Raw genomic sequence first — 55,537 nt, forward strand, 5'->3', positions numbered from 1 at the left:
GATCAGACATGTTCACCGCTCGTTTTTGAACCGTGAATCACGCCGCAAAACGGAAATCAATGGGTCCTGACCCTAGACAATATGCAATGGAAACAAGAGGCGGATCAGGGGCTAATTCGGGGGTCAGTTGCACCGCTTACGCTCAAAGAATACATCAACGGATTCTACAACCCGGGCCACCGACATTCAGCACTGAGCGGGAGCATCCGGTCGCATATTGAGGGTTCGGGCATCCGTATTGAGAAAAAACCGACGCAAGCAGCGCCGGTTTTCATAGTCTCATCCTAAGAGACTGCTAACGGTGTCAGCCGAATACACGCCCCAGTGCGCCATCGACAGCATCGGTGATTTGGTCGATGTCATCCGCGGTGGCAATCAGCGCTGGTGAGAAGCACAGAGTGTTGTTCCGACCGGGGACCGAGCGGTTGGTGACGCCGATGATCACGCCTTGCGCCATGCAGTCGGCCACAACGGCCTGGGCAAGCTTCTCATCAACTGGCTCACGGGACGCGCGGTCTGCGACCAGCTCAGCCCCCAGGAACAAGCCTTTGCCGCGTACATCGCCGATGACCTTGTGCTTTTCCATCAGCGCCTGAAGGTTGCCCGTCATCCGGTCGCCCATGGCCGAGCAGTTGCCCAACAGGTTTTCATCCTCGATAATCCGCATGTTCTCGATCGCGGCCGCTGGACCGGCGGTGCAGCCACCAAATGTCGAGATATCGCGGAAATAGCCCATCGGGTCCGAGGCGTCTTCTTTGAACATGTCAAAGACTTCCTCAGTAGTTACCATGCAGGCGATGGCGGCATAGCCCGAGGCGACACCCTTGGCCATGGTCACAAAATCTGGCTTTACGCCATATTGTTGGTAACCGAACCAGGTGCCGGTGCGGCCCACGCCGCAGACGACCTCGTCGATATGCAGCAGGATATCGTATTTCTTGCAGATTTCCTGTACGCGCTGCCAATACCCTTCGGGCGCTTCGATCACGCCGCCACCGGCGGTCACGGGCTCAAGGCACAGGGCGCCAACCGTATCGGGGCCTTCGCGCAGGATCACCTCTTCGATCTGATCCGCGGCCCATTCGCCGAAATTCTCTTCGGGCGCGCCGTCCAGCTCGTGCTTGCGGTATTCCATGCAATGCGGCACGCGGATGAAACCGGGGGCGAAAGGCCCGTACTGCGCGTTGCGCTCGTCCTGACCACCTGCCGACATCGCTGCCAGGGTCGAGCCGTGATAGTCGCGGTCACGGTACAAAATCTTGGTCTTCTTGCCGCCGTATTTCTTGTGGGCGATTTGGCGAACCATCTTGAACGCCTTCTCATTCGCCTCGCTGCCCGAGTTGGTGTAATACACGCGGCTCATGCCAGGCATTTTCTCGATCAGCTTTTCGGCGAACAAAGCACCTGGGATCGAGCCTGCCGAGTTGGCGAAATAGCACAGCTTCATCAGCTGGTCGTAAACCGCCTTACAGATCGATTCGCGGCCATAGCCGACATTCACAGTCCATACGCCGCCCGATACAGCGTCCAGATGCTCTTTGCCTTTTTGATCCCAGACACGCATGCCCTTACCTTCGACAATGATGCGCGGGTCGTTGGTTTCAAAGGGTTTATGCTGGATCAAGTGGTGCCAAATATGGGCGCGGTCGGCTTCGACGACGCGGGAAAGATCGTTTTCGTTGAACGTGCCGTCCATGACATGTCCTTTCAAAATTAGCGTGTGCACATCTTGCAGAGGCGGTGTTGCCTCGGCTTGTATATTCGATGGCTCAGATCAGCGTGAATGGCCAGTACAAGATAGGGCCAGATCGGGTAGGTTGGTATCGCCAGTCGGGCACAGCACAGTTATTTGGCCGCCTCAGCCCGTATTTCTACGGGTTTGTCATGGGACTATGTTTGTGTTCAATTCGCGCAACTTGCGATTTGGGAGGATCCGCAGATGACAGGGGCCAACATATATGAACGCCACTTGGATCAATGCCAAGCGAATTATACGCCGCTGTCACCGCTAAGCTTTATCGAACGGACGGCGCAGGTCTACCCTGATTACCCGTCAGTTGTTTATGGCGTCCGCCGGTATTCCTGGGCCGAAACCTATACCCGTTGTCGTCGACTGGCGAGCGCTCTGGATAGGCGTGGAATAGGGCGAGGAGATACAGTTTCGATCATCGCAGCAAACATCCCCGAACTGTACGAGGCCCATTTTGGCATTCCCATGGCCGGCGCCGTGCTGAACGCGATTAACACCCGGCTGGACGCGCCGATCATTGCCTTCATCCTGAACCATGCGGAATCCAAGGTGCTGCTGGTCGATCCGGAATTTTCTGCGGTTGTGCAAGACGCACTTGAACAGGTTGATCACGATATTCTCGTCATCGATATCGAGGATCCCAGCTTTGATGGTGGCGAGAAACAGGGCAGTCTGACTTACGATGCGCTCTTGGCCGAGGGCGATCCCGAGTTCGCATGGTCCCTGCCAGCGGATGAATGGAATGCGATCACGCTGAATTATACCTCGGGCACCACAGGCAATCCAAAAGGGGTTGTGTATCATCACCGCGGTGCGGCCCTGAATGCCCAATCTGATCTGCTGGACTGGGGCATGCCCCGGCATTCTGTCTATCTGTGGACCTTGCCGATGTTCCACTGCAACGGCTGGTGTTTCCCTTGGGCTATGGCGGCAAATGCAGGGGTCTCGGTTTGCCTGCGGGCGGTTCGGGATGAGCCGATCTATGCCGCCTTCCGGGATGAGAAGGTCACGCATTTCTGCGGTGCGCCGATTGTTCTGAACATGTTGGCCAACGCGCCTGATAACCTTAAGGATTTCGATCACGAGATCAAAGTGATGACCGCAGGCGCACCACCTCCGGCGGCTGTGGTTAAGAAGATGGAGGATATGGGGATCGAAGTTACCCATGTCTATGGCCTGACCGAGACTTATGGTCCGTCCGTGGTCTGCGCCTGGAAGGATGAATGGAACAGCAAAGAAGGCGAAGAACGCGCCGCTTTGAAGGTTCGTCAGGGTGTGCGGTATTCGGCCCTGTCCGGCCTTATGGTGGCCGACCCGGATACGTTGGAACCCGTGCCTGCGGATGGCGAGACGCTGGGTGAGATTTTCATGCAGGGCAATGTTGTCATGAAAGGGTATCTCAAAAACTCCGATGCCACGGACAAGGCGTTCCGGGGCGGCTGGTTCGCCTCGGGCGATCTTGGGGTGATGCATGCGGATGGATATGTCGCACTCAAGGACCGGTCCAAAGATATCATCATTTCGGGAGGTGAGAATATCTCATCGGTTGAGGTTGAGGATATCTTGTACAAGCACCCCGCCGTGATGGAGGCCGCCGTGGTCGCCCGCCCCGATGACAAATGGGGCGAAACACCATGCGCCTTTGTTGAACTCAAACCAGATGGGCAATCGACAGAGGCAGAGATCATCGGGTTCTGCCGGGACAACATGGCCCATTTCAAGGTGCCTAAGACGGTGGTCTTCGGTCCTTTGCCAAAGACCTCGACCGGCAAGATTCAGAAGTTCAAGCTGAGAGATCAGGCGAAGGCGTTGGGTTAAAGCTGGTCGAAGATCGACAGATCCAGATCCAGCATCTCACCCATCCAAATGGCGCGGTCGCGGTGGTCTGCCAGATGCTCGCCGGTTTCGGGATGGGTGAATATCGTCAACCCTTGCCGATTCAGCGTTAGCCAGGGAATGACCTGATCAAATGCGTCGGCTGCAAAGCCCAACTGGCAGCTCCACCTTGGATGTGGGCCTACATTGCGGGCGTGCATCCGCCCCATTGCAACTGGGAACAGGCGCACTGCTTCTTCACAGAGCTGCCGGGCGGTATCCTGCGTTTCTGCATCGAAATAGACATGGGCGTGATAGCCGATGATTTCGGGCATTGGGGCCTCCTGCATTTTGTTTTGAAGAACGTAAGGCAGGGGTCAGGCAATTCCCATTCGCATCGGCACACAGACCCTGTGCAGAGGATCAGGTGGGGGCGTGTTGATCGGGATACGCTGCGGCAAAGGCTGGGTGTTTGGCGCAGGCGGCCTCTACGCCCAGGATACGGGGCAGGTCGGTCAGATCGACCTGATAGCGGCGGGCATTGTACATCTGTGGGACCAGGCACAGATCAGCCAGCCCTGGCTGCGGCCCAGTGCAATAGGGGGTCTGTTGGAAACCGCCCAACTGGGCTTCGAACGCAAGCAGACCCGGTCGTATGAAATGGTTCATCCATTTGCCAGGCATACCTTCCGCATTCCCACTGAGCGCGGTTGCATGGCGTGCGACTGACAAATTGCAGACTGGGTGAAGATCAATTGCGATGGTTTGTGCCAGCGCCAGTGCTTGTGCGCGAATACCGGGTTCCGCAGGAAGCAACCCCAGACCCCGCGTCATGTCCAGATAGTCGATGATTGCCAAAGATTGCGTCAGCCGCAGCCCGTCAATCTCAAGCACAGGAACCAGCCCCTGAGGGTTGCGCCTCAGATGCGCATCAGATTTGTGATCTCCGGCGACAAGATCGACAGACACCGCACGATAGGTGATGCCAGCCAAGTTTAACGCGATCCGCACCCGGTAGCTGGCCGACGAGCGCCAATAATCATACAGAACTACGCCACTCATCGCTGGCCTCCTGTTTACGTCAATTCTCGTTCAGCTTGGCGGCTTTCAGGGCTTCAGACAACACCTCGGCATTTCCGATATGGTTGGCTAGCACCAGTACCAGCCGCGCATTCAGCGCGTCGCTGTCGGATTTATCCAGCCCGTCATGGGCAGCGATCAGTTCAAAATAGAAATCATCTGCATTGTCCAGATTAGGTGTGAGGATCAGTTGGGTCATCTCGCTTACTCCTTACCGGTGGCCCTGCGGATCGCCTGCCGGAATGCGTTTTCTTCGTACGTATCACGGCGGGCGGCCACGTGTTGATCGGGACGGATCAGATAAACCGCGCTGGTGGCATCCCCCAGATAGCGGCGCTTGAGCGCCAGGGTCGGATCGTCCTTAACCGACAACGCCAAGCGGGTTGCCTGAACCCCGTCTTCCTCAAGAGTGTCTGGTGCGTCGGCGTCAATCGTCAAAAGGGTAAACTTGCCCGCGAGTTTCGGCAGCAGGAACGCGGCGCCGAGGGGGGCATCCGGGCACGCTGCGCCGGGACGGGTGATATCTGGCCCGTTCAGCGCATCTGCGGAATTCAACGACGAGCCCGCATAGGTACAAGGTGTGCTCAGACGGCCGGAATTCACCAGAGGGCGCGCGAATTCGTAGTGCTCGCCCAGGTCCAGAACGGCGTCGCGCAACAAGCGGGACATCTGGGATTTCGGCGTGATGAAGTCGGTCGAGCGACTGGAATAGGCAATATTCTCATCAGCGGCCTGCACCCGTTCATGGCTGTAGCTATCCAGCAAATAATCGGGCGCTTTTCCGTCGATAACCAGCTTCAGCTTCCAACTCAGGTTGTCCGAATCCTGTACACCCGAATTGGCCCCACGCGCACCAAACGGGCTAACCTGATGGGCGCTGTCGCCGGCAAACAAGACCCGGCCATACCGGAATCGCTCCATCCGGCGACACTGGAAGGTATAGATCGAGACCCATTCCAAATCGAATTCGACATCTTCGCCCAGCATCTCCTTGAGGCGCGGGATCACATTCTCGGGCCGTTTTTCCCGTTCCTTGTCGATATCCCACCCCAGTTGCAGGTCAATGCGCCAGACATTGTCGGGCTGTTTGTGCAGCAGGGCGGATTGCCCCCTGTTGAACGGTGGATCAAACCAGAACCAGCGTTCGGAAGGAAAGTCAGCCTCCATCACGACATCAGCTATCAGGAAGTTATCTTCGAACACGCGCCCGTCGAAATCCAACCCGAGCATCCTGCGGGCCGGAGAGTGCGCGCCGTCACAGGCGATCAACCAGTCGGCTTCGATGTTGTAGGGGCCTTCGGGGGTCTCTACCTCAAGCGTGACATGGTCCTCATGGGTGCCGATCGCCTCGACCCTATTGCGGCCGCGAATATCGATTGGCGCGCCTTCAGCTTGGAGTGCGCGCAAGCGGTCCACAAGGATCTGTTCTAGGTGATATTGCTGCAGATTGATAAATGCCGGATTGGCATAGCCTTGTTCTGGCTGCAAATTGAATTCATAGATCTGTCTTGTGTCGAAAAAGACCTTGCCGGTATCCCAAAGAACACCTTTCCGGACCAAGGGCTCTGCGCATCCAAGCCTGTCGGCTATGTCCAGCGTGCGCTGTGAAAAACAGATGGCCCGGCTGCCAAAGCTGACCTTGTCATTTTCGTCCAGAACGACAACCTCAACGCCCTGTTGTGCCAGATCAATAGCTGTGGCCAAGCCGATTGGACCGGCGCCGATGACGATCACCTTGTGGCGTATTGGGGCTACGGCGTCCTGATCGGGATTTCGCGCGTAGGCGTAAAGCGGTATTTCGAAGATCTTGTTCATGGGGCTCTCCCATTGCGCTGCGCTGAGGGTCCTTTCCACCAGCCGTTCAGGCTCAGTGGTCCCGATCCCAGGGTCTCACCAATCCGTCCTGCGAAAAACGATCTGGATCAAATGCGACCGTATGTCCTTAACTCTGCAAGGCTTCCCACATCTCGAGATCTCGTTGGGCGGTCCAGATGCGCGGGGTGTCGATCCCGCGCGCCTCGTCATAGGCACGGGCGACGTTGAAGGGCAGGCAGTGTTCATAGATCGCGTAATCGGCGAATTTCGGGTCGCATTCGGCGCGCACCGCGTCCCATGCTTCCTTCAGACTTCCTCCGCGCGCCGCAACCTTGGCTGCCGGACGATAGGTGCTGTCGACAAAATCGCGGGTGTTTTCGATGGCTGCATTGACCATGTCCTTGCCGACCAGGGCATCGCCACGGCCTGGCGCAATGGCGTCGACATCAAACCACTTGATCTCATCCAGTGTATCGCCCCAGTCGCCGAAATGCCCATCGCCGCAGTAGCAGGCCGAGTGATACTCGACGATGTCACCGGTAAACATCACATTCTGATCGGGTACATGGATCACGATATCGCCTGCTGTATGTGCGCGGCCCAGATGCATCAGGTCAATCCGACGTTTGCCCAGATACACCGTCATGGTGTCGCTGAACGTGGTCGTTGGCCAGGTCAGACCGGGAATGCTTTCGTGCCCTTCGAACAGGCGCGGGAAACGCTGGAACTCACTGTCCCAATCTTCCTGTCCCCGTTCCACCACCATCGCGCGGGCCATGTCTGACATCAGGATCTGCTGCGCCCCAAAGGCGCTGGCACCGAGAACACGGACGGCGTGATAATGGGTCAGCGCCACATGCGTGATCGGCTTGTCGGTGACCGAGCGCACGCATTCGATTACCTTGTTGGCCAAACAGGGCGTCGCCTGTGCCTCGACAATCATGACACTGTCATCACCGATGATGACGCCCGAATTCGGATCCCCTTCGGCGGTAAAGGCATAAAGCCCGTCTCCTACCTCGGTGAACGAGATTTTCTTTTCCGACATGTCCCCCTGGGACGCAAATGCCTTGGCCATTTGTGGTTCCTTATCGCGAGTATGGGTTTTCGAGAGCGGGCAGCACGGTTCCGGCACATTCGCCAAATCCGATCGTGTACCCTTTCCCCTTGGCCGCTCCTGTCAGGGTCAGCGTGTCGCCATCCTCGATAAAGCTGCGGCTTTCGCCGGTTTCCAGTGTCAGCGGCTCTTTCCCGCCCCAGCTGAGCTCCAGCAACGAACCGCGCTCGGGCTTTGTCGGACCAGAGATCGTGCCGGACCCCAGCAGATCACCTGTGTTCATCGGGCAGCCCGACGTCGTGTGATGGGCCAACTGCTGTGCGGCGGAATAGTACATCTGACTATAGTTTGTTCGCGCGATTGTGGTTGCGGCCTTGCCGTCCGGAGCCATCGTGATCGACAGATCAATGTCATACAGCATCGGGCCGGTCTCTTTGAGGTGACCCAGCAACTCAAAATCCCGCTCGGGCGTGTCACAGCGGAAAGGTTCCAGCGCCGCCTTGGTCACGATCCATGGGCTGATCGACGTTGCGGTTGCCTTGGCCTGAAACGGCCCAAGCGGCTGATACTCCCACGCCTGAATATCGCGGGCGGACCAGTCATTCAGAAGGACATAGCCAAAGATATTGTCGTCTGCCTCTTGTACGGAAATTGGTCCGTCAGAGGGCGTGCCCACGATGGCGCCCATCTCAAGCTCGATGTCGAAACGACGGCTGGGAAGGAAGGCCGGAAGGTCCTGATCGGGGGATTTCAACTGGCCCCAGGGGCGGCGGATATCTGTTCCCGACACCACGACCGAAGACGCCCGGCCATTATACCCGATGGGAATATGCAGCCAGTTAGGGGGCAATGCATTCTCTGGTCCACGGAACATGGTGCCGACATTTTGGGCGTGGTGCCGACCGGCGTAGAAATCGGTATATTCGCTGACAGCAAAAGGCATGTGCAGCTCGGCATCTACCTGCGCCACAAGCAAAGGCGCGACGTCATCTTGTGCCGCGCTGCCTTCGGCCAGCAGATCCATCAGACGGTTGCGCAGGGCGGCCCAAACGGCGGGGCCTTGCTCCATCAGCGGGTTCCAGAAAGGCAGGTCGAACAGCGGTTCGTCGTCCAGAACGACCAGTCCCTCGGCCTCGGCAGCTGTGACATCAAGGATCATTTCGCCGATTGCAACACCACAATGCGGGTCTTCGCCGCCTGTCGAAAACACGCCATAAGGCAGGTTGTTCAAAGGAAAAGGGTGATCGGCAGAATTGGCCGAGCTCACCCAGGATTTCTTCAATGGCATTTTGTCTCCAAACCTTTGTCAGGGGCCAAGATTTTTCGTCGAAAAATCTGCGACCTCAATCGGAATTATTTCTTGCCCGGTGTACCGTCGAACTTTTTCTCAAGCGACGTCCAGCAGTCAATGTAATCATCCTGCAGCGGGGCCTCGGTCGCTGCAAATGATGTCAGATGCTGCGGGAACCGGGTTTCGATCATGAAGGACATCGTATTATCCAACTTATCCGGTCCAAGGTTCGAATTCGACGCGTTGTCAAAGGCATCCTGGTCAGGTCCGTGCGGCAACATCATGTTGTGCAGACTCATGCCGCCGGGAACAAAGCCCTGTGGTTTGGCGTCATACTGGCCATAGATATTCCCCATCAACTCAGACATGATGTTCTTGTGATACCAAGGGGGGCGGAACGTATCTTCGGCCACCATCCAGCGTTCTCGGAACAGGACAAAGTCGATATTGGCCGTGCCCGGTTGTCCAGACGGCGCGGTGAGTACGGTGAAGATCGACGGGTCAGGGTGGTCAAACAGGATCGCACCCACCGGGCAATATGTGCGCAGGTCGTATTTGTACGGGGCATAATTGCCGTGCCAGGCGACTACATCCAGCGGGCTTTGCCCAATCTTTGTGGTGTGGAACTGCCCGCACCATTTGACAGTGACGCTCGATGGTACCTCACGGTCTTCATAGGCCGCGATAGGTGCCTTGAAATCTCGTGGGTTAGCCATACAGTTGGCGCCGATCGGGCCGCGTCCGGGCAGTTCGAATTTTTGCCCGTAATTCTCGCAGACAAAGCCGCGGGCAGGGCCCTCAAGAACCTCAACCCGATAAACCAACCCGCGCGGCAGAATGGCGATTTCCTTGGGCTCAAGGTCGATGATCCCCAACTCGGTCGCAAAGCGCAGGCGGCCTTCTTGAGGCACCACCAGCAATTCGGAATCGGCCGAGAAGAAATAGTCATCCACCATCGATTCGGTGACCAGATAGATATGGCTGGCCATCCCGACCTGCGTATTCACATCCCCTGCTGTGGTCATCGTGCGCATGCCTGTCAGCCATGTCAGCCCATCTCGGGTATGAGCGACGGGGTCCCAGCGATACTGGCCCAGGCTGGTCACATCTGGGTCAACACAAGGTGCCGATTTCCAATAGGGCAGGTCGATCTTATTGTAGCGATGCGAATGCTTCACCGAAGGGCGGATACGATAGCACCAGGTGCGCTCGGGTGGGTTGGCGGTAAAGGCAGTGCCGCTCAGTTGTTCGCCGTATAGCCCATAGTTGCAGCGTTGCGGGCTGTTCATGCCCTGCGGCAGCGCACCGGGTAGGGCCTCGGTTTCGAAATCATTGCCAAAGCCGGGCATATAGCCCGGATGGGTGCCAGCGGGCGTACTGGCCTGGATCATTTTATGCGGGTCTGTCGGATGGTTCATCCTTGGCTCCTGCTGTTTTCTGCTTGTGAGATAATAGTTGATTTTGTAACTAACAAGCATGACAAAGACAGAAAGTACCGAAAGAGACGGGTTTGATCTGCTGGATTTCCTGCCCTATCTGCTGAACCGGGCAGCCGAAGAAAGCGCACTGGAATTTCAGCGTGTATACAAAGACCGCTATGGGATGCTGCGCACGGAATGGAGAGTGTTGTTTCATCTGGGCAATTACGGAGAATTGAGCGCGAAAGAAATCGGTCAACGCGCCCGGATTCACAAAACCAAGATAAGCCGCGCGGTCAGCAGGCTTGAGCAGCGCCGATTTCTTGTCAGAACCGTCAGCCAGACGGATCGCCGCGTTGAACATCTTGCATTGACCACGGCCGGACGGTCGGTTTATCGCGAATTGCGTGGTATTGCGCAGCAATATGATGCTCAGCTTGCCGCAATGTTCACAGAAAACGAGGCTACCTTGTTGCGCAAAATGTTGCGAAAGCTGGCTGATATGAATTGACCTCTGGTAATTCGAACCCTTCGCTCCCAGATGGAAGCCAGAGCGGACACAGGAATGTGAAATGACAGCCCCGAACCAAAACGCGGCAAAATCAAATGATCTGATCAACTGGCTGGTGACGCGGGGCCTTGAAGGTGCCGAAAAAGAAGAATTGCTGGATGGCTATTGTACCCGTCTGATTGAACTTGGTGTGCCCCTGATGCGATTTCACGCGGCGCAATCGGCGCTGCACCCGGTATATGGCGGCACCGGATACAGCTGGTATCAAGACACCGGCGGTGACTATCAGAAATTCGAGTATTCAGAAGAGACCAGAGAAGACTGGATGAGCAGTCCTCTATATGCGATTTTACATCACGATCTTGACGGCGTCCATGAACGCATGGTCGATCAGAACGAGCCCAGCCGCTATCCATTGATCAATGAATTACGCGAAGCTGGTGCGACCGAGTATTACGCTAAAGGTGTGAATTTCGATCCGCGGTCGCAGACCTCAAAAAAAGCCGTAGATGGAGTCCTGTTGTCGTGGGCCTCGAACGCGCCGGATGGGTTTCGGGAACAGGATCTTGACCTTATCAATACGGCTCTGCCCCATTTGGGCCTGGCACTAAAGTCAGCCTCGAACGCGCGGATATCCAAAGATCTGATGCGCGTCTACTTAGGTCGGGATGCTGGACGGCGTGTTTTGTCGGGTGAAATTCGTCGCGGATCCCTACAGCAGATCGACGCCGTGATATGGAATTTCGACCTTGAAGGCTTTACCAGCCTCTCCGAGAATCTGCCCGGAATCGAGATCATCGATATGTTGAACGACTATCTGGCGGTTGCCGTTGGCGTCGTGCACGATAATGGCGGCAATATTCTGAAATTCATGGGCGATGGACTGATGGCTATGTTCAATGTCGGCGAGATTGAAGAGGACGTGCAGGCGGCCCTGCAGGCGGTTCCCATGTTGCAGGACCGGATCGCCGAACTGAATGCGCAGCGCGAATCCGCTGGACTGCCGGTGGCCAACTTCACACTGGCCTTGCATGCGGGCGAAATTCTGTATGGCAATATCGGTTCTGAGACACGTTTGGATTTCACGGTGATCGGCCCAGCGGTGAATCAGGCCGCGCGTATCGCTGGGATGCATCGGTCCTTGGGGCAACGGATACTGATCTCGGATGACGTAGCCCGCGCGGCGCAGCCCTACGATCAGGATCTGATCTCGGTGGGGCGCTATATGCTGCGCGGTGTGGCCGAACCGAAAGAGCTGTTTACGGTTTATAGTGTTGCCGGAACGCAATCAGGCGTTTGAGCGTCCGGTTTGAGCCCATATTAGCGATTTTCTGCAACGCGGCGTAAGTCAGCTTCCGCAAAATCGGATGCAGTCTAACCGCTTGACGACAGAAAAATTTCAGATTAGCCAACGTACAGGCTGTGGACGCCTGCCTCCCGCTGACTTTTGTCTTGGTTAAGTTCTGCGACTTAATTCTCTATCTACCTCTTTCCGCATATCGCGCGGATGGTAATGCGGGTCCCATCTCAAATTGCGCGATCAGGCAAGAGAGATATGGGACATGACTGATACCCCCACTAATACATTCACCGATGGGCCGCTTGGCACCATCTACTTTAGGACCGCATTTCCGATCATTTTCGTGATGGGGATGAATGGGCTTCTGTCTGTTGCAGATGCGCTGTTTCTGGGCATTTATGTGGGTCCTGATGCGCTGGCTGCGGTCACGTTGATGTTCCCGATCTACATGCTGATTGTGGCGCTTTCCACGCTTGTGGCGAACGGCATGTCGAGCCTTCTGGCGCGATCCCTTGGCGCGGGTGACATGAACGCCGCGCGTGCCACGTTTGCAGGCGCACACGGGCTGGCAATTGGATTGGGCGCAGTCCTGATAGTGTTGTTCCTTCTATTGGGCCAGCCAGTTGCATTGCTGGCCGCTGGTGGGTCAGAGACTTTGGCCCAGATGGGGGTGGTCTACCTGCGGATTACGGTGTTTTTCTCGCCACTGTTGTTCGTGTTGTCAGTCAATTCTGATGCGTTGCGCAACGAAGGGCGCGTGGGCTTCATGGCGGCGATGAGTCTGTTGGTTTCGATTGCAAACATCGGGTTCAACTACGTACTAATCGCCGTTCTGGACATGGGCGTCGCTGGGTCAGCCTATGGAACTGCGGCGGCACAAGCGCTCGCGTTTGCGATCATTTTTGCGTTCCGATTGTTTGGGGAAACATCGCTGCGTCCTGCGACCTTGCTGTCCCATTCCGTATGCGGAAAATGGGGGCGGATCCTCGCACTGGGTGCACCACAAAGCCTCAATTTCATTGGACTAGCTCTCGGGTCGGCCGCGATTATCTCAGCCCTGCAATGGATTGGTCGTCCGGGTTATGCCGACGCAATTACTGCTTACGGGATCATCACGCGAGTCATCACCTTTGCTTTCCTGCCTCTTCTGGGCTTGTCGTTTGCAATGCAGACGATCACGGGCAACAACTATGGTGCTGAACTTTGGCAAAGGTCAGATGCAAGCCTGCGCATGGCACTTTGGGTCGCGTTTGTTTATTGCGCAATCGTACAGGTCGTTGTGATTAGCATGCCTAGCCGGATCGCCAGCGCGTTTGTAGACGACACGTCGGTCATTGCAGAGGTTGCGCGCATTTTGCCGGTAATGACATGTGTCTTTTTCCTGTTGGGCCCGTTGATGATGATTGCGACCTATTTTCAGGCGATTGGATCTGCAGGAAAGGCAGCCCTTCTAGGGCTGACAAAACCTTATGCCTTTGCGATCCCGTTGACTTTCCTGTTGCCCCTCTGGTTTGGCGAAGTTGGCATCTGGTATGCGGGCCCGCTGGCCGAAGTGATGATGTTGGGTCTCACTGTTGTAGTGTTGTGGCTCTCCGCCCAAGACCCAGAGTTAAAATGGGGTATTTTCCACACCAAAAAAGGAGTGGCGTCATGAACACGCAATTTCCGTCAGCTACGCAAGCCAAGGATCAAGCTAAGCGTTTGCGCACAAAATTGACCGAAGAAGGGGCATCGATTGGCCATGCCAAGTCCCTCGAGTTGGTCGCCCACCAACACGGGTTCCGCGATTGGAACACGATGTTTGCAGCCATCGGAAACGGACCACCCAATGGATGGGCCATCGGGGACAAGGTCAGCGGAACGTATCTATCGCAACCGTTCACGGGGCATGTGGTCTCTATTTCGATCATGAAACCAGGATGGTTCCGGTTAGAGCTGCACTTGGATGAAGCCGTAGACGTTGTCACATCCGAAGGCTTCTCAAATTTCCGCTCGCGCATTCGTGGTGTAATTGGTCCCAAAGGACATTCTGTTGAACGGACAAGCGACGGGCAGGCGCACCTTCAAATCAATTTATGCTGACTGGGAAATCCGGTTCTTAAATTTGTCAGCGGCTGTTGGCGCGATTGAAGCCGATGGCGGTCTTGTCCCGTAACCTGTGAATATGTCGTATTAGAAATTCTGCGCAATCGGCGAATGGCAGATTTTGCCGCTGTCTTGCGGCGGCGGAACCTGACCTCTTACGGAGATTTTCGTGCGCGAGCGCGCGCAGCAAAAATACCGAAGGTACAGATTGGGCTCAAAGCCTTCATCTGACAGTTTTTGTATGGTTCAAACGATCAGAAGTGGTGGTCGATGTCTGCTGTGCGGACAAACATGCCCCTGGTATTTTCCGCTCGAATGACCGCTTTGTACGCTTTGTGATCGCGGTGAAAAACATCTCTGGCGGGAAGTAGGCCTTCGGTGGTGATGTAAAACTGAACGGTTGCTGGATAAGATCAAACCTTCAATCTGACAGAAACAGTAGACTTCTTTCTGTGGAGAAAGCCTCTGATTGAGTTATGTAAATTGCAAGATTATCGAAGTCCTTTTGATCTGTTTGAAACGAACCCACGTTGTTGGCTTCGAGTACTGATTGATGGACCAAACCAAGGTTAAAAGGCCAAGAAGGTTTTTCCGTGAGGACCAAAGACGGCAATTGCCCAGCACCTGCACTCCGATTTTCTCTGGTAGGAAACTGAAAACACTGCATTTTCAGATCCTGAGTCTCTAGTATCCGGACCTGATACCGAGAGGCTTCCAAACAATAAAGCCTAGCCATCTTTTCGCATGGAAATACCGTTCATCCAACGTTCACATTCTATATATGCGCTTTTCATCTCTGCGAGCCATATTGTCCTACTGAATTTAAATACCGTTGGTTCACAGAAACAACCGACGAGTAACCATACCGCTGCTCAGAACACCGGCTTGTTCAGAGAACTTTGGCTCACTCTCACCATATACGGTGAAATGAAACATACCGGTTTCGTTATCTTTGTCTGTTACGCACGCCCAGACAGTTGTGTCGCAAACTTTTCGAAAGACTAGAACCAGTGTTATGCTTTTTCACAACCCACCTTTTCAATGTGGCGTGGTCAACTCGCACACTGCGTTCAGCCATGATCTCTCTATTACTTGCCCACGTAGTGCAAGTCCGCCAGCCACAAAGAAGTGCCTCTTCTGACCGTGAACTTGAAGTCAGTCTGGCCGTCATTCAAACCTGCACGCAGAAGATCGGCAATCGTATCTTGCCCATCGATATTTTCATCTGTCGGAAAATATGCTGTCAGCTGGTCGTTCGGTTTCAGAGTTGTGCCTGGGCCTACATCTTCTGGGACATGAGCCACGCTCGTAACCCATTTTCCATTCTCTGCATATTGAGTTTGAAAAACGACGCCATTCGACAAGGTCGTGTCTTGTACGACACCCAGTGTAACGTCCCGCACTTCGACACCGTCTCTTGGGTTAGAAAGCCCGATGGTCACATCCATGGTTCCCTCTTGCGAAGGAGTAGCCCCAGATTGAAGTAGAACGGCAGCGATGGAGTTCAGATCATTGATTTCAATCCCATTGACAGAGTCAATACGCAGCCCCGCGTGAACCCAAACAGGGGCCTCGCTAGCGACGTATTCCACAGTATCGGGACTATCCGCCGACGCTACAAAAGGCAGAAGAACCTTCCATTCAGACTTCACTGAAGTCGGCCCTAAATCCTGAACGATTTGAGTGGTAGTATCAGCTTCGACATTCGCCTGATCTGTGTCGCCAGTGCTCACTTTAGCAGCAACTTCATCGTTAGCCTGCGCGCGCGATTCTGCCTCTGCCATCGCCATTTCGACTGCTTCGATCTCAGCCTGTGCTCGGGCTTGCGCTTCTGCCGCGGCTTTGGCTGCCGCTTCGACTTCGGCCTGCGCGCGGGCTTCTGCCTCTGCCGCGGCTTTGGCGGCCGCTTCAACCTCGGCTTGCGCGCGTGCTTCTGCCTCGACAGCGGCTTTGGCACGTGCTTCGGCTTCGGCTTGGGCCGCCGCCTGAGCAGCCGCTTCGGCCTCAGCCTGTGCACGAGCTTCCGATTCGGTTGCCGCTTTGGCGCGTGCTTCGGCTTCGGCCTGAGCCGCTGCCTGAGCTGCGGCTTCGGCCTCAGCACGCGCTATGGTCTCTGCCTGCGCGCGGGCTTCGGCTTGGGCCAGTCGTGCCTCGGCTTCTGCGACCCGTGCGGTGGCATCTGCGATTGCTTCTGCTGTCGCCGCTGCTTCGATCTCAGCTTTGGCGCGTGCTTCAGCTTCGGCAGCCAAAACGTCCTCTTGCGTTGCTTGTGGCTCGGAGGATGGTGAAAATGCTCCGATGGCCAGCACGCCGACTACGGCACCTACAACTCCAAATGCCAGCAGCCCGCCGGTTATTGCGACACGGTTGATTCCGCCGGATGAAGAGACCGCAACTCTAACATCCTGTTCAACGGCGGTCGGTTCGGTCAAGTGATCTATCGCCTCGAGCCACTCATCAGCGGTTTGAAAGCGATCCTTTGGCATCGCCGACATAGCCTTGTCGAGCGCTTCGAGAAAGACGTCATCATACTTATCAGAGCGCCCCTGCAAAGGTTTGCAAGGATCGGGCTTTTGCTCGGCAATCGCAGAAACCCGAGTCTGGCTGTCTGGCGCGCGCTCTCCGGTGATCACATGATAGAATGTTGCCGCCAAGGAATAGAGGTCGCTAAACGGTCCTTGCACGCCGTCAGTGACATAAAATTCCTGTGGGGAATAGCCATCCTTGACTGCGCGTAAGGCAGACAAAACACGGTTTGTTTTCCTATTTTGCTCACGCGCAGCACCAAAATCAATCAATACAGGTATCTTGTTGGGTCCGACCAGAATGTTGTCAGGCGATATGTCCCGATGCAACATCCCTTGCTTGTGCATAAATGCGACCGCATCCAGAATCTGCCGCAGGATCGACATGACATCGGCTTCGTCCAGCTGGGTTTCAGCGTCGTCGATTGCGTCCAAAAGGTCCGGGCCTTCAACGAAGTCCAGTGCCATATAGGCGGTGTCGTTGTCCTCAAAGACTTGGTGCACACCAACGATATTGGGGTGATCCATAGTTGCCAGGCGCTGGGCTTCGTTGATGAAGTGCCGCACAATCTGGCGAAGATCTTCTTTGTGTTTTTGCACACGAGCCTTCACCAGCAGATTCTGTCGGCGCGCGAACATGGCTGGAAAACACTCTTTGATAACCACCTTGCGGTTGAGACTGTCATTGGCCAGATAGGTAATGCCGAAGCCGCCGCTGTTCAGGTAGTGGTCAATTTTGTACTGACCATGCAACAACCGGGCGCCGGCAGGGAGATCATCTGCGGAAGAGGCTCCGATCATCTGACCCGTATCTTCATCACCAGTCGTTACTAGTTTCATTACGTTGCCCATGCCTCGTCCCGTCCGTTATCGTCCCTTGCACATCAGGAATTATTCAATTTCCAATCACAAAACGTTTCTCAGTTATACACACTCTTTACGCGAGTCCGTTTGTTTCGTGATTTCCAGTATGCACACTGTTCGATCCAAGTTGGTCAGCGTAGGAAGTCAGTACATACAAACGTTTTACTTTTGCTTTATCGGAACCGGAACCATTGAACGGTTAAGCTATTTTGCAAAGGTTCACGACGCCTTCAAACATGTGATAATCTCAATCAAACCTTGTTTTAGCTATATGTTAGATCTTGGCTTTCAGATTAGCGGCAATGCAAGACGATCGAATGCCACGAGAGTAGTGGCGGCGCATGTTGTTTACCAACTGCGCGAAGATTTCGACCGAACGATTAGAATTCATGAATGTAGCCTGGTCAATTGACCCCTCAACTGGGGTGCGGATGGACATCAGCGTCTTGTAGCCACCTATGATTTCCAGAGCCTGAACCACGCAATCGTAGTCTACTGTTTCACCTTCGCATGAGTCGCAGTAGCGTTTTACGATGTTCAAGTATTTATCGGTTTCACTGATGCGAGAAATGCTTTCGTTCAAGCGAACCAAATCGACACTTTCAGGCAAGTCCGAGCCCCGGCCCAGCATCACTGTCGTGAACTGGTTGGCTTCGTCGGAAAAATGCTGATTGAGGTTCAACAGTCGTGCCAGTCGTTTGAGACCCAACAACCCCGAAACACGTTTGGGATTGGATTCTTCCACAAAGGCCCGCATCGTGATCGCCTTGTTTTCCCGCGCCATATAAGCTTCGATCCACTTGAGAAAACCGGCTTCGGACAGGCCGTAGTTTTCTGAAGGCATGGAATTGATCAGATCAAAGCGGCCGTTATTCAGTGTATTCCACAATACATACTCGGCGCCTTCAATCTCACCATGAGTTTGCAGTGCTATCGCATTGCTGATTGGCTGACGACCAACCCGATATCCAAAGATGGCCTCGCCGTGTTTTTGTAGGGCAGGATTGCTCAGAGCAAGCAACCAGTTTACGGTTCCCTTATCGGGATCCGGTGCACGAAGAAGCTGGTCTCGTGCCTGATGATTGATCAAGTAATCGGAAAATCCTCCAGGTACAGTATCGCGATCGATCTGACCAAGGATCATTTGCGCCGATGTGTTCCCCTGACTGGCCGCTTCCGACAAACCTTGCAGGCCTACGGCCTCGCTACCATTGAGCCAGCTGTCTACTGCGGATTTGTATGGGTCTTCCTGCGCGACAGCCGCCCCTGACAATTGCAGTAGGAAAACATTGGCCAATACTGCGAGCATTCTCATACGACGTTACTCCATTGAATTATCGTCTTGGTCACTGACCGTTGTATTCCCGTTCCGAAGCTGAGTTGGCGCTTCGCTACTGGGATGTGGTGACAACGTCTCGCAACCAGACTTCCACTCGGCGGTTGATACGGCGACCATTCTCAGTGTCGTTGCAACTTAGCGGCGAGATCTCACCATAACCCAGAGTTCGGATGGTTAACCCGTCCAGGCTGTTGGTAGGCGCTGCTTGTAGCAACGCATTGCTAACTTGTTTGGCACGCTGCTGACTGAGTGACCGGTTGGATCCCCCAGCGCCGACAGAGTCTGTGTATCCGATCAAAAGAAGTTCTTTGTTTGTGGTTTCTTCCTTGGCAAGCAACGAAGCAAGGCGCCTTATGTCGTCCTGTGCCCGCGTATCCAGGCGAGAGGATCCGAATGCAAACCGAAAGGTTATAGAACTACGGTCGGCACCGGACAGCTCAGCGGACATTTCCTGCAACTGTTTCAGGGTAACCTCTGCATCGGTTGGCATTACTGCGCCAAGATAGCGTAGTCCCTGCTCATTGGGGCCTTGCAGGGATTCACCAAGTGACACAAAGCCCGAAGCATCAATTGTCTCTTGCGCCTTTTCGCTTTCGAGGAATTGCATGAAGCGGTTCAACTGTGCTGGCGCAGTTTTGCCGGTATATGCATACAAGCGTCGGCTAAGCGGGTATTCTTCTGTCTTGATGGTGAAAGGTGTCGCTGGAACCTGAATTCCACAAACACCGCGAATTGCAAGAACCTTGGCCTCATCAGCACTTGCGAGGCTGGTAATTCCGATACCAAGCGGATCAGAAGCAACTGCTGCAGCCAATTCCGTGTCTGTTTCGAAAAAGCTTGTATCGCTCGCGTATGTTGCGCCCACGGGGTTCATGATCAGGTCATTGAAAACCAACGCAGTTCCGCTTTCAGGCGCTCGCATGTAAAGCTGGATCGGGGCATCGGGCCCACCAATCTGGCTCCAGTTGGATATGGCTCCGGAAAATATTCGCGCTAGATCCTGTTCGGCGACTGCCCGCAGTTGGTTACTTTGCGATGTAATAACAACTAGACCGTCCAGCGCAAAAATTTTCTCGTTTTCACTCGTGGTGATATCCCCGAGTCCAGCCTGCGATGCGCTCGCCAGCTCGTCGGGTTGAGCAGGGCGTGTGGTCACGGCCAGTGCCGAGTTCCCATCGACCAGTTGTTTGATCCCGTCTGCGGAGTCACCACCCATCAAGGAGACTTCGGCCAAAAACTCGCCTAGCTCGTTACGGAGCAGTAGCTTATCGACACCTTCTTCCTCAGAGCGCAAAGCAGTGCCGCCAATCTCCTCACCGAATTGCGTCGTAAGATCAGCGAATAAGACATCGACCAGGCGAGAAGAACCTGAAATGCCATATTCGACTGGACCTTCGTTCCGACTGGGGCAGGCTTCGCCAATGCATTCAACTTTGAAAGCGTCAACCGTGATTGTACCAACCACCGTTCGGAGTTCGTAATTGGCGCCATCAAAATCTATTAGCTCTCCGGTCAGAGTCATTCCGCCGTCTAAACTGTTCAACTGAACAGTTTCAGCGTTTGCCATGGTCGCGACGGACAACATCAACGCACCAGAGGTAGTTTTCAGGACCCGATTTAACATTTTCCTAACCTCAAACTTCTGATTATTGATTCTCGTTTTACTCAAGGTTGTTTCGCAAAAACTGATACAACCTTCATAATTTCTTAATGACGTAGCGGTACCCGGGAAGTTTAGTCAAGGCTGCAGCGGGGATACATAAAATTGCCTTGCTTCCCCCCACTTATGGACACGTTTGAGGCAGATTCTGACCACAGTTGGCGCTCTTTCTTAGCTTGTATCCGAAGCTGACGCGATTCAACGTCGAATTGAGTCGTGATTTTAGGGGCTCAGGTTTTCCCTGAGATTTCCCAGAACGAACCTCATACCTTTCTTGCCACGCATTCGCAGCCTTTGACCCAGGTGATTCTTAACTATTTCGGGCACTCGAACGGTTCTGTTGGAAAGTTCTGAACCCGGCGAGCGGTTTCAGCAATCGCTCGTGAGTTAGGCCGCGAGCTTGGCGAACTGCCGAAACGGACAGAATCCGGGTGTGAATTGCCCCTTGCGGATTATGTGAGGGACTTCGATATCATCCAAAGTTGCCGCTGCTGAAGCGAAGGGGTTGTGTCGCAAACTTTAAATGACGCGTACGGCACATGTGTGGGTTCAAGCCATTTAGATCAGCTTCAGCCACACTGGATGGCATTGAGGTAGTCAACATGATCCGGAAGAAACAATTCTCTAGTAATACAACCTCTGGCTTTCGGGTGTTTGCTGAGATCGCAGGATAATTGGGTCTAGCATAACGCTGGTTCTAGTCTTCGAAAAGTTGGCGACACAACCTTTGGGCCAGTCGCAAACGCGCAGCACTCCAGTTGGAGTCGTAGATGCCCATCATCGAGCACAAGCTGCAACTACACTTCGATTGTGAGGTATATTATTTTTGACACTGAGTATAATATTTCATACAACGTGTAAGTAATAATCGACTCACTAGAAGTGTTCTGTCCAATAGGGATTTCAGAAATGACCTACCAAGATCGCAATACGGTCGTCTCGATCTTCGTGAACCTCGCCGTTAGTGCATTTGTCGTTTCACGGCTTCTGGATATGAATGCCTCTGGATTGTTTGATGGCCCAGACGCTGTAAACAACTGGGCCCGCATGGTGATCTGGCTGATCCCCCTGGGCGTCGTGGTCACCATCATCGGCACCATACTGTTCAACATTGGGTTTGCGATTGTTACTCACGAACCCAAACCCAGCTTCGTCGTTGATGAACGTGACAAGATGTTCGAGCGCCGTGGCAGCTACGCCATCATTATCTTCGCGGGTGCGGGTTTTATCTCAGCTGTCGTCGCCATGGCTCTCAACGCATCAGCGCTCACTGGCTTCAACATCATCTATTTCGGAATGGCCTTCGGATCCCTGTCAGCAGATATTGTCAAATTTGCTAGCTATCGGCGGGGGTACTGATCCATGGGCAAGCTCAGGATCACCAACAACATTAGACGTCTACGCTTTGACGCAGATGAAATGACGCAAAAAGAACTCGCCGAAAAGGTTGGAGTCACCCGACAAACCATCGTTGCCATTGAAAACGCCAAATATTCACCAACGCTCGAACTGGCGATATTGATTTCTCGTGTATTCGACAAGCCCCTCGAAAAAGTCTTCGACGTCCAAGACGCCAGCTAAATCATCGCGTCTGCTGCACCCTACCAAAGGATTAGATATGTTCATCAAACCCACCCGGTTCTGGAATCTGATGGCGAGATCCTATGCCCGCCGTCCGGTCCAAAACCAAGCCGCCTATGAATACAAACTGGACATAACTGCAAGACACCTGTCCCCCCAAGACCGCGTCCTGGAATTTGGCTGTGGCACAGGTACGACGGCGCTCATTCACGCCCCAAAAGTCGCCCATATCGACGCCATCGACTATTCATCCGAAATGATCTCAATCGCCCGGGAAAAAGCCGACGCGCAGGGCAGCAAGAACATCAACTTTGAAGTCAGCGCGTTCGAGTGCTGGCCTATTCCGGCGAAGGGTCAACAGTATGATGCCGTACTGGCTATGTCGATCCTGCACTTGGTACTGGATCTTGACGCGACACTGGACCGTGTTCGTAGTTCCTTGAAGGAAGGTGGCCTGTTCTTCAGCTCGACGGTCTGCCTGGAAGGTCTCGAGAAGTTCGTCATACCAGCTCTCGGGACCATTGGCCTATTGCCCAAGATCCGCGCCCTGACGCAAGAAATCCTTGTAGAGCGTATGCAAGCTCATGGGTTCGAAATTGAACAAAAGTGGCGTCCCGAAACGGGTTCGACTGCTTTCATCATCGCAAGGAACCGCGGTTAGTTCGTTCGACTTCTGACAACACTGACCCAGCCGTTCATGCACGCCGCCGAGAACGGCTGGAGAGAGCCCTGATTGACCTATGCTGAAACACGCATGAATGTCTGCTATGGGGCAAGCAAAGCAATAGCGATGGTTGAGGCGATGATGCGAAGTACAATGTGGCGACGGATTGATGTCGTGGGCACAGAAGCCTGTTCGGTTAACTGTAACGGAACGTCTCGCGTAATCTCGGGCATGGCTGTCTACGTAGTTGAAAATTCTCCTGTCAGAATAGCTTATTCCGTGACCTGTAATGACGAATGGGAGTGTAGCGCCGCCACCGTACAGCGTTGGATTGGGGCAGATAGGGTTGATCTTGTTTTAGTGAAGCAAGGCGATGGTACATGGACCTCGAATGACAAAGTTGTGGATGCTGTTGATGAATTGCTCGACATCGATCTTGGGTTACACCGGCCACGAACACGAATGCGATCAAGCGACTCCAGCTAGGGATTGGAGATCAGGCAGAGTTCACTGCTGTTTGGTTGGATGATGAAACCTGGACATTCAAACCGCTGAAGCAACGATATGAGCGGCTGAACGAGAATACCTATAGGTACACTTCGATCAATAGTGGATACGAAGCAAGTTTGACTGTCGATGGATTTGGTTTCGTTCGAGTTTACCCTGAGTATTGGAAAGCAGTAATAGCTTAGGCCCAACAAGGGCTCTAAAGCGAAAACGATTGCCAAAAACGGACTTTCGTTTTTCCAGGTGAGCGGCAGTATAGTCCGTCTACCCGTCGTAAAAAGCTTCTAAAAATCGATCTCAACACCCGGCAGGTTCAGCTCTTTCATCATGTCGCGCAATTCCTGACGTGCTGTGATGTTCGAGATGTTCAGCTGTTTGATCCCGATATCCTTGAGGTCCAATAGGGTCAGCCCGCGCGGGAACAGCTCTCGGAAAATAACGCGTTCGGAAAAGCCCGAAGCAACCCGGAAGCCGATGCGCTGCGACAGCATCTCGATCGCGCGCTGCATCTTTTCCTTGTTGACCATGCGCTGGGTGCCGACGCGGTTGCGCACTACGACCCAGTCGATGGGCTTCAGGCCGGCTTGCGCGCGCAGCTGGCGTGCGTTCCAGACCATCTCGGAATAGACCGACGGGCCCAGAATTTTCTCACCCTTAGAATCGATGCGTGCCAGCAGGTCAAAATCGATAAAACTGTCGTTCAGCGGAGTGATCAGCGTATCAGCCAGCGAATGCGCCACCTGGCTGAGACGGGTATGAGAGCCGGGGCAGTCGATCAGGATGAAATCGCTATCGCTTTCCAGCTCGGACACGGCCGCTGAGAGGCGGTGGTCATAGATGTTTTCTCCCGGTTTCAGCGTGCTTGCATCAATCTCGGGCAGGTCATGGTGGCGGGGGCTGGGAAGGGTCAGGTCCGCGCTTTTCAGAAAGCTATTCCGGTTCTCGAAATACCGTCCCAAGCTGCGTTGCCGCAGGTCCAGATCCAGGGTGCTGACCTTGTGACCCAGGCGGGCGAGTGCGGTGGCCACATGCATGGACACAGTCGATTTGCCCGCGCCGCCCTTCTCGTTCCCCACTACGATAATATGTGCCATGCCTGTATTCCCAAGTCTCACCGTGTTTGCGTACACGTTGTTGCAGGCCACTATATGTTGTGGAAAGCGGGAAGGGAAGAACCCGAAACAAGGTAGGGCTGCATAAAAAGCCCCTGTTGCGGAAATCTCAGCCTGCCCTTAGGCCGCTGACTTGCGAAAGCCGGGACTATGTTTCAATCTCCAGGCTTAAGGACTGTGAGAAAGACATGGCTTGGAGCATCTGTTTCTGAACGTACTGAATGTGGTGCTGCCGGTGCTGATCTGTGCCGGGGCTGGGTATGTACTGGCGTTGACCAAAACGCCCTTTGACAACAAGGTCATTGGCGCGATCGTTTCGCGGGTTGGATATCCCACACTGATCATCTCGCATCTGTCGGCCACAAAGATTGCTGTTGGAACGTTTCTGGACGTGATGGCCGCTGCGGTTTTGGCGATTGCCGGGTTTGGTGTTCTGGGATTTGCGGCGCTGAAGGTAATGCGTCTGCCGGCGCGGGCCTTTCTGACGCCTCTGATGCATGGGAATGTGGGCAATATCGGATTGCCAATCACCTTGCTTGCGTTAGGCGATGCGGGGATGGCCTATACGATGGCATTTGTAGTGGTCGTTCTTGTCAGCATCTTCACTGTAGGGATGTGGATACCAGCCAAAGAGTTTTCGCCCAGAAAGCTCGCCACCTCGCCGATCATATATGCGGTGGTCCTATCGCTGGTGCTGATGGCCAGCGGCTATAGCCTGCCTCAGCCTGTTGCGAAGTCATTCGATATCCTGGGTGGGCTTTCCATCCCGCTGATGCTGCTGACATTGGGCCACACATTGGCCAGCCTTCGGGTCAACCGCCTTGGGCGTGCGGTGACGCTGACCGCTTTGCACCTGGTGATGGCAGTTGCAATCGCCAGCGGGTTGGTCTGGGCCTTCGGCTTTACAGGCGCTGAGCGCGGCGCGGTGATCCTGTGCTGTTTGATGCCGTCATCGGTGGCGACCTATTTGTTCATAGACCAGCATGTGCCGGAATACGGCCCCGATGTTGCCGGGTTCATACTGGTTTCGACCCTGACAACGATCATCGCTTTGCCGCTGGCGCTGTCCTACTGGATCTAAGGCTAGGCGGCCTGCACATTCCTGTTAAACTATCGTTGTGACGATCCAAAACCGCCACCCGTATTTAAGGACGTATTTGATGTTAAAAGCGAATTCATCTGATGCTGGCGCACGCGTTGTATTGATCATGACGGCGATTTGCATGGTTGTTGTTGGCTTCAATTCCACGGCGGTCGCGACCATCCTGCCTGATCTCAAAAATGAGTTCGATCTGTCGCCTTCGGGCCTGCAATGGGTCATGGCCATCTATACCGTGGTCAGTGCCACGCTGGTGACGATTATCAGTCGGCTGGGTGATATCACGGGCAAGCTGGGCGTGTTTCTGGTTGGCATGATCGTTTTTGCCATAGGCTCTGCCTCGGCCTTGTTCGCGCAGGACGGGGCGATGATGCTGTTTGGCCGTGGGGCGCAGGGGGCAGGGGCCGCAGCGCTGTTTGGCACGTCGTTGCCCTTGTTGACTGCAGCGACCCCGGAGGAAAAACGCGCCAGCGTTACCGGAGCATGGGGCGCCATCGTCGGACTGTCGATCGGGATCGGCCCTATCCTTGGCGGCGCATTCGCCCATTACATCAGTTGGAGAGCCGTATTCGCCACCGATCTGATCCTGCTGACCACCGCGTTTATCATTGGCTTGACCGTGAGAAAACGGAACTATGTACCGAACACGCGACTGGCCGATGCCCGGTTCGATTATCTCGGCGCTGTGGCTCTTGTGCTGTTTCTGGGGCCGCTATCATTTGCCCTGAGCAATGGGGAAAGTGGCGGATGGCGAGCACCGTTGACTCTGGTGCCGCTGGGTGTCGCCATGCTGGCCTTGGTCGGCTTGGTGCTGGCCTCGCGCCGCAGCGAAGATCCGTTGGTCGAACTGCGCTATTTCCTTCATCCGCGCTATTTCATGGCGGCAGCGGGGATGTTCCTTACCGGCTTTATGCTGTTTGGCTTTTTCGTCTACTTCAACACATTCGTCCAATCGCCTGATGCATTCGGATACACGTCTATCGGGGCTGGGCTTGCGATTATGCCGTTGAGCCTAAGCATGTTCGCGATCTCGGTCATCGCGCCTCGATTTCTTGCGCCCTACAGCTTTCAATGGCCTGTTGTGATCGGGCTGGGCGCAATGGCCGCTGGGTTTTTGTTGCTGACCACGATTACAGTTCCCACTCAATATGCGCAGATCTGGTGGAAGTTGATGATCGTCGGCATTGGTCTTGGTATCTGTTTCTCGCTGCTACCGCGTCTTGGGTTGCGGCTTTTGCCTGATGAGCATGTGGGGCAAGGCTCAGGTGTAATCAATGCCTGCCTCTATTTCGGGGCTACGTTGGGGGCTGTGGTCTGCGGGCTTGCCGAAGCCATCACCTCTCGTCGGGGTCTTACCGAAGTGATCGACGCGTTACCGGCCGGCTCGGCCCCCCGTGATGATCTGGCTCATGCGCTGACCCACGGAACGCCCAGTCAAATCCAGCAACTGATTGCCGGCATGGATCCGACGTCGGGAAGTGCTCTGTCAAATGCTTTGCGCGACCTGCAGGACAACGCTTTTGACAGCGCCATGATGGTGACGGCGATTGCGGCGCTGATCGGCGTGACGCTGGGGTTGATGTTGCTGCGCGGCCCTGTGCCCCCGGTGCACAGCGCGGCGGATCTGACACGCGCGAAGAATTCCTGAGGGATTGATCCTGACGCTTTTCTTGTCAGGGCGGTGTCAGAGGTTTCGGGTAAAACGAAAAAGGCCGCCCAGAGGGGCGGCCTTTCGCATTCGAAACGGGTCAGGCTTAGAAGCCCAGACCTTCGTATTTCTTTTTGAACTTCGACACACGGCCACCGGCGTCCATCAGACGCGCGCCGCCACCCGTCCATGCGGGGTGCACGGAGGGGTCGATTTCCAGAGCCAGCTGATCGCCTTCGGAGCCCCAGGTGGATTTCATCTGAACTATGGTGCCATCGGTCATTTTGACGTCGATGACGTGATAATCGGGATGGATGTCTTTTTTCATCTTTCCGTTCCTTACGCTTCGGCGCCAGCTTTGGGCTTGTAGTTGGTGACCTCTGCGATACGTGCGGATTTACCGCGACGAGTGCGCAGATAATACAGTTTGGCGCGACGAACGCGGCCACGGCGGACAACGGTGATGCTGTCGATATTGGTTGAATACAGCGGGAACACACGCTCCACGCCTTCACCAAAGGAAATCTTACGCACGGTGAACGCACCGGCGATGGTGTTGCCACCTTTACGGGCGATGCAGACGCCTTCGTAGTTCTGAACACGGGTGCGCGACCCTTCGGTCACTTTAAAGCCGACACGAATGGTGTCACCGGCTTTGAAATCAGGGATGTCTTTCCCCAGGGCGGCAATCTGTTCCGCCTCAAGCTGTGCGATCAGGTCCATCGCAGGTTCTCCTATCTGCTCGTGGTTGGTCCACGAAGTTTGGGCACGGCCTGAGAGCTCTTGGTCTTCACCGGGTCCTGCGTACAGCCCGCCAGAGGTCAGATCGAATGTTCACTTGGTCTCTGGCCTGCCCGCCGCGCCGTGGCTGAAGAAAGCCGGGCGTCACGACATGATGCAAACCAAAACACCGGAGTCGCGAAGTTGCGGCACCGGATTGCGGTCATTTACGGGCATCGGGGGCAGGGATCAAGCCTAAATCGCCATGCAAGGCGGGGAAAACGGTGGGTTTCCGCCGCACGCAAACAGAACCATTGCCTTGCGGGGCTGATTAGGCAAACTGGACGTAATTATAAGAGCAGTCATTTGATACAGGATTAGATCATGCGCACCGCATTGATGCTCGCCGTCATGGCCTTTGCGACCCTGTCCTGCGGTCGCAGCAGCCCGCCGCCGCAACTGGTCGAGGCCCAGTCGTTTCCAGATGCTACGCCGCCCTCTGTGATCTTCCCAGCCTTTGCAGATGCAGACCCCCACGAATGGGAAGGGAGACATCCGGGGCATTACCCGGTGCACGGGCTGGACGTATCGCGCTGGCAAGGAGCGATAGACTGGCGCACCGCCAAGCAGTCCGGCGTTAGTTTCGTCTTTATCAAAGCGACCGAAGGGGGCGATGTCGCCGACCCCATGTTTGCCAGCCATCGGCAAGGTGCGCAGGCTGCGGGCGTGCCGTGGGGGGCATATCATTACTACTATTTCTGCCGGTCGGCGCGGGAACAGGCCCGCTGGTTCATCCAGAACGTACCCAAGGGATCGGATCTGCCACATGTGCTGGACATGGAGTGGACCCCGCATTCTAAGACCTGCACCTTGCGCCCCGATGGTGCGACGGTCCGGGCCGAGGCTCAACAGTTCCTGGATATCCTCGAACGCCACTATGGGCGCCGTCCGATCGTCTATACGACGGTGGATTTCTATGGTGATACGAATATCGGGCGGCTGCCCAAGACTGAGTTCTGGTTGCGTTCGGTCGCCGGTCATCCGCGAAATGTGTATCCCAAAGCGGTGTGGCGCCTCTGGCAATACACCGGCACCGGGCTGGTGCCCGGTGTTCAGGGGAGGGTTGATATCAATGTCTTCAACGGGCCACCGGAAATCTGGGCGCGCTGGAAATCTGGTAGCCCTTAGACTTTGGGCACCCCATAGGTTTCGATGGTGTCGCCCACGACGAAGTGATCAAGCCTGCATTCGCGCTTTTCCCCCCGAATAATTCTGCAACCGGGACCGCTCAGCTGCGGGGCTCATGTCACACGGGGGATGTCAGTCAGACGTCTCTTCCCGTTCACTCAGATAGGCCTCCCACAGATCGGGTCGCCGTTCGCGGGTGATCTGTTCGGACATATCGTGACGCCATTCGGCGATGCGACCATGATGGCCTGACATCAAAATCTCGGGGATTGGGCGGCCTTTCCATTCGGCCGGGCGGGTGTACTGGGGGTGCTCCAGCAGGCCCGACGAAAAACTCTCTTCTTCGGCCGAGGCCTGATTGCCCAGAACGCCGGGGATCAGACGCACCGTGGCGTCGATCAGCGCTTGCGCGGCAATCTCGCCTCCGGTCATCACGAAATCCCCCAGCGAGACCTCTTGGACGCCGTAATGCTCCAGCACCCGCTCATCAACACCTTCAAACCGCCCACATAGCAGGGTCATGCCATCACAGCGCGCGAGGTTCTGCATCATGCGCTGGTCCATGCGGCGACCGCGCGGGCTAAGGTAGATCAGAGGCCAGTTTCCTTGCGCCTCGGTCATCGTGTGCTCGATTGCTTCGCCCAATACATCAGAGCGCAACACCATCCCCGCTCCGCCGCCGGCCGGGGTGTCGTCCACATTGCGATGCTTGCCGACACCGAACTGACGCAGGTCAACGGTTTCCAGCTGCCACAACCCTTCTTGCAGGGCTTTTCCAGTCAGGCTTTCGCCAAGAACTCCGGGAAAGGCCGACGGAAACAAGGTGATGATCTTGGCCTTCCACACCCCATGCAAATCGGGCGTGGGCGTAAGCAGTTCGCGCGGTTTCAGCGTAGGACGGATCGCCTTGCGACCATGAGATTTCGGGGACGTATCAGTCATGATGTACCAATCAGGTCTGTCTGCGCGCGTTCAATCACGGCAGTCTTTTGCGCAACCAGAGCCGCTTCTTCCAGGCGCGAACGGTTCAGTTCCAGCAACTCGGACAGGACGTCTTCGGGGAGCCGGGTATTGACCTGAGTCGGAGGCACCAGAAGGTTGGCCTTTTCGCGCGACAGGTCCATAAATTCGGCAAAGGGGTCGCCAGGTCCAAGCCGTCGCAGTTGCAAATCTTCCAGCCATTCAGTCGTAACAGAGACGGAAGGCAGCTTTTCCTTGATGCGGCTGACGGTGTCTTGCAGCGGGGGCAGGTGGTCCAGGTTGTCGCGAAAGGTTTCAAAGTCAAAAACCTGTCGCATCCGTTCCAGATCATGTGCCCACAGGCTGCGCAACCAGCCTCCGCGCTGGCGCAGAGACAGGTATATCGTGATCTCAACCTCTTGCCCTGAAAATCGCTGGCGAATTGAATCCACCAGACAGGCAGCCAGATCAGGGGCCGCAGCATAGCCTTGGTCGATATTGCGGCTGGGCCTGAGGCCGGCGAAGTTTTCTTCGCTCAGGATCAGTCCCCGCTTGTCGCCGAAATCCAGGCTGTCCAGAAATTCGCGCAGCTGACTGCCAAACTCGGAGAGGGTTCCCACTGTTCCATAGACGGAATGGTTGGTGGCCGCGCGGGACAGGCCGGAATTGCGGGTGCGATACGGTAGGACCAGCGCAAAATGCGGCCAAATCAGCTCGCGATTTTCATAGAGGAAGGATTGCGCTGCTGTTGTGCCAGTTTTGTGCAGGCCCAGATGCAGCAGGACCCGACGCATCAGATCAGCCCTTCGGGCGGGTCGGCGACGATGCGGCCCTGTTCCAGATCAACTGTAGGAACCGACTCGAGTGTGAACGGTAGCAAAACAGTGGAATTCAGGCCCGGCCCGTGCAATTCCAACAGGTCCGCCGCACCGTGGTTCTGGACAGATTTAACCTGACCCAGCAACGCGCCCCCTGTGTCATAGACCGCAAGCCCGATTAGATCTGTGTGGTAGAACTCGTCATCAGGTAGCGAAGGCAACTGATCGCGCCGCGCAAACAGGCGCAGCCCCTTCAGGTCATCTGCCTGTTCCTTGGTTTCAACTCCGCCCAATCTGGCGGCAAAGCCATTCTTGATCGGACGAGTCAGGACCAGCGGATAGCGTTTCGCGCCCTGTTCATCCGTCAGCGGCGAATAGGCTTCGATATCCTCAGGGATCGCGCAATAGCTTTTCAGGCGCACTTCGCCGCGCACCCCGTATGAGCCCGCAACACTTCCTACGCAGATCAGGTCATTCATTTGGTCCATCCACCGTCACACATAGCCCGTCTTGCCATAACCCGCGTGCCTCACACGCTTCGCGCTGGTTCGAGCGTTCGAAAAACACGCCCACAATAAAGGCGATCATCAACAGGATAGGAAGCCGTAATAGTCCGAACATACGTCTATCGTACCTCCACAAGCAGGTTGTCGTCGCGGAATTCCCAGCCAGATTGCTGCAACTCGGGGGTTTCCGAGTGCTCTTCGGGCCATCCGACACAGAAGTAACCGATCAACCGCCAGCTATCCGACACATTCAGATCACGCGCCATTCGTTCGGGGTCCAGAATAGACACCCATCCCAACCCCATCCCTTCGGTCCGCAAGGCAAGCCAGAACAGGGTGACTGCCGAGACCACGGAATAGCGCCGCATCTCGGGCATCGAACCTGCACCCAAACCGCGCCCCTTGTCGGTGGAATCGTCGCAGAACACGGCCAGCTGCACCGGTGCTTCCTGCATTCCCGTCAGTTTCAGCTGACTGTAGAGCCGCGCATTGTCGCCCGAGTATCCCTTTAGGGCCTGGGCATTCGCCGCCTGAAAGTTCTTAAGCGCAGCCTCACGCGCGGCGGTACTTTCGACTCGGACCACACGCCAAGGCTCGCTGAGCCCAACAGACGGCGCCAGTCGAAATGCGTCGAGGCAGCGCGTCAGCACTGCCTCGTCCACAGCATCGTCGCGAAACCGGCGCACATCGCGCCGGAGCCGCAACAACAGATCGAACTGCGCGCGAAAATCGTCGGTAAAGGTCTGATCCCGCACGCGCCGCCCTGCTTACTCTTCTGCTGCTGCTTCTTCAGCAGGCGCAGCAGCAGCTTCGGCAGCTTCAGCGGCCTTTGCAGCTTTTTCTTCCGCGCGCTCCTGAGCTTTCTTGCCCGGGGTACCCTTGTTGGGGTTGCTACGCTCGGCTTTTTCCTTGGCGCCGGCTGCTTCCAGCATGCGGGCGATCCGGTCGGTGGGCTGGGCGCCCTGGTCCAGCCAGTACTGGATGCGCTCCATGTCCATTTTAACGCGCTCTTCGTTGTCTTTCGGCAGCAGCGGGTTGTAGGTGCCCAGCTTTTCGATGAAACGGCCGTCGCGCGGCATGCGGCTGTCGGCAGCCACGATGCGGTAGAAGGGACGCTTTTTCGAGCCGCCGCGGGCGAGACGAATTTTCATTGCCATGGTGGTATCTCCTTTAGATGGCGTGTGCCGGGAACGGCCCGGTCAATTCTGGTGTTTCTTATGGTGTCGGATGACTTCCTGAATGATGAAATTCAGAAAAGCCTTGGCGAAATCGGGGTCAAGATCGGCCTCTTTCGCCAGGTCTTCTAACCGTGCGATCTGCGCAGCTTCGCGCGTTGGATCGGACGGGGGAAGGTCGTGTGCCGCTTTCAGTTTGCCAACGGCTTGTGTGTGCTTGAACCGCTCGCCCAGTGTGTAAACCAGAATCGCGTCCAAGCGATCGATGCTTTCGCGGTGGTCCTTGAGCAACGCGGCAGCCTGAGTCACGGGATTGGTCATTGGCCGGTCCTTTCGGTGGTCAAAGCAGGTTCGGATAAATCGAGCGTGGGATGGCGCCAGACCTGGCAGGGCTTGCCCATCACTTCGCCTTCGCGCTCGAAGCTGGCCCCCATACGCTCGGCCAAGGCACGAGAGCGCGTGTTTTCATGCGGAATATAGCTGATGACGCCATTCAAACCCTGTTGGCGCGCAGCATAGTCGCGAGCTGCAAGGGCTGCCTCGAAAGCCAGACCTTTGCCTTCCGCCCCGTCCATCAGGGTCCAGCCGAGTTCGGGTTCGTCCCAGCCAGGTACATCAATGATGCCAACCGCGCCAACAAAGCGACCGCTGGAATTCTCGGTCAGATGCCAAAGGCCGTAGCCTTTCAGCGCCCAGTGACCCAGACGCGTTGCCAGAGAGCTCCAGCTGCCCACCTGATCCCGCGGACCGCCAACCATATGGCTGCGCTCGGATGCATAGAAGGCAGTCAACTCAGGCAAGTCATCCGCATGCGGGGCCCGCAGAACAAGGCGTTCAGTTTCGATGATCGGGATGGAGAACGTCGTCATGCGTATGCCTCCACTCCACCGTTCTCAAGGTCTGATGGAGCCGGATGCCGCCAAACCTGCATCTCGCCATAGGCCGGGTGTTTATAGATGCTGTCAAACCGCGCACCCAATCGATCGGCCACGGCTCTGCTCGCCAGATTGTCGGGGTCGATCAGAGAAATAGCAGTATCCCAGCCCAGTACGTCATAGGCATATGTCCGTGCTGCGAGCGCCGCCTCGGTCGCGTATCCTTTGCCTGTTGCGCTGCTCATCAGTGTCCAGCCGATTTCCGGCTCAGGCCAGCTATGCGGAAACCACAGCCCTACATGGCCGATGTATTTGCCGGCGCCTTTTTCCTCTACCGCCCAATACCCATAGCCGCGAAGGGTCCAGTGACCCAGCAGTAGGGCAAGTGTCCGCCATGTCTCATCCGCACGTTTGGGACCGCCGACGAATTTCGATGCGTCGCTGGCAAAGAATGCTTCCAGCGCGCTGAAATCGTCCTCGCACGGGGCGCGCAGGATCAGGCGTTCGGTTTCAAGCCGGGGGATATGAGGTACAGCGGCGGTCATTTACTTCTTTTTGCCAAATCCGCTGAGGCCCGGAGGCAGGGCCATGCCTCCGCCCATTCCGGGCATCTTGCCACCCATCGCTTTGGCCGCCTGCTCCAGCGCCTTGGGGTCCATGCCTGCCGCCATGTCTTCTGGCGAGGGGCCGCCTTTGCCAAACATGCCCTTCATGGCCTGTTTCAGCATCTTGCCTTTGCCCATCTTGCCCATCTTCTTCATCATGTCCGACATCTGCCGGTGCATCTTGAGCAGCTTGTTGAGGTCGCTGACCTCCATACCCGAACCCGCCGCGATACGTTTCTTGCGGCTGGCTTGCAGCAGTTGCGGGTTGGCGCGTTCACGCTTGGTCATGGATTGGATCAAGGCGATCTGGCGCTTGAGCACCTTATCATCCATGCCCGATTCTTCGACCTGTTTGGCCATCTTGCCCATGCCGGGCATCATGCCCATCATGCCTTGCATGCCGCCCATCTGGATCATCTGTTCCAGCTGCATCTTCAGGTCGTTCATGTTGAACTGACCTTTGACCATGCGCTTCATCATGCGCTCGGTCTGTTCGATCTCCATTGTTTCCTGGGCCTTTTCGACCAAGGCAACGATGTCGCCCATTCCCAGAATACGTCCTGCAATCCGGTCCGGCTCGAACGTCTCAAGCGCGTCCATCTTTTCGCCCAAGCCCACAAAGCGGATCGGTTTGCCGGTGACCGCGCGCATCGACAGCGCCGCACCGCCGCGCCCATCGCCATCCATACGGGTCAGAACCACGCCCGAGATACCGACCTTGGCTTCGAATTCCTCGGCGACCTCAACGGCGACCTGACCGGTCAGACCGTCGACGACCAGCAGGGTTTCGCGCGGGTCGACCGCGTTGCGAACCTGCTCGACCTCGTTCATCAGCACTTCGTCGATGTGCAGACGGCCCGCAGTGTCGAGCATATAGACGTCATAACCACCCAGCGTCGCTTGCTGCTTGGCGCGTTTGGCGATGTCGACGGGCTTCTGTCCGGGAACAATCGGCAGCGTATCGACGCCGATCTGTGTGCCCAGAACGGCCAGCTGATCCATCGCCGCCGGGCGATAAACATCCAGCGAGGCCATCAGGACCTTCTTGCCCTCTTTCTCTTTCAGGCGTTTGGCCAGCTTACCGGTGGTTGTCGTCTTACCCGAACCCTGCAAACCGACCATCAGGATCGGGGCAGGCGGGTTGTCGATCTTGAGCGCACCGGGGTCTTGCTCACCGCGCAGCACGTCAACCAGCGTGTCATGCACGATCTTGACGACCTGCTGGCCGGGGGTGATCGACTTGGTCACCGCTTGTCCGGTGGCTTGGTCCTGCACCTTCTTTACGAACTCACGCGCGACCGGCAGCGAGACGTCAGCCTCAAGCAAGGCAACCCGTACTTCGCGCAGGGCGGTCTTGACGTCCTCTTCAGACAGCGCACCCTGTTTGGTCAGCCGGTCAAAGACGCCAGAGAGGCGTTCGGATAGATTTTCAAACATGCCTGCGGCCTCCTTAGCCGGTTATCTGGTGGCGCTTCTCAGATAAGAAACACCGGTTAAATACACAATTGCCCCCACGGGCGAAACTCGCTGGTGGGGGGCGATCCCTGAACGACTCAAGGGACCGGAAGATCAGACGCTTCCGGATGTTGGGCAGGGATTTAAGCTGAACGGCTAGCGGTGTCAACCTTGCGCGCAGGAAGCCAGTTATTGACCGCATCAACCAGCCGATGCGCGCCACGACCGTTCGAGAACGCTTCGACGATGGGATGACGTCCCGCGCTCATCCCCTTGTCCAATATTAGCACAGGGCGATAGAGGGTGGATGACCCCTTGTCGCTTCTAGATATCGTGCTTTCAATCTCCGCATGGGATAGGTTTGAAAGCACATGCTCGACAGTCTCATAGCCAAAAACGGACTGCCTGCGGATCATAATGCGGTCTTCCTTTCGGTCCAGGATGACCTGAACACGACGGACAAATGCGCAGAATGCTCCAAAACCCATTCCACCGCCGAACAGTGCAAAGAAGATGCCGAACAAGATGCCCTCACCGCCTTCGCTGGCCAAGAACAGGCCTGCGCCGACAAATGCCAGAATGAAGAAGACCAGCATGATGCCGATAAACCAAGGGGTATCGGAAAGGATCAACTGGTTAGAGGAATTGCGCGTCACTTTCATGGCGGCACGCTAGCACCCGTTTTGCGGTTTGTCTCGGCTTGAAATCGTACCCGTGTTGGGCGATGAGCGAGGCAGACAGGAGGTTCCCATGGACGCATCATCCGCTTTTCAAGACACATTGCCGCTCAGTTCCGATGGGCTGTTGGCGCAGCTGGGTGCGTGGGGCCTGACCTATAGGCTGCATACCCACATCCCGCTGCGCACGGTTGAGGATGCGAAAGGCGTCGAAGATCAGTTTCTTGTGCCGGGTGAGCGTACCCTGCGCCTCAAGAACCTCTATCTGCGCGATAAGAAAAAGCGGAACTATCTGGTGACGCTGGAACAGAGCCGCGACATCGACCTCAAGGCGCTGGGCGCCGAGCTGGGTGTCGGCAGCCTGTCCTTTGGCTCGGCGGATCGGCTGTTGCAAAACCTCGGCATCCGCCCTGGGGCTGTCAGCCCGCTGGCGATGATCAACGGGGTGCAGAATGATGTACGCTTTTACATGGATGCTGCCGCACAACAGGCCGATGTGATCAACATGCATCCCTTGGTCAACGACCGCACAGTTGCCATATCGCGCGCTGATTTGATGGCCTTCTTCGATCGGATTACATGCGCGGTGAACTGGCTGCCCTGATCAGGGCACTAACGCCTCCTCCAGGGCCGCGGCCACATGTGCAGCGGACGGGTTGATGAACAGATGCCCGTCAGCCTCGAACACAGGGTCGTCCAGATGATCGGGAAAGGCCAGCGGCAGTTCCGTGCAGGCCAGAAGGATTGCGGTTCCGGGTTCGGCATGCCGGTTACAAAAGGCCAGCAGGCGCACACGGGCGCTTTCTGACGCGCCGCCGTAGAAATCACCGTCGATCATCGCTTGCATCTTTGCAATTTCGCTTTCGGGCAGGCGGGCGTTTGCGCTGATGCCAATCTCGCCCAGTTTGTTGGCATAGTGCGTCGCCTGCATCGTTACCGTGGTGCCTAGAACCAGCGCGCGCGTGGCCTCTGTCGAGGCCGTAACCTCGGCGGTTGCATCGAAGATGCTGAGAATGGGCATCGTAACGCCCTGTCGGATTGCATGCAGCCGCGCGTGGGGTGTGTTCGAGGCGATAATCCCAAAGTCACAGCCAGCGGCTTCAAGAGTTAACAAAGCTTCCCGAAATACAGCATCAAATCCGGTCCAACTGGCCTCATCGCCCGCGACGCCGCGTAGGGCGCGGGTTTTAGCCTGGGTCACGGACTCGATGGTCATGGGTGGGATGGGCAGAGGGGATCCATGTCCGCGCTGGGCGAAAAACCGCCCCGCGCCTTCGGCAATCGCCCGGTAATAATCAACGGTCGAGGCCCAGCCCACGCCGCCCAGAATGCCGATCTTTTTCATTGCGTGCGTCCAGTCTGCCCATTTGGTATCCAGGACAGACTGGACGTTTTCTGAGGTGAAGGTCAATCAGGCTGCCAGTTGCGAAACCGCATTTCGTGCATTGCTGAGAGAACCTTCGGCATCCAGCGCCAACTGGTCGGCGGCGACGATTTCGACGTCATGGATACCGATAAAGCCAAGTACATGCTTGGCATAGGTGGTGGCAAAATCGACATCAGACCCGACAGCTGTGCCACCCGACGCCACGGCTAAAACCGCGCGCTTTCCATCCAACAGGCCTTTTGGACCGCTTTCGGAATACGAAAAAGTCACTCCGACGCGGGCAATCAGGTCGATCCAGGCTTTGAACGCCGCGGGCACCGAGAAATTGTAGATCGGCAGGCCTATGACAAGCGTATCGGCCTGCTGCAGTTCAGTTACCAGCTCGTCAGACAGGGATAACTGGTCCTGTTGCATGGCACTGCGCTGATCGGCAGGGGTGAAATTTGCGCTGACCCAGGCTTCGGTCAGCAGCGGTAGAGGTGTGACAAGGTCACGGCGAATTATGCGGTCAGCGCCCAAGTGATTGACGATGCGTGCCGACAGGTCACGAGTGGTCGAGCCTTCGCGGCGGGCCGATGCGTCGATATGCAGGATAGTTTTGGTCATGGTTCAATTTCCTTTGGTGTGCAGGATGTGTCTTGGCCCGATATGAGCGTTGCGCGAGCGAACAAAACTCTGGTAAGTCAACAGGGTCTGTTAGAATTTGCACAATGGAAAACCGCAGTGGACAACTGGGACGAGGTAAGAACCGCCTATCAGGTGGCGCGTATGGGAACGGTCAGTGGCGCGGCCGAGGTCCTGGGTGTGCATCATGCCACCGTCATTCGCCACATTGATGCAATTGAGGCCCGGCTGGCGGTCAAGCTGTTCCAGCGCCATGCGCGCGGCTATACCCCGACCGAAGCCGGAGAGGACCTGTTGCGTGTGGCACAGGCGACTGAGGATCAGTTCAATCAACTGATCGGCCGTATGAAGGGTCGGGGTGATGACGTGTCGGGCGAGTTGGTCGTGACGTCTCTGTCCTCTCTGGCATCTCTGGTGGTGCCGGTTCTTGCCGAGTTTCAGCGACGGCACCCGGAACTGATCGTCCGGTATCTGACCGGTGATCGGCTGTTTCGTCTGGAATATGGCGAAGCGCACGTGGCGATCCGTGCCGGGTCAGCGCCTGATCAGCCCGACAACGTGGTTCAGTCCTTTATGAAGCAAGAGGTCGGGTTATACGCCAGCACCGATTATGTCGCGCTGCACGGCAAGCCTGGCAGCCTGGATGACTTTGCGGATCATTCTTTCATCAGTACCGATGACGAAAACAGCCGAGCGCCGTTTTCCCGCTGGTTGCGCCAGACCGTGCCAGCCGAGCGCATCACCTTCCGTTGTACCAACAACTTCTGTATCCGCGAGGCGGTCCTGTCCGGGGCGGGTATCGGTTTCATGCCACGTTGGTCAGCTGCAGGAGATCCGAATCTGGTCGAAGTGATCGACCCGATGCCGGAATGGTTTGGTGATCTGTGGCTTGTTACCCATGTGGATCTGCATCGCACGACCAAGGTGCAGGCCTTTCTGACCTATCTGAAAGAGCAATCCAAGAGCTGGGCAAAATGAGTCAACATGCGCGTGGCCATCTGGCCATGCTGATTTTTTCGGCCCTGGTTGCAGGGAGTTTCTCGCTGGGGTCACTGATCGCCAATCAGATCGCGCCCGAAGCCATTACCGCGGCCCGGTTCGGCATCGCATCCGTGGTGATTGGGGGTGCCGCCTTTATGACCACCGGTCTGCCGCGCAGCGCGGCACAAGCCCCGTGGCGCTATTTGGTTCTGGGCGGAGTATTCGCGGCCTATTTCGTGTTGATGTTCTACGGGTTGCAAACTGCACCGCCTGTCAACGCGGCAGCGGTCTTTACGCTGACTCCGGTTATGGCCGCATTCGCCGGTTGGATCTTGTTGCGCCAGATCACCACACCAAGGATGGCGCTTGCACTGACCCTTGGGGCAGTCGGGGCGCTGTGGGTGATCTTTCGCGCCGATTGGCAAGCCGTGCGCGCGTTCGATATCGGGCAGGGGGAAATCATCTATTTCTGGGGCTGTGTCGCGCATGCTTTGTATACACCCCTTGTACGCAAGCTGAACCGTGGAGAGCCTGCAGTGGTGTTTACCTTTGGTACGCTTCTGGCGGGATGCCTGATGCTGACGATCTACGGCTGGTCCGAGATCCGTGCTACCGACTGGGCGAACCTGCCAGCAATCGTCTGGGTGGGTTTGATTTATGTTTCGGTCTTTGCAACCGCGGCAAGTTTCGTGCTGGTTCAGTATTCAACGCTGCGCCTGCCATCGGCAAAGGTGATGGCTTATACTTATCTGGTTCCCAGTTGGGTCATTCTGTGGGAAATCTCTCTGGGGCAGCAGGCGGTTGGCCCTGTCGTCTATTTTGGTGCCGGTCTGACGATCCTGGCCCTGGTTTTGCTGCTGAAATCCGAGGAGGGCAAACCCGCGCGTCCTTTGCCGCAAGCCGATTGAACTTGTGAAACGACCAAATTGTGTCAGGCTTGGCCCTAGACCAGAATATGAAACGTCCAAGGGGACGACATGAAACCAGTTCTTTCCATAATGATATTGGTGGCTTGCGGCGCCTGTGCCGGGTCATCTGAAACGGATTTACAAGCCAGTTGCGAGGCGCTGGTCGCAGCCGAAACTGGAACGCGGCCCGGGGATGTTCGGGCATTGTCCACCGATACCGAACCGGGCGGGTCGGTCACGACGGTTTCCGTTACCGGGGCCCAGGCCCCGTGGTTGTGTCGGGCGGACCCTTCGGGGGTCGTGACCGGTGTTGAATACAGTCAGGAAGGCTAGCCCGTTTCAATGTTTGACCAAGCGGGCGACGGTGTTGAGGCAGATCAAGGCCTGGCACCCTCTGGTTTCTCTATGCTTCAGGCCAAGGAGGAACGTCCCATGTACAGTCATATCATGATCCCGGTTGATCTTCATCTGCCACCCGAGGTGCGCAAGGCCGCCAAAGTTGCAGCAGCTATAGCCGAATGGCAGGGGGCCAAGATTACTTTGGTCAGTGTCACCGGCACCCAACCGGGTGACCCTGTTCAGTCAGATGCTGCGATTGACAAGAACCTACGTGATTTTGCCAAACAGTTGGCTGAAAGCAGCGGGACTGAAGTGGCGTATCGCAATATCCATTCGGTTGATGTCGCCGCCGAAGTTGACGGTGACTTGACACGGACTGCCGAAGAAATCGAAGCTGACCTTATCGTCGTCGGCACCCATGCGCCGCGTATTACCGACTATATATTCTCGAGCCATGCGGGGTATCTGGCGAAACATGCCAGTGTCTCTGTTTTTGTAGTCAGGTAGGCGGATCATTCCTCGGCTGCGGGCAGTTCAACCTCAAGAAATCGTTCGAACGCGTCCAGATTGACCGGCTCGAACTGCCCGAACCCTTGCATCCAGACGGATGCGGATCGCAGCGCGTCAGGCTCCAGCTTGCACCACTTCACCCGTCCGCGCTTTTCCTGGCTGATCAAACCGGCTCTGGTCAGGATCACCAGGTGTTTTGAAATCGCGGCAAGCGACATCTCGAACGGTTCGGCGACATCCGTCACCGCCATGTCATCCTCCAGCAGCATCGCAAGGATGGCGCGGCGTGTGGGGTCGGCAAGGGCCGCAAAAACGGTATCGAGATCGTTGGACATACTCCTTTCCTAAAGCGCAAGAACCGGTTTGACAATTTTCGGTATGAGGTCACTGTGCCCCGGCATGTGTATCGGGGGTTGGGATGTCACTAAAATACTGGCTGGTGATTTGTATTCTTGGCATCGGCTGGGGCATGTCCTTCATGTTTAATGCCATTTTGCTGCGGGAACTTGGGCCGCTTTCGGTGTCGATGGGACGGGTTGCATTTGGGGCGCTGGGGTGCTGGGTCTATGTGATCGGGGCGCGATTGCCAGTCAATCTGACACTGACACGTGCGTTTGGGTTGTTGGGATTTGGTGCGCTCAGCTATGCCGCGCCCTTTGCGTTCTATGCGCTTGGGCAACAGCATATCGCTTCGGGTGTGGCAGGGATCGTCAATGCAACGACACCGGCCTTTGCCGTCATTGTTTCGCATTTCTGGCCCGGAAGTGAACGTGCCACCCTGTTAAAGTCTTTGGGCGTGGTTTGCGGTTTCACCGGCATCGTTGTGCTGTCCCTGCCTGTACTGGGCGGTGGCGCGTCGTCCGAATTTTGGGCGATCCTTCTGACACTTTGCGCACCGATCTGCTATGCGTTCTCAGTCAACATCGCGCGGGCCTTCCGGGATATGCAACCTGTGGTTCTGACCGCCCTTGCATTGACGGGTGCTACGCTGGCCATCACGCCCTTGGCGCTTTGGCAAGAAGGACTACCCCAAATAACCCGGGCCGAGACTTGGGCCTCGCTGGCGATGATCGGGTTTGTGCTGACATCCGCCGCCTTTATCGCGTTCTACTGGTTGCTGCCCAAGGTTGGCCCGACCAATATCTCGACAGTGACATTGATTGCGCCTGTTTCGGCGCTGGTGCTTGGAACATGGGTGCTGGGAGAAACCCTGCGGCCCGAGCATCTGCTGGGAATGGCAGCGATCTTCGCCGGTCTGCTGCTGATCGACGGGCGCGTGATCAGACGTATCTGGCAGGGGGTGTCGGGAAAAGATCAACCAAAAGGTTGAATATGCGGATTCCGTACCTTTGTACCCGCTTCCTGTGGTTCGGGCTGATCACGTCTATGCCGACTCGGAAAAAATGTCTTTAAAAACAATAGAGTAAAGTGCGGCAATTCGGGCTGCCAACGCCGTTGACTCTGCGCTCTCCGCCCCTTAGCACCGTGCCCAAGACTGTACGAGGGAAACGCCCGTGACTGATGATGACCAAAAGCAGCGTATGGCGCAGCTTGAGGCTAAGATCACGGCGGCAAAAAAGGCCAAGTCAAAGCCTGAGGCCCGTGCGGACGCCGATTATTCGGGAGGCGAGCTTGCCTGGCGGATGGTCATCGAAATGGTATCCGGTCTGGGGATCGGATTTGGCATCGGATACGGGCTGGACAGCCTGTTCGGGACAATCCCGATCTTCCTGGTGCTGTTCACATTGCTGGGTCTGGTCGCCGGGGTAAAGGTTATGCTCCGCAGCGCACAACAGGCGCAAGAGAAACAGATGGCCGACAAGGCCGACGAAGACGAGAGGGACTGAACGTGGCAACCGAGACCACCGCAGCAGAAGGCAGCAGCCTGGTTTTCCATCCGATGGATCAGTTCATCGTCAAACCGCTTTTTGGCGACGGTGCGATTGCTTGGTACACGCCCACTAACGTCACTCTGTGGCTGTTTTTCGCAATTCTCGCCGTGATCGGCCTGCTGGTGCTCAGCACGTCCAAGCGCGCCATTGTCCCGACGCGCATGCAGTCGGTGGCCGAACTGGCCTATGGCTTTATCTACAAGATGCTTGAAGACATCTGCGGCAAGGATGGCGTCAAATACTTCCCCTATGTCATGACCCTGTTCATGTTCATCGTGACCGCGAACTTCCTGGGTCTGATCCCGACCTCGTTCACAACCACATCGCATTTCGCCGTGACCATCCCACTGGCGTTGGCCGTGTTCCTGACTGTGACCATTCTGGGTTTTGTCAAGAACGGCGCCGGATTCCTGGGCCTGTTCTGGGTCTCCAGCGCGCCGCTGGCGCTGCGCCCGATCCTGGCGATCATCGAGCTGATCTCGTACTTTGTGCGCCCGGTCAGCCACTCTATTCGTCTTGCCGGTAACGTCATGGCAGGCCACGCGGTTATCAAGGTTTTCGCAGGCTTCGCCGCGATTGCCGTGATCTCGCCCGTGTCCGTTCTGGCGATCACCGCAATGTACGGTCTTGAGGTCCTGGTGGCCTTCATCCAGGCCTACGTATTCACCATTCTGACCTGTGTATATCTCAAGGATGCACTGCATCCGTCGCACTAAGGTCCGATACCCAAACATCGAAACTTCCAATTCGTAAGGAGAAACATCATGGAAGGCGATCTCGCACACATCGGCGCAGGCCTGGCAGCAATCGGTTCCGGCGCAGCCGCAATCGGGGTGGGCAACGTAGCAGGCAACTTCCTGGCTGGCGCTCTGCGCAACCCTTCGGCGGCTGCTTCGCAGACCGCAACCCTGTTCATCGGTATCGCATTTGCAGAAGCCCTGGGGATCTTTGCATTCCTAGTTTCGCTGCTGCTGATGTTCGCCGTCTAATCTGCGGAACCTGATCCTTACGCGCAGGTGGGCCCAAGCCATAGCGGCCCACCTGTTGTAAAGACAACGTTCCGACGGAGGACATCATGGCGACAGAACCCGTATACGAAGAGGTGGCTGGCACCTGCGTTGACTCTCATGGGTCGGCGATTGGTATGCCTCAGCTTTGCTTCGATTGGTTCCCCAACCAGATTTTCTGGCTGGTCATCACGCTGGTCGTCATCTTTCTGGTCCTGTCCCGCGTGGCTCTGCCCCGCATCGCGGCAATCCTGGCGGAACGTCAGGGGACCATTACAAATGACCTGGCTGCGGCCGAAGATCTAAAGGCCAAAGCGGTCGAGGCTGAAGAGGCCTATAACAAGGCGCTGGCCGATGCCCGTTCTGAGGCACAGCGTATCGCTGCCGAAGCACGCGCCGAAATCCAGTCTGGTCTGGATGACGCGATTGCCAAGGCAGATGCTGAAATCGCTGCAAAAGCGGCTGAATCGGAAAAGGCTATTGCCGACATCCGTGCAGGTGCGCTGGAAAGCATTCAAATCGTTGCCAAGGATACGGCAGTAGAACTAGTTACCGCTCTGGGTGGCGAGGCTGATGCCAAAACCATCAACGGTGCGGTTGACGCGCAGACAAAAGGATAAGTGACATGCGGAACACTCTTGCCCTTATCCTGACATTTGCTGCCGCCAGCCCCGCGCTGGCCGCAAGTGGCCCGTTTTTCTCGCTTGGCAACACCGACTTTGTGGTTCTGCTGGGCTTCATCGTTTTCATCGCAGTCCTGTTCTACTTCAAGGTCCCGGGCATGATCGGTGGAGCGCTGGATAAGCGTGCCGAAGGCATCAAGTCCGAACTGGACGAAGCTCGCGCCCTGCATGAAGAAGCGCGTAGCCTGCTTGCCTCGTACGAGCGCAAGCAACGCGAGGTTCAGGGTCAGGCGGATGCCATCGTGGCCGCCGCAAAGGAAGATGCGGTTCTGGCAGCTGAGCAAGCCAAGGTCGATCTGGAGAAATCCATCGCGCGCCGTCTGGCGACCGCGCAGGACCAGATTGCATCGGCTGAAGCGTCGGCTGTCAAGGAAGTCCGCGATCAGGCCATCACCGTTGCTATTTCTGCAGCCAATGCTGTGCTGGCCAAGCAGATGACCGCCACGCAGGCCAACAAGCTGATCGACGCATCCATTGCGGATGTGAACGAAAAGCTTCACTAAGACAATTCCGGCCCGGCAGCACATCTGCCGGGTCCGGACATTGGGCTGCGAACCTCGCACCCCGCTTCCCGATTTGACCGGGGACCGATTGTCTGCGTTACATATTCGGAAACACTCCAACCAATTTTGCGCCCGTGCGACGGCATATGCCGAAACCGGGCTGGATAAGAGCCCTTTATGACCGAATTGCCGACGATCAGTGTCGTTATTCCCAACCTGAACTGCGTCGATTTCATCGAACGGACAATCCTCTCTGTGCTTGAGCAGGAATATCCTAAGCTGGACCTGATCCTGACGGACGGCGGTAGCACCGATGGTTCGATGGAGGTGGTCGAAAAGTACCGCGATGCGTTTTCACATATCATCTCGGGCCCGGATACCGGGCAGGCCAACGCTGTAAACAAAGGCTTTGCAGTGGCCACGGGCGACGTAATGGGTTGGATCAATTCGGACGATGTTCTTATTCCCGGCGGCCTTGCCACGGTAGGATCGCTGTTTGCGTTGAACAAAAACATGAACTGGATGACTGGGCGGGTCACGTGCATTGACGAGGAAGACAATGTCCTGACTGTACGGCGCCCAAAGCCTGTTTCACGGGTAAGACTGCTTGCCGGGGATTATCAGTGGGTTCAGCAGGAATCGACCTATTGGCGGCGTGACCTATGGGATCAGGTCGGGGGCCAACTGAACGAGAACCTCAAGCTTGCCGTCGACGGAGAGTTATGGCTGCGGTTTTCGCGACATACCGATTTGGTGCCCGTGCATGCTCAGGTTGGGGCTTTCCGGTTCCGCAAAGGCCAGCGGTCCGAAGCGGCTGAGGCTTACCATGCGGAAATGCTTCAGGCGATTGAGGTCGAGCGTCAGGCGCAGAGCCGGTCGGATGACCTGATCGGGGCGATATTGGACACGCCGTTGGAATTGCGCTCTCGGACCGAAGCTGAAGGGTTGTTTCCGTCGCTGTCCAGTCAGGACCCGAAGGCAATGAAACGGCCAAATTTGTGGGTTCACAGTCTTAAGCGGCGGCTGAACGGAATTTAACCCTCAAGGCCCTGCTGTTTCTTGCGCCTGCTGGTCCACCACACATAGGCCGCCAGGAGAGTGATTGCGATTTCGATCTTGAAGGTCCAATGGCTTAGAAAAGATAAAATCCAATGAGAATGCGTGGCCTGAACAACCACCAGCGGGTGGGTGAATTCGGAAATTGGCCAAGCCCATGCCACTTCGCCAACGATCGAATCCAAGGTCATATGCACCAGACCCCCGGCGCCGAAGGCTGCAGTAATGAGTCCTGCGCGCGGGAATCTTAGCCGCAGCAGCAGGCCGAGCGCCAGGATGCCGAGCCAAAGCAGAGGGCGGTGTGTGAGGTATTCGTGATGGTGGTGGCTGCGATTGTCTACGAAATAGAACCACAGCAAATCGATATCCGGGGCGATGGAACCAATCATCGCAGCGGCAAACGCAGCTTTATCCAATCCGGGCGTCGCAGTGCGAAAGACCAGATACGCACCAGGTAGGTGCCCAATGAACATCAGTGCTGTCCTGTCTCATGGTCCAGGCGCTGCTGCGCAATGGCTTCGTTCCGCAGGGCTTTCTGGTGGTCTTCCATGCAGATGCGAACAAAGCCCAGATGCTCCTGGACTGCAACGCGCGCCGCCTCAGGGTCGCGAGCCTGCAGCGCTGAATTGATTTCCCGGTGCTGATCCAGAATGGCGTCTCGCGTCGTACGCTGCCGGAACATCATCTGCCGATTGTAGAAGACACCCTGTCGTAGCAGGTCAAACATCGACCGCATCATATGCAGCATGACCACGTTGTGACTGGCCTCAATGATGGCCATGTGGAACTGCGCATCCAGATGGGCCTCTTCCTCGGCCGCATTGCGGGCATGGGCGGCTTCCATCTTGTCAAAGATCGCCTGTACGACCTTCAGGTCGCTTTCCGACCCCAGTCTTGCCGCGCGTTCTGCTGCAAGCCCTTCCATGTCCCGGCGGAAGGACAGATAGTCGAAAACCGCCTCGTCATGGCTGCTGAACAACCGGATCAGAGCCGGTGAAAAAGCCGAGCCTAAGACTTCGGCAACATAGATTCCTGACCCCGCCTTGGCTGTCAGCAAACCCTGATGCTGAAGATCAGAAATCGCTTCGCGCAGTGAGGGGCGTGAAACGCCCAGACGGTCGGCCAGTTCCCGTTCTGCAGGCAAACGTTCTCCCGGGCGCAGAATCCCGCGCAGAATCAGCAACTCGATTTGTTTGACCACCGCAATGGACAGCTTTTCAGTTTGGATCTTTTGGAAGGGCATGGCGGCGCGTTTTCGAAATTGGTCAATTCATATGACCACGTATCCGGGCCTGGTTCAAGCAGGGGGGTGGAGTTGAATTTAGGTCAGCAATATTGACATTATAAAATTTGCACCTAGGGTGGGTCGCAACAGGGCAGGAGGAGGCCAAGGATGACCCAGAATCTGTTTGCAACGCGCGCGTCCCGGATGAAAGCATCGGAAATTCGCGAGTTGTTGAAACTTCTTGATCAGCCGGGAATCATCTCGTTCGCCGGCGGCATCCCAGACCCAAACCTGTTTCCCACCGAGGCCTTTGCCCAAGCTTGTCAGGCCGCTTTGAATGCTGGGCCGCAGGCGCTGCAATATTCAGTCAGCGAGGGCTATGGTCCATTGCGCGAATGGCTTGTGCAGCATATGCGCGAGATCGGCGTCGATTGTAGTGTCGATAACATCCTGATCACCTCGGGATCGCAACAGGCCTTGGATTATCTGGGCAAGCTCTATTTGTCGCCAGGGGATACTGCGTTGATCGGCTGGCCGACCTATCTGGGGGCGATCAACGCCTTTGATGCCTACGAGCCCCGGTTCGACCGTCTTATGCTTAATGGCAATAGAGGTGCCGCCGAATATTCCGAAGCCGCAGGCGAGGGCGCGGTCAAATTCGCTTATCTGTCGCCTGATTTCGCAAATCCAACCGGTGAGACCGTTGACCTACGTGGTCGAGAATACCTGCTGGATCTTGCCGATGATCTGAATATCGCAGTGATTGAGGACGGCGCCTATCAGGCTCTGCGCTATGAAGGAGATGCCATCCCTCCGGTTTTGGCGTTAGAACAGGCGCGAAAAGGGTCGATCGAGTCCTGCCGTACGATCTATTGCGGTAGCTTCTCGAAAACGCTGTCTCCCGGTTTGCGCGTTGGCTGGGTGGTGGCCGCCAAGCCCATTATCTCGCAACTGGTATTGGTCAAGCAAGCGGCGGATTTGCATTCGCCCACGTTGAACCAGATGGCGGTTGAGCAGGTAGCTCGCGCGCATTTTGACAGGCACATCCCGCTTTTGCGCCAGACCTATGGTGCCAGGCGCGATGCTATGCTGGAGGCGCTGCAACAGAACATGCCCGATGGTGTTCAGTGGACGCATCCGCAGGGCGGCATGTTTATCTGGGTGACTCTGCCTACTGGTATGAACGGGGCAGACCTGCTGGCCCGTGCGCTCGACACAGTGAAACTGGCCTTTGTGCCGGGTCGGGCCTTTTTCGCAGATGGTTCGGGCGCCAATACGATCCGGTTGAGTTTCTCGAACTCGGATGAGGATACGATCCGCGAAGGTATTCGCCGCTTGGGAACAGTACTTAGGGCCTGAGCGAAGGAAAGGTTCTGTTAACCAGTTTTGGCAATGATGCGGATATGATCCGGATTTTGTCTTTTCTGATGCTGGCAGCATGTTCGGCCGGGACCCCTCACTTTCGCGATGTTCAGGTGACGCGTATCGCTGTGAATGGCAGCGTATTTGATGTTCGCGTGCGCGGAGATCTGGCCGAAGCTGTTCGGGTTAATTCGCAATACGCTCCGCGTCTTGGCCCGATCCGCGAACGAGCGGCCATGGCGATCGCTCAGGTCTCGGGATGCCCGATACTGGATGTCCTGGGCGACGCGGCCGTGACCGTTGGCGTTTTGGGTTGTGACCGCGCCATGGGCAAGCGGTTGCTGCTGACGGCGGTTTCAGTCCCGAATTACGAATGCATTGATACCGGGCTGTTTCAAGACCTTGGTAACGGCGACGGCTATCAGGTCTTTGAGTGTACAGCCTACTGAATCGCGCTTTTTCTTGCGGATTTAGGCAAGATGTTGTGGATAAGTGGGCCATATATCCCATATCCTGCGCGACTCCGTTGACTCACCCCCAATCCGTTGCGCAGACTTCGAAGGTATAGGAATCACGGGACCCATTGCCTTTGCGCTTTAGCAAACTCAAACTCACCGGCTTCAAAAGCTTTGTTGATCCGACCGATCTGATTATCGCGGATGGGTTGACCGGTGTTGTGGGCCCTAATGGTTGTGGCAAATCCAATCTGCTGGAAGCTCTGCGTTGGGTGATGGGGGAAAACCGACCCAAATCCATGCGCGGTGGCGCGATGGAAGATGTGATTTTCGCCGGGGCCGCCACGCGGCCGGCCCGCAATTTTGCCGAAGTTGTGCTGACCATGGACAACTCCGAGCGGCTCGCGCCCTCGGGTTTCAATGACAGCGACCAGCTTGAGATTGTCCGCCGCATCACCCGAGATGTCGGCAGCGCCTATAAGACCAATGGCAAGGATGTGCGGGCGCGTGATGTGCAGATGTTGTTCGCCGACGCCTCAACGGGTGCGCATTCTCCGGCGCTGGTCGGACAGAACCGCATTGCCGAACTGATTAACGCCAAACCCCGCTCTCGCCGCCGCATTCTGGAAGAGGCGGCCGGAATTTCGGGCCTCTATCAGCGCCGACACGAGGCCGAGTTGAAGCTGAAGGGTACCGAGGCCAACCTGACCCGTGTGGATGACGTGCTGGAACAACTGGGCGGACAGCTGGCGCAGCTGGCCCGTCAGGCGCGTCAGGCCGCCCGCTATCGCGAAATCGGAGAGCAGCTGCGCCAAGCCGAAGGCATGTTGCTCTATCGTCGCTGGAAAGAGGCCGACATGGCCCGCCAGCAGGCCGAGGAAAAGCTGCGCGAACGCCTGACCGAGGCGTCGCGCGCCGAAGCTGAAGCACGCTCTGCCGTCGCCAATCGGGCCGAAATCGAAGAAACCCTGCCGCCCCTGCGCGAGGAAGAGGCCATTGCCGCCGCCGTCCTGCAGCGCCAACAGGTGCAGCGGGATCAGCTGTCGGATCAGGAAACCCGCGCCCGTCAGACGATTGAAACATTGACTAATCGCATTCAGCAGCTTGGTAACGATATCGAGCGCGAGGCCGGGCTGAACCGCGATGCGGGGCAGATGATCGAACGGCTGGAATGGGAAGCTCGTGAATTGGCCAAAGCTGCCGATGGCCACGACGAAAAAGTCGCCGAGGCCGCCGAGGTCGCGCGCGAAGCGGCCGCTGTCCTGCAAGACCGCGAAGACCACTTGTCACAAGAGACTGAGGATATGGCGCGTCTGGTTGCGCGCCACCAGTCCGGCCAGCGATTGGTCGACGACAGCCGCAAAACGCTGGCCAGGTCGGAAGGTGAAGAGGAAAAGGCCCGCGCAGCGGTGGATGAGGCGAAAACAGCCCTGACCCGCGCCGCCGAGGCATTTGAGGCCGCGCAAGAGGGTGAAGAAGAGGCTCGCGAGGCCTCTGAAGCCGCCGAAGAGGCACTGGCCGCCGCTGACGAGTTACGTAATGAAACCCAGGGCCGCGAGGCCGAGGCCCGTGCGAAAAGATCCGAAGCTGAAGGTGAGCTGGGTGCGATCCGCGCCGAAACCACAGCTCTGGCCAAGCTGGTTGAACGGGATACCGCAGAAGGCGGGCAGGTGCTCGACATGCTGCGTGTGGCTCCGGGTTATGAAAAGGCATTGGGCGCTGCGCTTGCGGATGATCTGAGGGCACCCTTGGTCGAGGGCGACGGGCCATCAGGCTGGGTACCGGTTGCTGGCTATGATGCCGATCAATCGCTGCCCAATGGGGCCGAGCCGCTGGCCTTGCATGTATCCGGTCCTGATCGCCTCAGCCGCCGGATCGCGCAGATCGGTTTGGTTGACGCGGATCAGGGCGCACGCTTGCAAGCCTCGCTTAAACCCGGTCAACGGTTGGTTTCGCGTTCGGGCGATCTGTGGCGGTGGGACGGATTCCGTGCCTGGGCCGAGGATGCGCCAAGTGCGGCCGCCCTGCGGCTTGAACAGCTCAACAAACTTGAGGCACTGAAACAGGAACTGGCCCGGACTGAGGCGCAGGCCGACGGTGCCCGCGCCGCGCACGAGACGCTGTCGCAACAACTGGCCGACGTGACCGAGGCTGACCGCCGCGCCCGCGAGGCACGCCGCGCCGCCGATCAGCGCATGGCTGAAACCGCGCGTCTGCTCAGCAGGGCCGAGGCCGATCGCAATCTGGCGCAGGGCAGGCTGGAAACGCTGGCGCTTGCCGTTGATCGCCACAAAGAGGACGCCATGTCCGCCCGTGCCCAGCTGCGCGAGGCCGAGGGCGCCTTGACCGGTCTGGGCAATCTCGACAATGCCCGCGCGCAGGTCGAAGACATCAAACAGACGGTCGAGGCGGCGCGGATCACGATGCTGACTCACCGCTCGTCCCATGACGAGCTGCGCCGCGAGGGCGAGGCCCGTACCCGCCGTACACAAGAGGTCACCAAGGACCTCAGCGGTTGGCGGCACCGCCTGGACAGCGCCGAAAAGCGAATCTCGGAACTGGCCGAGCGCAAGGAAAGTTCCGAGGAAGAGCTATCCGAAGCGATGGCTGCTCCGGGCGAAATCGCCGAGGCGCGTGAAGAGTTGAACGAATTGATCGAAACTGCCGAAGCCCGCCGGGCCGAGGCCGCCGACAAGTTGGCTGCCGCCGAGGCCCGCCAGCGAGAGATTGTGCTGGCTGAGCGCGAAGCGGAACGTTCGGCTTCGGAGGCGCGCGAAAGCCGCGCCGCCGCTGAGGCGCGCTGTGATGCAGCCAAAGAGGCCGTATCGGCAGCGGCCGAGCGTATCGCTGAGGATCAACAGCTAACCCCGAACCAGTTGCTGAACCAGCTGGATGTGAATCCCGACCAGATGCCAGCTGCTGATGCTCTTGAGGCCGAGGTCAACCGCCACAAACGCCAGCGAGATGCGATGGGCGCGGTAAACCTGCGTGCCGAAGAGGACAGCAAAGATGTTCAGGAAGAATTCGACACGCTGAACGGCGAAAAGGCCGATCTCGAAGAGGCGATCAAAGCGCTGCGCAGCGGCATCTCCAGCCTCAACCGCGAAGGACGCGAACGGCTACTGACCGCGTTTGAACAGGTGAATTCGAACTTCGCCATGTTGTTCAAGCATCTCTTTGGTGGTGGCGAGGCCAATCTGGTCATGGTCGAAAGCGACGACCCGCTGGATGCCGGCCTTGAAATCATGTGCCAGCCGCCGGGCAAGAAATTGTCGACGCTCAGCCTGCTTTCGGGCGGTGAACAGACCCTGACCGCGACGGCCCTGATCTTTGGCGTCTTTCTGGCGAACCCGGCTCCGATCTGTGTTCTGGACGAGGTCGATGCGCCGCTGGATGATGCCAACGTGACCCGGTTCTGCGACCTTCTGGACGAGATGTGCCGCCAGACCGACACACGGTTCCTGATCATCACCCACCACGCGGTGACCATGGCGCGGATGGATCGTCTGTTCGGCGTCACCATGCAAGAACAGGGTGTCAGCCAGCTGGTCTCGGTTGATCTGAAGAAAGCCGAACAGATGGTCGCCTGACCTCTCACTGCAACGTTATGAGCGGTTTCGTAAGAATTGGGTTAGTCTGCTGCCATGACCCGTTTCCTGATCATCGCCCTACTGACTGCTACCCCTTTAGGGGCCGCGGAATGGACGACCAAGCCCGATGACGTCCCCCTGACCCAACAAGAGTTGACGGCGCTGGCGGGTCGGACGCTGACCTTTTATGATGACGGGCAGTCGCGATATTCGGCTGGCGGGGCCTATTCCTATACCTATGCCAGCGGAGAATCTGCGTTCGGAACCTATTCCATCGCGGAGGATGGCAGTATCTGCGTCCAATACAGAAACGGGTTCGGTCGATGTGATCTTTATGTCCTGAGTGCTGGACGCCTGATCCTGATCACGGAAAAGGGAGAGCGTTTCCCAGTACGGCCCGAGTGACATTCAAGAAACCGGGGCATCTGTTGAAAATGATCTGAAAATTTGGATCTTTGGTGGTCGTTTAATCGTAATATTTCAAAATTAGATGGGGATCAGGGGCGAATTCTCACCCCGCGTTGTTGTAAGTTCCCGTATCAACAACGGATCAAAAGAGGCGGGTCGATGTGCAGATTTCTGGCTTGGGCGGGTGCGAAACGGTTTCTGGACGAACTTGTCATGGACCAGGAACAGTCGCTGGTGCATCAAAGCAGAAACGCCCTGATTGGCAAAACGCCGATCAACGCGGATGGTTTTGGGTTGGCCTGGTATTCCGGGCGCGAAACGCCGTGTTTTTACAAAGACACCAACCCGGCTTGGTCGGATGCCAACCTGAAACAGTTGACCCATCACACGACATCGCACCTGTTCCTGGCGCATGTACGTGCCTCAACTGGGACCGCCACGTCGCGGAACAACTGCCATCCTTTTGGCTGTGGTAAGTGGAGCTTTATGCATAACGGGCAGGCAGGTGGCCATGACCGTATCCGCCAACAGCTTGACGGGATGATACCGGGCCACCTGTACGATCATCGCCTTGGCGCAACTGAAAGCGAGGCGATTTTTCTGATCGCCCATGGCGAAGGGTTGGACGCCGAACCCATCGCCGCGATGGAGCGTGCGGTGCACCGTGTCGAAGTGCTTGCCCGCGCCAAAGGAAGCCTACCCCATATGCGCTTTGCCGCCTGCTGGTCCGATGGAGATCGCCTGTTTGCTGCGCGCTATGCCTCGGACCGTTTCGCACCCAGCCTGCATTACAGGCCCTGCGATGATGGGATCATTATCGCGTCTGAGCCGCTGGATGCGAAGAATGGCGATTGGGCCGAGATCCCGGCAAATACCGCCATCGAGACACGCGGCGATAGGCTGCAGATGCATGTGTTTGAGCCGAACGGGCGATCTTTGGACGCCGAAGTCGCCTAGATCGCCGTATCGAAGAGCGACTAGAGCCGGTTCAACAACTCAGCCGTTGGCCAGGCATCCGCAGGCAGGCCTAGTCGTGCTTGCTCTGACTGGACAGCCGCGCGGGTCCCTGCGCCCAGAATCCCGTCGATTTTGCCCACATTATGGCCGCGCGCCTGCAGCTTGCTTTGCAGCTGCTTCATCTGTGCACCAGATAAGCCTTGGGCCGCGTTGCCCGCGTCATAGACCTGTGCCCCTTCAAGCCGGGTGCCGAAATAGGCGGCGGTCAGCACATAGACAAAGCTCTGATTCCATTCGAAATACACATCAAAATTTGGATAGGCCAGAAAGGCAGGCCCGTTATGCCCTTGCGGTAGGATCAGCGAGGCGGGCAGGTTGGTGAGGGACCCGTTGCGTGCCTGAACGCCCATCGCCTGCCAGTCAGAAACCGAACGCGGTTTGCCCGGGCCCGATAGCGACCAATCCATCCGTGCGGGTACGGTGACCTCTTGCAGCCAAGGCTGCCCCGGTTGCCAGCCCAGATGCGACAGCATCTTGGCGCCCGACATAAGCGCATCGGGCGCAGAGGTTTTTAGCGAAACCTTGCCGTCACCATCGCCATCGACCCCGTTTTCCAGAATGTCTCGGGGCAGCATCTGCACCATTCCAATCTCGCCAGCCCAGGCACCTGACGTGCGGGCCGGGTAGAAATTTCCCCGGCTGTACAGCTCAATCGCGGCGAACACCTGAGGCCGGAACAATTCTGGACGACGGCAATCATGCGCCAGCGTCACCAGCGCGTTGCGGGTGTTGAAATCCCCCTGAAACGCCCCGTAATCCGTTTCGAACGCCCAAAATGCCAACAGCACCCCGCGCGAGACACCATATTGTTGCTCGATCCGGTCAAACACCGCGTCGTATTTGCGCGACATGGCCTGACCCCGGTCGATCCGGTTTTGTGAAATCAGGTGTCGCGAAAAATCAATGAACGGTTTCTGGAACACGCCCTGTGCCCGGTCGGCTTTCAATACCGCGTTGTCTTGTTGCACACCTTTGAAGAAGGCATTGACGGTGGATTTGTCAAAGCCTTGCTGAACGGCCTCGGCCTTCAACCCCTTCACGAAGGAATTGAAACCCCCGCCACATTGGGCAAACGCAGGTGAAGCAAACAAGGCGGCGGCAACAAGGCCGGAAAGAAAACGCATGGACAGGTCCGTCAGATTATGAAGCTGACCCCAACCCACACTGACACGAGGCCAAGCGCAAGCCCCCATATCCTCCAAAGCATGTCGCATGCGCGGAAAACCTCTGGCGCGCCGATGTCGCGCGGGGCCTCGCCGTTGACCCAAGCCAGATCCCTGAGCTGCCCGTCATAGCTGCGCGGCCCGGCAAGGGCCACGCTCAGCGCGCGTGCCATTGCCGCCTCGGGCCAGCCAGCGTTGGGAGAGATATGGCGGCGCGCATCGCCCACCATCTGCTCCCATTTCGCCCATTGGTTTGACAAGATAACGATCAATAGAAAGGTCAGTCGTGCCGGGACCAGGTTCAGGACATCGTCCAACCGCGCAGCT

60 protein-coding genes and 1 pseudogene (1 of these 61 cut by a window edge) are annotated in these 55,537 nt (G+C 56.7%); 29 read left to right on the top strand and 32 right to left on the bottom strand.

Going from position 1 to position 55,537, the window contains the following annotated elements; translation table 11 throughout:
* Window positions 1-304: 304 nt before the first annotated feature.
* Window positions 305-1,696: an aminotransferase family protein gene (locus tag AC2FFB_RS16410; RefSeq protein WP_496694529.1), complete on the bottom strand. Its 1,392-nt coding sequence runs from the start codon at window positions 1,694-1,696 to the stop codon at window positions 305-307.
* A 243-nt stretch (window positions 1,697-1,939) separates the two neighbouring features.
* Here AC2FFB_RS16410 and AC2FFB_RS16415 point away from each other — a divergent pair, with 243 nt between their 5' ends.
* On the top strand, window positions 1,940-3,568 hold the full coding sequence (locus tag AC2FFB_RS16415) for an acyl-CoA synthetase (RefSeq protein WP_496875197.1): 1,629 nt from the start codon (window positions 1,940-1,942) through the stop codon (window positions 3,566-3,568).
* On the opposite strand, the gene AC2FFB_RS16420 is transcribed toward AC2FFB_RS16415, so the two are convergent.
* The 7 genes from AC2FFB_RS16420 to hmgA all read right to left on the bottom strand — a co-directional run bounded on the left by AC2FFB_RS16420 (window position 3,565) and on the right by hmgA (window position 10,226).
* Window positions 3,565-3,900, bottom strand: coding sequence for a DOPA 4,5-dioxygenase family protein (locus tag AC2FFB_RS16420; RefSeq protein ID WP_142639094.1), 336 nt, complete (start codon window positions 3,898-3,900; stop codon window positions 3,565-3,567). The genes AC2FFB_RS16415 and AC2FFB_RS16420 overlap by 4 nt on opposite strands.
* Before the next feature lie 88 nt (window positions 3,901-3,988).
* Window positions 3,989-4,627, bottom strand: coding sequence for a maleylacetoacetate isomerase (gene maiA, locus AC2FFB_RS16425; protein ID WP_271951495.1), 639 nt, complete (start codon window positions 4,625-4,627; stop codon window positions 3,989-3,991).
* A 19-nt stretch (window positions 4,628-4,646) separates the two neighbouring features.
* Window positions 4,647-4,844, bottom strand: coding sequence for a DUF2783 domain-containing protein (locus tag AC2FFB_RS16430; protein ID WP_271951493.1), 198 nt, complete (start codon window positions 4,842-4,844; stop codon window positions 4,647-4,649).
* Window positions 4,845-4,849: 5 nt separating this feature from the next.
* Window positions 4,850-6,460, bottom strand: coding sequence for an FAD-dependent oxidoreductase (locus tag AC2FFB_RS16435; RefSeq protein ID WP_496875198.1), 1,611 nt, complete (start codon window positions 6,458-6,460; stop codon window positions 4,850-4,852).
* 127 nt (window positions 6,461-6,587) lie between these two features.
* A complete protein-coding gene (locus AC2FFB_RS16440; RefSeq protein WP_496875199.1) occupies window positions 6,588-7,538 on the bottom strand; it encodes an MBL fold metallo-hydrolase in 951 nt (316 codons plus the stop codon).
* A gap of 10 nt (window positions 7,539-7,548) precedes the next feature.
* Window positions 7,549-8,805, bottom strand: coding sequence for a fumarylacetoacetase (fahA, locus tag AC2FFB_RS16445; protein WP_271951488.1), 1,257 nt, complete (start codon window positions 8,803-8,805; stop codon window positions 7,549-7,551).
* A 65-nt stretch (window positions 8,806-8,870) separates the two neighbouring features.
* Window positions 8,871-10,226 carry a homogentisate 1,2-dioxygenase gene (gene hmgA, locus AC2FFB_RS16450; RefSeq protein ID WP_496714045.1) on the bottom strand — a complete coding sequence of 452 codons (1,356 nt, stop codon included), beginning with the start codon at window positions 10,224-10,226 and terminating at the stop codon, window positions 8,871-8,873.
* Between the two features lie 58 nt (window positions 10,227-10,284).
* Between hmgA and AC2FFB_RS16455 the strand changes: the two genes are divergently transcribed.
* From AC2FFB_RS16455 to AC2FFB_RS16470, 4 genes are all read left to right on the top strand, one after another.
* Window positions 10,285-10,737 (top strand): MarR family winged helix-turn-helix transcriptional regulator, encoded by a 453-nt coding sequence (locus AC2FFB_RS16455; RefSeq protein ID WP_142639108.1) that lies wholly within the window; start codon window positions 10,285-10,287, stop codon window positions 10,735-10,737.
* A gap of 61 nt (window positions 10,738-10,798) precedes the next feature.
* Window positions 10,799-12,037 carry an adenylate/guanylate cyclase domain-containing protein gene (locus AC2FFB_RS16460; protein ID WP_496714044.1) on the top strand — a complete coding sequence of 413 codons (1,239 nt, stop codon included), beginning with the start codon at window positions 10,799-10,801 and terminating at the stop codon, window positions 12,035-12,037.
* A gap of 262 nt (window positions 12,038-12,299) precedes the next feature.
* Window positions 12,300-13,691 carry an MATE family efflux transporter gene (locus tag AC2FFB_RS16465; protein ID WP_496875200.1) on the top strand — a complete coding sequence of 464 codons (1,392 nt, stop codon included), beginning with the start codon at window positions 12,300-12,302 and terminating at the stop codon, window positions 13,689-13,691.
* Entirely contained in the window at window positions 13,688-14,119 is a 432-nt protein-coding gene (locus AC2FFB_RS16470) for a glyoxalase superfamily protein (RefSeq protein ID WP_271951480.1), read from the top strand. The genes AC2FFB_RS16465 and AC2FFB_RS16470 overlap by 4 nt, the downstream gene beginning before the upstream one ends.
* Before the next feature lie 1,091 nt (window positions 14,120-15,210).
* On the opposite strand, the gene AC2FFB_RS16475 is transcribed toward AC2FFB_RS16470, so the two are convergent.
* The 3 genes from AC2FFB_RS16475 to AC2FFB_RS16485 form a co-directional block, all read right to left on the bottom strand.
* On the bottom strand, window positions 15,211-17,487 hold the full coding sequence (locus AC2FFB_RS16475; RefSeq protein WP_496875201.1) for a serine/threonine protein kinase: 2,277 nt from the start codon (window positions 17,485-17,487) through the stop codon (window positions 15,211-15,213).
* 298 nt (window positions 17,488-17,785) lie between these two features.
* Window positions 17,786-18,808, bottom strand: coding sequence for a hypothetical protein (locus AC2FFB_RS16480; RefSeq protein ID WP_271951478.1), 1,023 nt, complete (start codon window positions 18,806-18,808; stop codon window positions 17,786-17,788).
* A 94-nt stretch (window positions 18,809-18,902) separates the two neighbouring features.
* Entirely contained in the window at window positions 18,903-20,519 is a 1,617-nt protein-coding gene (locus AC2FFB_RS16485; protein ID WP_496694520.1) for a phosphate ABC transporter substrate-binding/OmpA family protein, read from the bottom strand.
* A 900-nt stretch (window positions 20,520-21,419) separates the two neighbouring features.
* Here AC2FFB_RS16485 and AC2FFB_RS16490 point away from each other — a divergent pair.
* The 4 genes and pseudogenes from AC2FFB_RS16490 (at window position 21,420) to AC2FFB_RS16505 (ending at window position 23,447) form a co-directional block, all read left to right on the top strand.
* A complete protein-coding gene (locus tag AC2FFB_RS16490; RefSeq protein WP_496875202.1) occupies window positions 21,420-21,869 on the top strand; it encodes a hypothetical protein in 450 nt (149 codons plus the stop codon).
* 3 nt (window positions 21,870-21,872) lie between these two features.
* Entirely contained in the window at window positions 21,873-22,091 is a 219-nt protein-coding gene (locus tag AC2FFB_RS16495; RefSeq protein WP_496690345.1) for a helix-turn-helix transcriptional regulator, read from the top strand.
* 37 nt (window positions 22,092-22,128) lie between these two features.
* On the top strand, window positions 22,129-22,752 hold the full coding sequence (locus tag AC2FFB_RS16500; protein WP_496875203.1) for a class I SAM-dependent methyltransferase: 624 nt from the start codon (window positions 22,129-22,131) through the stop codon (window positions 22,750-22,752).
* Window positions 22,753-22,908: 156 nt separating this feature from the next.
* A pseudogene (locus AC2FFB_RS16505) lies at window positions 22,909-23,447 on the top strand (putative glycolipid-binding domain-containing protein).
* 99 nt (window positions 23,448-23,546) lie between these two features.
* Here the strand turns inward: AC2FFB_RS16505 and AC2FFB_RS16510 are convergent.
* Window positions 23,547-24,356: a division plane positioning ATPase MipZ gene (locus tag AC2FFB_RS16510; protein ID WP_496875204.1), complete on the bottom strand. Its 810-nt coding sequence runs from the start codon at window positions 24,354-24,356 to the stop codon at window positions 23,547-23,549.
* Window positions 24,357-24,567: 211 nt separating this feature from the next.
* Between AC2FFB_RS16510 and AC2FFB_RS16515 the strand changes: the two genes are divergently transcribed.
* Both AC2FFB_RS16515 and AC2FFB_RS16520 read left to right on the top strand, forming a co-directional pair.
* Entirely contained in the window at window positions 24,568-25,455 is an 888-nt protein-coding gene (locus AC2FFB_RS16515; RefSeq protein ID WP_142639132.1) for an AEC family transporter, read from the top strand.
* Window positions 25,456-25,534: 79 nt separating this feature from the next.
* Window positions 25,535-27,121: an MFS transporter gene (locus AC2FFB_RS16520; protein WP_496714039.1), complete on the top strand. Its 1,587-nt coding sequence runs from the start codon at window positions 25,535-25,537 to the stop codon at window positions 27,119-27,121.
* Between the two features lie 106 nt (window positions 27,122-27,227).
* Here the strand turns inward: AC2FFB_RS16520 and rpmE are convergent, their stop codons facing one another.
* Together rpmE and rplS are read right to left on the bottom strand one after the other, a co-directional pair.
* Window positions 27,228-27,449, bottom strand: a complete 222-nt coding sequence (gene rpmE, locus AC2FFB_RS16525; RefSeq protein ID WP_142639136.1) for a 50S ribosomal protein L31 — start codon at window positions 27,447-27,449, stop codon at window positions 27,228-27,230.
* Window positions 27,450-27,460: 11 nt separating this feature from the next.
* Complete coding sequence (rplS, locus tag AC2FFB_RS16530; protein ID WP_142639138.1) at window positions 27,461-27,844, bottom strand: 50S ribosomal protein L19; 384 nt, start codon at window positions 27,842-27,844, stop codon at window positions 27,461-27,463.
* A gap of 381 nt (window positions 27,845-28,225) precedes the next feature.
* Here rplS and AC2FFB_RS16535 point away from each other — a divergent pair, with 381 nt between their 5' ends.
* The gene (locus AC2FFB_RS16535; RefSeq protein WP_142639140.1) at window positions 28,226-29,029 is read left to right on the top strand and encodes a glycoside hydrolase family 25 protein; all 804 of its coding nucleotides are present in this window, start codon (window positions 28,226-28,228) and stop codon (window positions 29,027-29,029) included.
* 132 nt (window positions 29,030-29,161) lie between these two features.
* On the opposite strand, the gene trmD is transcribed toward AC2FFB_RS16535, so the two are convergent.
* The 11 genes from trmD to AC2FFB_RS16590 form a co-directional block, all read right to left on the bottom strand.
* Window positions 29,162-29,971 (bottom strand): tRNA (guanosine(37)-N1)-methyltransferase TrmD, encoded by an 810-nt coding sequence (gene trmD / locus AC2FFB_RS16540; protein WP_271951461.1) that lies wholly within the window; start codon window positions 29,969-29,971, stop codon window positions 29,162-29,164.
* On the bottom strand, window positions 29,968-30,783 hold the full coding sequence (locus tag AC2FFB_RS16545) for a hypothetical protein (RefSeq protein WP_281995860.1): 816 nt from the start codon (window positions 30,781-30,783) through the stop codon (window positions 29,968-29,970). Before AC2FFB_RS16545 ends, trmD begins: the two co-directional genes overlap by 4 nt.
* A complete protein-coding gene (gene rimM, locus AC2FFB_RS16550) occupies window positions 30,783-31,286 on the bottom strand; it encodes a ribosome maturation factor RimM (RefSeq protein WP_281973529.1) in 504 nt (167 codons plus the stop codon). Before rimM ends, AC2FFB_RS16545 begins: the two co-directional genes overlap by 1 nt.
* Window positions 31,279-31,428, bottom strand: a complete 150-nt coding sequence (locus AC2FFB_RS16555; protein WP_185956731.1) for a hypothetical protein — start codon at window positions 31,426-31,428, stop codon at window positions 31,279-31,281. Before AC2FFB_RS16555 ends, rimM begins: the two co-directional genes overlap by 8 nt.
* 4 nt (window positions 31,429-31,432) lie before the next feature.
* Window positions 31,433-32,068 carry a 5,6-dimethylbenzimidazole synthase gene (gene bluB / locus AC2FFB_RS16560; RefSeq protein WP_271951454.1) on the bottom strand — a complete coding sequence of 212 codons (636 nt, stop codon included), beginning with the start codon at window positions 32,066-32,068 and terminating at the stop codon, window positions 31,433-31,435.
* A 12-nt stretch (window positions 32,069-32,080) separates the two neighbouring features.
* Window positions 32,081-32,470 (bottom strand): 30S ribosomal protein S16, encoded by a 390-nt coding sequence (rpsP, locus tag AC2FFB_RS16565; protein ID WP_142639148.1) that lies wholly within the window; start codon window positions 32,468-32,470, stop codon window positions 32,081-32,083.
* A 42-nt stretch (window positions 32,471-32,512) separates the two neighbouring features.
* A complete protein-coding gene (locus AC2FFB_RS16570; RefSeq protein WP_142639150.1) occupies window positions 32,513-32,809 on the bottom strand; it encodes a chorismate mutase in 297 nt (98 codons plus the stop codon).
* Complete coding sequence (locus AC2FFB_RS16575) at window positions 32,806-33,357, bottom strand: GNAT family N-acetyltransferase (protein ID WP_496875205.1); 552 nt, start codon at window positions 33,355-33,357, stop codon at window positions 32,806-32,808. The genes AC2FFB_RS16570 and AC2FFB_RS16575 overlap by 4 nt, the downstream gene beginning before the upstream one ends.
* Window positions 33,354-33,908, bottom strand: a complete 555-nt coding sequence (locus tag AC2FFB_RS16580) for a GNAT family N-acetyltransferase (protein ID WP_496875206.1) — start codon at window positions 33,906-33,908, stop codon at window positions 33,354-33,356. The genes AC2FFB_RS16575 and AC2FFB_RS16580 overlap by 4 nt, the downstream gene beginning before the upstream one ends.
* A complete protein-coding gene (ffh, locus tag AC2FFB_RS16585; RefSeq protein WP_142639156.1) occupies window positions 33,909-35,405 on the bottom strand; it encodes a signal recognition particle protein in 1,497 nt (498 codons plus the stop codon).
* 161 nt (window positions 35,406-35,566) lie between these two features.
* The gene (locus AC2FFB_RS16590; protein WP_281995862.1) at window positions 35,567-36,085 is read right to left on the bottom strand and encodes a hypothetical protein; all 519 of its coding nucleotides are present in this window, start codon (window positions 36,083-36,085) and stop codon (window positions 35,567-35,569) included.
* Window positions 36,086-36,173: 88 nt separating this feature from the next.
* Between AC2FFB_RS16590 and AC2FFB_RS16595 the strand changes: the two genes are divergently transcribed.
* Window positions 36,174-36,704 (top strand): prolyl-tRNA synthetase associated domain-containing protein, encoded by a 531-nt coding sequence (locus tag AC2FFB_RS16595; RefSeq protein WP_496694516.1) that lies wholly within the window; start codon window positions 36,174-36,176, stop codon window positions 36,702-36,704.
* Here the strand turns inward: AC2FFB_RS16595 and AC2FFB_RS16600 are convergent, their stop codons facing one another.
* Both AC2FFB_RS16600 and AC2FFB_RS16605 read right to left on the bottom strand, forming a co-directional pair.
* A complete protein-coding gene (locus tag AC2FFB_RS16600) occupies window positions 36,705-37,445 on the bottom strand; it encodes an aspartate/glutamate racemase family protein (protein ID WP_496694515.1) in 741 nt (246 codons plus the stop codon).
* A 66-nt stretch (window positions 37,446-37,511) separates the two neighbouring features.
* A complete protein-coding gene (locus AC2FFB_RS16605) occupies window positions 37,512-38,093 on the bottom strand; it encodes an FMN-dependent NADH-azoreductase (protein WP_496875207.1) in 582 nt (193 codons plus the stop codon).
* A 117-nt stretch (window positions 38,094-38,210) separates the two neighbouring features.
* Between AC2FFB_RS16605 and AC2FFB_RS16610 the strand changes: the two genes are divergently transcribed.
* The 4 genes from AC2FFB_RS16610 (at window position 38,211) to AC2FFB_RS16625 (ending at window position 40,846) form a co-directional block, all read left to right on the top strand.
* Complete coding sequence (locus AC2FFB_RS16610) at window positions 38,211-39,089, top strand: LysR family transcriptional regulator (protein WP_142639300.1); 879 nt, start codon at window positions 38,211-38,213, stop codon at window positions 39,087-39,089.
* Complete coding sequence (locus AC2FFB_RS16615) at window positions 39,086-40,000, top strand: DMT family transporter (protein WP_496875208.1); 915 nt, start codon at window positions 39,086-39,088, stop codon at window positions 39,998-40,000. The genes AC2FFB_RS16610 and AC2FFB_RS16615 overlap by 4 nt, the downstream gene beginning before the upstream one ends.
* A gap of 69 nt (window positions 40,001-40,069) precedes the next feature.
* Window positions 40,070-40,333 (top strand): hypothetical protein, encoded by a 264-nt coding sequence (locus AC2FFB_RS16620; protein WP_142639168.1) that lies wholly within the window; start codon window positions 40,070-40,072, stop codon window positions 40,331-40,333.
* Between the two features lie 9 nt (window positions 40,334-40,342).
* Entirely contained in the window at window positions 40,343-40,846 is a 504-nt protein-coding gene (locus AC2FFB_RS16625; protein WP_281995864.1) for a universal stress protein, read from the top strand.
* 5 nt (window positions 40,847-40,851) lie between these two features.
* On the opposite strand, the gene AC2FFB_RS16630 is transcribed toward AC2FFB_RS16625, so the two are convergent.
* On the bottom strand, window positions 40,852-41,184 hold the full coding sequence (locus AC2FFB_RS16630) for an ArsR/SmtB family transcription factor (RefSeq protein WP_142639170.1): 333 nt from the start codon (window positions 41,182-41,184) through the stop codon (window positions 40,852-40,854).
* An 83-nt stretch (window positions 41,185-41,267) separates the two neighbouring features.
* On the opposite strand from AC2FFB_RS16630, the gene AC2FFB_RS16635 reads away from it, so the two are divergent.
* The 7 genes from AC2FFB_RS16635 to AC2FFB_RS16665 all read left to right on the top strand — a co-directional run bounded on the left by AC2FFB_RS16635 (window position 41,268) and on the right by AC2FFB_RS16665 (window position 45,972).
* Window positions 41,268-42,179 (top strand): DMT family transporter, encoded by a 912-nt coding sequence (locus AC2FFB_RS16635; RefSeq protein WP_271951437.1) that lies wholly within the window; start codon window positions 41,268-41,270, stop codon window positions 42,177-42,179.
* A 184-nt stretch (window positions 42,180-42,363) separates the two neighbouring features.
* Window positions 42,364-42,696, top strand: coding sequence for an AtpZ/AtpI family protein (locus tag AC2FFB_RS16640; protein WP_142639174.1), 333 nt, complete (start codon window positions 42,364-42,366; stop codon window positions 42,694-42,696).
* Window positions 42,697-42,698: 2 nt separating this feature from the next.
* Entirely contained in the window at window positions 42,699-43,457 is a 759-nt protein-coding gene (locus AC2FFB_RS16645) for a F0F1 ATP synthase subunit A (RefSeq protein WP_142639176.1), read from the top strand.
* Between the two features lie 48 nt (window positions 43,458-43,505).
* The gene (locus AC2FFB_RS16650) at window positions 43,506-43,730 is read left to right on the top strand and encodes a F0F1 ATP synthase subunit C (RefSeq protein ID WP_005981269.1); all 225 of its coding nucleotides are present in this window, start codon (window positions 43,506-43,508) and stop codon (window positions 43,728-43,730) included.
* Window positions 43,731-43,816: 86 nt separating this feature from the next.
* Window positions 43,817-44,368, top strand: a complete 552-nt coding sequence (locus tag AC2FFB_RS16655) for a F0F1 ATP synthase subunit B' (protein WP_271951428.1) — start codon at window positions 43,817-43,819, stop codon at window positions 44,366-44,368.
* Between the two features lie 5 nt (window positions 44,369-44,373).
* Window positions 44,374-44,934, top strand: a complete 561-nt coding sequence (locus tag AC2FFB_RS16660) for a F0F1 ATP synthase subunit B (protein ID WP_271951426.1) — start codon at window positions 44,374-44,376, stop codon at window positions 44,932-44,934.
* Between the two features lie 177 nt (window positions 44,935-45,111).
* The gene (locus AC2FFB_RS16665) at window positions 45,112-45,972 is read left to right on the top strand and encodes a glycosyltransferase family 2 protein (protein WP_496694512.1); all 861 of its coding nucleotides are present in this window, start codon (window positions 45,112-45,114) and stop codon (window positions 45,970-45,972) included.
* On the opposite strand, the gene AC2FFB_RS16670 is transcribed toward AC2FFB_RS16665, so the two are convergent.
* Window positions 45,969-46,463: a metal-dependent hydrolase gene (locus tag AC2FFB_RS16670; protein WP_496875209.1), complete on the bottom strand. Its 495-nt coding sequence runs from the start codon at window positions 46,461-46,463 to the stop codon at window positions 45,969-45,971. The genes AC2FFB_RS16665 and AC2FFB_RS16670 overlap by 4 nt on opposite strands.
* Window positions 46,463-47,233 (bottom strand): FCD domain-containing protein, encoded by a 771-nt coding sequence (locus tag AC2FFB_RS16675; protein WP_142639185.1) that lies wholly within the window; start codon window positions 47,231-47,233, stop codon window positions 46,463-46,465. Before AC2FFB_RS16675 ends, AC2FFB_RS16670 begins: the two co-directional genes overlap by 1 nt.
* 150 nt (window positions 47,234-47,383) lie before the next feature.
* On the opposite strand from AC2FFB_RS16675, the gene AC2FFB_RS16680 reads away from it, so the two are divergent.
* The 5 genes from AC2FFB_RS16680 to AC2FFB_RS16700 all read left to right on the top strand — a co-directional run bounded on the left by AC2FFB_RS16680 (window position 47,384) and on the right by AC2FFB_RS16700 (window position 53,987).
* The gene (locus AC2FFB_RS16680) at window positions 47,384-48,574 is read left to right on the top strand and encodes an aminotransferase-like domain-containing protein (protein ID WP_496714032.1); all 1,191 of its coding nucleotides are present in this window, start codon (window positions 47,384-47,386) and stop codon (window positions 48,572-48,574) included.
* Between the two features lie 44 nt (window positions 48,575-48,618).
* Window positions 48,619-49,026, top strand: a complete 408-nt coding sequence (locus AC2FFB_RS16685; protein WP_496875210.1) for a hypothetical protein — start codon at window positions 48,619-48,621, stop codon at window positions 49,024-49,026.
* A 140-nt stretch (window positions 49,027-49,166) separates the two neighbouring features.
* Complete coding sequence (locus tag AC2FFB_RS16690; protein WP_496875211.1) at window positions 49,167-52,622, top strand: chromosome segregation SMC family protein; 3,456 nt, start codon at window positions 49,167-49,169, stop codon at window positions 52,620-52,622.
* Window positions 52,623-52,676: 54 nt separating this feature from the next.
* The gene (locus AC2FFB_RS16695; RefSeq protein ID WP_281973514.1) at window positions 52,677-53,027 is read left to right on the top strand and encodes a hypothetical protein; all 351 of its coding nucleotides are present in this window, start codon (window positions 52,677-52,679) and stop codon (window positions 53,025-53,027) included.
* A 162-nt stretch (window positions 53,028-53,189) separates the two neighbouring features.
* Window positions 53,190-53,987, top strand: a complete 798-nt coding sequence (locus tag AC2FFB_RS16700; protein WP_496875212.1) for a class II glutamine amidotransferase — start codon at window positions 53,190-53,192, stop codon at window positions 53,985-53,987.
* A 20-nt stretch (window positions 53,988-54,007) separates the two neighbouring features.
* Here the strand turns inward: AC2FFB_RS16700 and AC2FFB_RS16705 are convergent, their stop codons facing one another.
* Window positions 54,008-55,171, bottom strand: coding sequence for a lytic murein transglycosylase (locus tag AC2FFB_RS16705; protein WP_496714029.1), 1,164 nt, complete (start codon window positions 55,169-55,171; stop codon window positions 54,008-54,010).
* A gap of 11 nt (window positions 55,172-55,182) precedes the next feature.
* Window positions 55,183-55,537: the final stretch of an adenosylcobinamide-phosphate synthase CbiB gene (cbiB, locus tag AC2FFB_RS16710; RefSeq protein ID WP_496875213.1), read on the bottom strand. The gene runs 566 nt beyond the window's last position; 355 of the gene's 921 nt are visible here — the last part of the coding sequence; its start codon lies beyond the right edge, outside the window; the stop codon is at window positions 55,183-55,185.

This window comes from Ruegeria sp. YTSA219, from assembly GCF_059609985.1.

Coding starts and splice junctions, on each gene's coding strand:
- AC2FFB_RS16630 (WP_142639170.1), bottom strand. CDS start 41,184: ATGTCCAACGATCTCGATACCGTTTTTGCGGCCCTTGCCGACCCCACA.
- AC2FFB_RS16660 (WP_271951426.1), top strand. CDS start 44,374: ATGCGGAACACTCTTGCCCTTATCCTGACATTTGCTGCCGCCAGCCCC.
- AC2FFB_RS16495 (WP_496690345.1), top strand. CDS start 21,873: ATGGGCAAGCTCAGGATCACCAACAACATTAGACGTCTACGCTTTGAC.
- AC2FFB_RS16695 (WP_281973514.1), top strand. CDS start 52,677: ATGACCCGTTTCCTGATCATCGCCCTACTGACTGCTACCCCTTTAGGG.
- ffh (WP_142639156.1), bottom strand. CDS start 35,405: ATGTTTGAAAATCTATCCGAACGCCTCTCTGGCGTCTTTGACCGGCTG.
- rpmE (WP_142639136.1), bottom strand. CDS start 27,449: ATGAAAAAAGACATCCATCCCGATTATCACGTCATCGACGTCAAAATG.
- hmgA (WP_496714045.1), bottom strand. CDS start 10,226: ATGAACCATCCGACAGACCCGCATAAAATGATCCAGGCCAGTACGCCC.
- AC2FFB_RS16625 (WP_281995864.1), top strand. CDS start 40,343: ATGTTTGACCAAGCGGGCGACGGTGTTGAGGCAGATCAAGGCCTGGCA.
- AC2FFB_RS16415 (WP_496875197.1), top strand. CDS start 1,940: ATGACAGGGGCCAACATATATGAACGCCACTTGGATCAATGCCAAGCG.
- AC2FFB_RS16620 (WP_142639168.1), top strand. CDS start 40,070: ATGAAACCAGTTCTTTCCATAATGATATTGGTGGCTTGCGGCGCCTGT.
- AC2FFB_RS16465 (WP_496875200.1), top strand. CDS start 12,300: ATGACTGATACCCCCACTAATACATTCACCGATGGGCCGCTTGGCACC.
- AC2FFB_RS16435 (WP_496875198.1), bottom strand. CDS start 6,460: ATGAACAAGATCTTCGAAATACCGCTTTACGCCTACGCGCGAAATCCC.
- trmD (WP_271951461.1), bottom strand. CDS start 29,971: ATGACTGATACGTCCCCGAAATCTCATGGTCGCAAGGCGATCCGTCCT.
- AC2FFB_RS16600 (WP_496694515.1), bottom strand. CDS start 37,445: ATGAAAAAGATCGGCATTCTGGGCGGCGTGGGCTGGGCCTCGACCGTT.
- AC2FFB_RS16475 (WP_496875201.1), bottom strand. CDS start 17,487: ATGAAACTAGTAACGACTGGTGATGAAGATACGGGTCAGATGATCGGA.
- AC2FFB_RS16410 (WP_496694529.1), bottom strand. CDS start 1,696: ATGGACGGCACGTTCAACGAAAACGATCTTTCCCGCGTCGTCGAAGCC.
- AC2FFB_RS16665 (WP_496694512.1), top strand. CDS start 45,112: ATGACCGAATTGCCGACGATCAGTGTCGTTATTCCCAACCTGAACTGC.
- fahA (WP_271951488.1), bottom strand. CDS start 8,805: ATGCCATTGAAGAAATCCTGGGTGAGCTCGGCCAATTCTGCCGATCAC.
- AC2FFB_RS16615 (WP_496875208.1), top strand. CDS start 39,086: ATGAGTCAACATGCGCGTGGCCATCTGGCCATGCTGATTTTTTCGGCC.
- AC2FFB_RS16460 (WP_496714044.1), top strand. CDS start 10,799: ATGACAGCCCCGAACCAAAACGCGGCAAAATCAAATGATCTGATCAAC.
- AC2FFB_RS16420 (WP_142639094.1), bottom strand. CDS start 3,900: ATGCCCGAAATCATCGGCTATCACGCCCATGTCTATTTCGATGCAGAA.
- maiA (WP_271951495.1), bottom strand. CDS start 4,627: ATGAGTGGCGTAGTTCTGTATGATTATTGGCGCTCGTCGGCCAGCTAC.
- AC2FFB_RS16545 (WP_281995860.1), bottom strand. CDS start 30,783: ATGCGTCGGGTCCTGCTGCATCTGGGCCTGCACAAAACTGGCACAACA.
- AC2FFB_RS16650 (WP_005981269.1), top strand. CDS start 43,506: ATGGAAGGCGATCTCGCACACATCGGCGCAGGCCTGGCAGCAATCGGT.
- AC2FFB_RS16500 (WP_496875203.1), top strand. CDS start 22,129: ATGTTCATCAAACCCACCCGGTTCTGGAATCTGATGGCGAGATCCTAT.
- AC2FFB_RS16705 (WP_496714029.1), bottom strand. CDS start 55,171: ATGCGTTTTCTTTCCGGCCTTGTTGCCGCCGCCTTGTTTGCTTCACCT.
- AC2FFB_RS16490 (WP_496875202.1), top strand. CDS start 21,420: ATGACCTACCAAGATCGCAATACGGTCGTCTCGATCTTCGTGAACCTC.
- AC2FFB_RS16680 (WP_496714032.1), top strand. CDS start 47,384: ATGACCCAGAATCTGTTTGCAACGCGCGCGTCCCGGATGAAAGCATCG.
- AC2FFB_RS16455 (WP_142639108.1), top strand. CDS start 10,285: ATGACAAAGACAGAAAGTACCGAAAGAGACGGGTTTGATCTGCTGGAT.
- AC2FFB_RS16635 (WP_271951437.1), top strand. CDS start 41,268: ATGTCACTAAAATACTGGCTGGTGATTTGTATTCTTGGCATCGGCTGG.
- AC2FFB_RS16430 (WP_271951493.1), bottom strand. CDS start 4,844: ATGACCCAACTGATCCTCACACCTAATCTGGACAATGCAGATGATTTC.
- AC2FFB_RS16555 (WP_185956731.1), bottom strand. CDS start 31,428: ATGTTCGGACTATTACGGCTTCCTATCCTGTTGATGATCGCCTTTATT.
- rpsP (WP_142639148.1), bottom strand. CDS start 32,470: ATGGCAATGAAAATTCGTCTCGCCCGCGGCGGCTCGAAAAAGCGTCCC.
- AC2FFB_RS16685 (WP_496875210.1), top strand. CDS start 48,619: ATGATCCGGATTTTGTCTTTTCTGATGCTGGCAGCATGTTCGGCCGGG.
- AC2FFB_RS16510 (WP_496875204.1), bottom strand. CDS start 24,356: ATGGCACATATTATCGTAGTGGGGAACGAGAAGGGCGGCGCGGGCAAA.
- AC2FFB_RS16535 (WP_142639140.1), top strand. CDS start 28,226: ATGCGCACCGCATTGATGCTCGCCGTCATGGCCTTTGCGACCCTGTCC.
- AC2FFB_RS16580 (WP_496875206.1), bottom strand. CDS start 33,908: ATGACCGCCGCTGTACCTCATATCCCCCGGCTTGAAACCGAACGCCTG.
- AC2FFB_RS16675 (WP_142639185.1), bottom strand. CDS start 47,233: ATGCCCTTCCAAAAGATCCAAACTGAAAAGCTGTCCATTGCGGTGGTC.
- AC2FFB_RS16575 (WP_496875205.1), bottom strand. CDS start 33,357: ATGACGACGTTCTCCATCCCGATCATCGAAACTGAACGCCTTGTTCTG.
- AC2FFB_RS16595 (WP_496694516.1), top strand. CDS start 36,174: ATGGACGCATCATCCGCTTTTCAAGACACATTGCCGCTCAGTTCCGAT.
- AC2FFB_RS16440 (WP_496875199.1), bottom strand. CDS start 7,538: ATGGCCAAGGCATTTGCGTCCCAGGGGGACATGTCGGAAAAGAAAATC.
- AC2FFB_RS16520 (WP_496714039.1), top strand. CDS start 25,535: ATGTTAAAAGCGAATTCATCTGATGCTGGCGCACGCGTTGTATTGATC.
- AC2FFB_RS16470 (WP_271951480.1), top strand. CDS start 13,688: ATGAACACGCAATTTCCGTCAGCTACGCAAGCCAAGGATCAAGCTAAG.
- AC2FFB_RS16570 (WP_142639150.1), bottom strand. CDS start 32,809: ATGACCAATCCCGTGACTCAGGCTGCCGCGTTGCTCAAGGACCACCGC.
- AC2FFB_RS16670 (WP_496875209.1), bottom strand. CDS start 46,463: ATGTTCATTGGGCACCTACCTGGTGCGTATCTGGTCTTTCGCACTGCG.
- AC2FFB_RS16590 (WP_281995862.1), bottom strand. CDS start 36,085: ATGAAAGTGACGCGCAATTCCTCTAACCAGTTGATCCTTTCCGATACC.
- AC2FFB_RS16605 (WP_496875207.1), bottom strand. CDS start 38,093: ATGACCAAAACTATCCTGCATATCGACGCATCGGCCCGCCGCGAAGGC.
- rplS (WP_142639138.1), bottom strand. CDS start 27,844: ATGGACCTGATCGCACAGCTTGAGGCGGAACAGATTGCCGCCCTGGGG.
- AC2FFB_RS16700 (WP_496875212.1), top strand. CDS start 53,190: ATGTGCAGATTTCTGGCTTGGGCGGGTGCGAAACGGTTTCTGGACGAA.
- rimM (WP_281973529.1), bottom strand. CDS start 31,286: ATGAATGACCTGATCTGCGTAGGAAGTGTTGCGGGCTCATACGGGGTG.
- AC2FFB_RS16655 (WP_271951428.1), top strand. CDS start 43,817: ATGGCGACAGAACCCGTATACGAAGAGGTGGCTGGCACCTGCGTTGAC.